Here is a 57,671-nt window from a genome sequence, read left to right as displayed (position 1 = left end):
GGTCTCGTCTCCTCATTAGAGCTTTTTGACAGAAAAGGGGATATGATCGCGCAGTTTTTTGGGCTAAGAAAACCAGGAATTCCTCAATTAGATGCTTGGAAGAAATTAATAGACAGTCTTTGAAATTGAATTAGCCGGGAGGCTACCTCCCGGCAAAAAAATTTAAGATTATGATTAGATTTAATCTAAATAAAATAAAAATTCTCCTCCTGTTTTTATTCTTTTGCACCGAACTCTTTGCTATTGAAGGGGATGGGGAAAAGAAAATTCTTGACAATTCAGGAAATCCAATCCTCCATGCTTTTATCAAACCGGAAGGCCAAAAAGCGCTTGCTGTTGATGCCAAGGGTATAATCGAACTTCAAAATCCTTCTGAAACGATAATAGTATTTGCTTTAGGCTTTGAAAGCCGTCAATTGACCTGGCAGGAATGGATCATGGAGGAGGATATTATACTTCAGGAAAAATCGGGCAATCTTCAGGAAATTGTAGTAGCAGCCACCCGTACAGAAAGAAGTGTGGAACAATTGCCCATGCCTGTAACGGTATTGAATACGGAAAAAATCACGGAAACCGGGGCCATTCGATTATCTGAAATTTTACGGGAGCAGACGGGCTTACAGATTACTTCTGATCATGGTTCCGGGCTGCAAATGCAGGGTCTGGACTCGGATTATATTCTGATTCTACTTGATGGAGAACCGATGATCGGTCGAACCGCAGGGACCTTTGACTTGGATCGCATTTCTGTTTCCAATATTGATCGGATCGAAATCCTAAGGGGGCCTTCAAGTGCCATTTATGGTAGCGAAGCCATGGGAGGTGTCATCAATATAATTACCAAATCAGGCAATATTAAATCCAATGTGGATCTGGGTCTTCGGCATCGTTCCTTCAATTCCTGGAACCCCTTTTTGGAATTGGGAGTAGGCAAAAAAAATTGGAATACTCAGGTTTTTCTTGATCATTTTCGGACAGATGGATTTGATCTTACCCCGGAAACAGTAGGTCAAACCCAAAACCCTTATAAGGCCTCTACGGGACAGCTTAAAATTTCAGGTGACCTTTCGGAAAAGTTAAATGTCAGTGTTTTTGGCAGAGGATACCTAGAGACGTCTGAGGGCATTCTCCAAACGAACGGTAACTCAGGTGATGAAATTCTTGACCTGGCCAATGAGAGAAGAGATTTCAACTTAAACCCTACGCTGCGTTTTAAGCCGGATGTGGATTGGACTTTAACACTTCGGGGGATGAGTTCTTGGTTTTCCACCAATTCAGATACCCGATTCAGAAATAGTGGGGAAATTTTTGACTTTCAGGATTTTGCCCAATTCTATCACCGTACTGAACTGCAAACAGACTTTCAGGCCAATTCCAAAAACCTGATCACTTTGGGTATGGGGCAATTGATAGAAACGGTGGAAGCTACCAGGTACGAAGAGAAGAACCGCTTTGATGCCGGATACTTTTTCCTTCAGCATTTATGGGATCCTATTCCCAAAATCAACGTGGTTACCGGTATGAGAGCTGATTTTCATAGCCAATTTGGAAATCGACTGAGCCCAAAAATATCAGCACAATACCAAATATCAGAAAGTTTCAGTTGGCAGGCTTCTATGGGTGCAGGATTCAAAACTCCTGATTTTCGGCAATTGTTGTTGAATTTCAATAACGCTGCTTCCGGATACTATGTATTTGGTGCCAATCTTGCCGAGAGGGAAATTTCCAGATTGCAGGAAGAAGGCCTGATAGCCCAGATTCTCATTAATCCTGAAACGCTAGGAAATCTGAATGCAGAAACATCCTGGTCACTCAATACCGGATTTCGATGGAAACCTACGACTCAAAGCCTGGTCCAGTTAAATGCTTTTCGAAATGAAATTGATAATCTTATTGAAGTTGCACCTATTGCCCAATTGGTCACCGGACAGAATGCATTTTCCTATTTCAATATCCGTAGTGTAGTTACACAGGGAATAGAATTGGATGGCCAGATCAACTTACTCGATAATCTAAGTTTGAGTGCAGGTTATGCTTTTTTGGACGCCAAAGACATGGAAGTGCTTGATCGGATTGAAAATGGGGAGATTTTCAAAAGAAATTCCCAAAACCAAACCCGACGCGTATCCCGTGCCGACTATGGTGGACTATTCAATAGAAGCCGTCATAGCGGCAATTTCAAAGTGAATTACCGTGATAAACTTACTGAAATCAATTGGTCTCTAAGAGCTATTTACAGAGGCAGGTTTGGTTTTGCAGATAGAAACGGTAACCTCATCCTCGATGACGACAGAGAATATGCCCCTGGATGGGTAAGTATTAATTTCACTGCCTCAAAAACACTCAAAAATGGCTTTTTTATGGAGTTAGGAGGTACCAATCTTCTAAATACAGCTACTCCGGCACAGCCTAATAATCCTGGCAGGGTGCTGTTCCTAGGCATCAAAATACCAATTCTAAACCTTAAAAACTGATAAATAAAATGAAAACTATGCAAAAATTAATCTTCACAGTAGGTATTGTTACCTTTTTATTTTCCTGCAACAATGGAGATGAACCCGCTCCGGTAGTTCCTCTTGAGGCTATTCTGGTGGAGGATCTGGCAGCGCCAAATGACCTTATTGATCGGAATAGCGGTCAAATACTTGAAGAGCGCCCATTTCAATTCTTTAGTCTTGAGCAAAATCAACTGGTGAACGAAAATGAAGACTGGGATATGGCTTTCAAAGGAACAACCATCCGGGTCAACAGTGCCAAAGATGTGAGTGCTTCAATTCTTACCGGGATATTTGAAGAAGTTACTGAAGTTCCGGCATCTGCCGTCTTTGCTAAAGATACAGCCACCTCCTTTGCAATTCCTACCGGTAGTGGAGCTGGATGGTACAATTACAATTCTTCCACTTTCACTGTAACGCCTATTCCTGGAAGGGTAATCTTGATCAAAACAACGGCTGGAAATTATGCTAAACTTGAAATTCTAAGTTATTACAAAGGAAATCCTCCTGTGGATCAAATCAATCCAATGACAACTCCGAGTGCCCATTATACTTTCCGTTATATTTTACAGACAAACGGTTCAACAAGATTTTGACTTGAGAAAGACTTGTTCTTCAATTATTGAATGAACTTAATTTTGTTCAAATACAAATTTGATGAATAAAAGACGGCAGTTTTGGGTAATTGAAACTGCCGCCTTTTTTGTGAAACTTAATCTTTTCAATCTTTTTGATGTGCAAAACACCGATTTTACTAATCCAATATTCTCTTCCCAAACAAAAAAGCCTTATTCCAATAAGTACTGCTTAAATTATCTTCTGTGACTCCAAGGGAAGTGGAGGAATGGATAAAATAAATGCCTTTTCCTGAAACTTCCGTTACAATTCCGGAATGGGTGACTTTTTTTCTGGATTTACTTGTAGCAAAAAATACTAAATCTCCTTTTTGCAAATTTTTTTCTGCCACATTTTTTCCAAGCTTACTTTGTCCTTCAGAAGTCCTTGGCATTTGAATTCCAATGCTGGCAAAAGATTGGTATATCAATGCCGAACAGTCCATTCCTGCTCTGGTGGTTCCTCCATATCGGTAAGGAGTGCCTCTGTAAGATCTTGCTGTTTGGATAACTTCTTCAACATTTTTGCTGGCTGATTTTTTACTGGCTGAACAACCACTAAATATTACCAAGGAGAGAAAAAAGAAAATAAAGGTGGGGTATATGCTGGAAAATTTTTCTTTCGACCAATTTTTCATAAATGCTTAAAATATTTTTAAATTCAATAGTATCTTCCAAAAGATAAGGTCATATGCTTTTAACGCCATAATATATTGACAAATTATGAGAATTTTACAATGCTTTTTTATTTTAATTATATTTTTGATATCTGCTTGTGAGTCACCCCAGTCTTTTAAGGTTAATAGCAAGAATGGCTATATTCTTGAAAATGAAAAGGTTTTTCAAGGGTTAGGATTTTTGGGGGATTCCTTGTTTACTGAAATTGACTCCTTGTCACAAAAAGATCCACTGGAAAAATTAGAAAGTGCCGAAAATGCCTTCGCAGAAGATCCATCCATTGACAATTTGATCTGGATTGGACGTCGTGAGGCTTATTTGGGAAGATATGACCTGGCCATACGGACTTTTACCAAAGCCATAAAGGAACATCCTGAATCTTTTGAAGCCCTTAGGCACCGTGGGCACAGGTTTATTTCTATCAGAAAATTGGACCAGGCGGTTGCAGACCTCAAAAAAGCTTCCCAACTGATGGAAGGGCATTCTCTTCAAATTGAAGCAGATGGTATACCTAACAAGCTGAACATTCCTTTATCCAATGTACAGTTCAATGTTTGGTATCATTTGGGATTGGCATATTATCTTAAGAGGGATTGGGAGAAAGCATTGGAAGCTTATAAAGAATGCCTGGCAGTCTCCAATAATGATGATTTAATGGTAGCCACCTTGGATTGGTATTACATGACCTTGATCAAATTGGGTAAAAATGAAGAAGCGCTTAGGATAATCCGTAAGGTCAACAGAAACATGGAAATCATTGAAAATGATGCATATTTTAAAAGGATTCTGATGTATAAAGGGGAACTTTCTCCCCAAACGCTACTTTCTACTGAAACTAATATTGATGATCAAAAATTGCAATATGTTACTCAGGGATATGGACTAGGAAATTATTATCTCTCCCGGGGAGATACAGCTATGGCAAAAACTGTATTTCAAAATGTAATTGGCTCTGGATATTGGTCCGCTTTTGGTTATATTGCTTCAGAAATGGAATTAGCTAATTTGAAAGATGAGTAGGGAAGATTTCAAGAAATTACCTTTACATAAAAAAATCCATTTGCTTTACACTGAGGGTACTTTCATCGTGGGTATTAGATATTATACCCATAAAGTGAATTTATATCTTCTCGGTGATGAGTATATTGAGGTATTCTATAATCACAAACTTGATAAAATTGATAACATAGATTTTTTGAATGTCCGGCATACCCGGATGAAATTTTACCTGGATCAAATTCAACTCCCCATCTGATTTCAAAGGCTATTAGCCGGAAATTAATTCCTGATGGATTTTTATTACCTGTGGAATTAAAAGCTTATTATCCGAATTCTTGATGACAAAATTGGCCAAATTGTTTTTCTCCTCGTCAGGAAGTTGTTTGTCAATAATGTCATGGATTTGTTTTTCATTTCGGTGGGGATCCCTCAACAAAATCCTAGTAATTCTGATTTTTAGTGGGGCGCTTACATTGATAGTTTTGTCCAGTTCTTTATACGATCCGGTTTCAAAAAGAAGTGCTGCTTCTTTGAGTATATATGGGCTTTTTTGTGCTGTTACCCAATTCTCAAAATCTCTTTTTACTGCAGGGTGAACCAAACTATTGATTTTTTTTACTTTTTCTTCATCAGAGAATACATGAGAAGCTAAAAAAGTGCGGTTAACACTGCCGTTTTCAAGGTAACTCTCCTGACCGAAAGTGTCACATATCTGTTGCTTAAGCGAAGGGTCATTTGCCATCAGCCATTTTGCCCGGTCATCTGCAAAATAAACAGGAATACCAAATATCGAGAAAATTTTGGCTACCGTACTTTTCCCTGAACCAATACCTCCGGTAATCCCAACCAATTTTGGCTTAGGGCTTGTCATATTTGAGTTTGATAATTGCGGGTTCAAAACTTATGTTTTCCAAAAAAGAAGGTTTTGGACTTACCTGAACTTTCACCGTACTGTCTTCCTTGTTTCTATTTGCATAATTGATGACAGCCTCGAATTCATAATTGTTCAATTCTGCAACTTTTCTTTCATCAATAAGATATGACATGATGATGGTGGAAACCTCATCCTGTACCGAGACATTTTTAGGAAAATTTAAAGGTTTTATTTTCAGCCGCTTATTTCCTTCAAGCATTTGGGTGATGTCAAATTTTACATGTACACTTTCATCTTCCAACGTAAGGTATTGCTCAAATTCCGTAGGTACTTTGAGTAAGAGAATTTTATTGTAATCCTTGTTGATTTTTTCTTCATCCAAGGGTACTTTAAGTACCCCATCCAATTTTTGGAGAATGGAGGTTGGTCCTTTTATATTGATGATGGAAGGATCAATGTTAATGTCGCTGGCCAACCTATGGTTTTTTGCAAGGGTATTTGTTGTTGTATCAGCGACAACTTTGATTTTTCGGGTAACAATTTTATCTACTTTAAATTTTAAAGTATCCGTAACAATGGATACTAATCCGGTAGGACTGATGGTTTCAGAAAAGCTTCTTTTTAATTCTGAGGTTAGGATATAGTCTTTTGTGGATGGATTGTTTACCTCAATTAAAAATGGCGTCTCATTAATTTTAAAGTATTTCCTCAAAAGGTCCCATCCATTACCATTAATTTCAACTTTGATGCGATTGGGGAGTTTTTCAACAGGCATGAACTCTTCCCTATCAAAGATTATTTCTATAGGATAGTCCACCACAGTGGTGTAATTATCTTTGTTAAGTGCATTTAAAACCCAAAAAGTGGCGGCTGCCATAAAGCAGAGTGCCGCCACTTTAAGGTTTGCAATCTTCTGTGGATTCAGATTTGCAAATCGTTTTTTTATTGTAGCCAAGGTTTGGTTATTTGATTCCTGTAGCTTTTTTAGTGTAATCGGCAGAAATGGCCGATTTTTCAACTTTTATTTTAACTCCTTTGTCCAATTCAAGGGTAACACTATCGCCCTCAATGGCATAAATTTTACCATGTATTCCACCGATTGTTACAACAGTATCTCCTTTTTTGATTGCTTCAAGGAAGTTTTTGGTTTCTTTTTGTTTTTTCTGTTGGGGCCTGATCATGAAAAAATACATGATCAGAATTATGGAACCGAAAAGGAATACCTGTCCCATGATGCCGGCTCCACCATCAGCCTGTAATAAAATCCAGTTATTCATATATTATTTCTTAACAGGACCTAATTGGCTGGTTGTTGCTCCAGCAGCTCCTTTAGGTGTAACATTTCCTTTCATCCTTAGACGGGTTACATTAGGGCTGGTATTGGCCTGGATGGTCACTGTCGGCGCCTGGGTACCTGGTTTAGCAGTAGAATTAAATACTACTTTCACAAAACCTTCTTCTCCCGGCTTGATTGGAGTTTTGGTCCAGTCAGGACTGGTACATCCACATGAGGCCGTAATATTGGAAATTACCAGCGGAGCCTGACCATCATTGGTAAAGTTGAAAATGTGCTCAACTACCTTTCCTTCATCGATAGTTCCAAAATCATACTCCATTTCTTTGAAACTGAATTTGCCCAAGGAAGAAGGATCAGCAGGGGTAACTGAACTTACATTGGAAGGTACAGGCTGTGATGCCTCTAATCTTGCCAGTTTTTGCTCCAATTCAGCAATTTTTTCTGATTGATCATCTTTTTTTGAATCACAGCTGGCTGCAATTAAAACAGCTCCAAGTGCTATGGCTGTTAATCTGAAATATTTCATGTGTATAATAAGTGTTAGTTTGCTTCTCTGTTGATTTGCTCGATCAATTTATTAACGTCACTCAGGAGGTTTTCTGCCTTATTTTTGGCATCAGTTATCACTTTATTACCTTCTGATTTGGCTTCATTAAATGGCATATTTTTGCCATCACGAAGGTCTTTGATCAATTTTTCCAGCTCTTCTTTATATTTTGAAAGTTGAAAAGAGAGTTTATCCCTTGTATTTTTTCCTGTATCCGGAGCAAAAAGGATTCCTAATGCCGCCCCTATGCCGGCTCCTGCAATGAATGCTATCCATCCGTTTGAACTCTTACTCATTATTTTATCATTTATCTGTTATCTAATAGACCTCTTCCGCTTTTTCTGATTTGACCATTTTGTGTTAATTCTTTGGAGAGTACATCCAAAAGGCCGTTAACAAATTGTTTACTTTTCGGCGTCGAATAAGTCTTTGAAATGTCAATGTACTCATTGATTGTGACTTTTACCGGAATACTTGGAAAATTCTTCATTTCCGTAATTGCCATAGAAAGTATGATTTTATCTGTTTGGGCAATTCTTTCTATATCCCAGTTTTGTGTCCTTTTCGCAATCAAATCCTTATTTACATCGTCATTTTCAACTGTCAATTTAAATATATTTTGGAAGAAATCCTTATCCTCTTCCCAGTTGAGGGCAATCTCAGGAAGAACTTCCCCTTCTGCATCGAAATTTTCTTTGATATTCTTAAGCACTTTTGATGCCAAGCTTCTGACTACTGACTTATTTTCAGTCCAATTAAGGTCTTTCTCTGAAAAATAATTTAAAATGGCTTCAATCTTAAAAATAACTTTCTTTAAAATATCATCAGCAATTTCAAAATCATCCTCCAAGCTAGGTTCTTCAATCTTAATATAAGCTTGATAGCTTTCCAGTGGTTTGACATAATCCCTAAACCATTCTCTTATTTCCAACTCCAAGTCATCAATATTTGCCATTTGCCTGATTGTGGCAGACTTGAATTCTTGAGAATTTTTTATTTTGGAAAGGATCTTGTTGTTTGAGAGATTTAACTCGCCCTTATGGAATGTCATTTTTTCTGGAGAAAACTTCTTCTTTTTTTCTCCTTCCATGGCAACGTGGTTTCCGAAAGCTAAAAGAATTTCAATGGCAAATAAGTAAAGTTGTGGAATTCTTTCAGCCGAAGCCACCATGTTTTTAGCAAGAAATTCAAAATCCTTATGGTTCGCAGATTGATAGAAATTCAATGCTTTTTTGACTTCTTTGATGATTTTGTCATTTGATTGTTTTCCCGATTTGAGGTTGTCATTATTCAGGCTATTTGTGAAAAGTTCAAGTGCCTCTGCTGCTTCTTTTTTTAGTAAGCCTTTATCCTGAACTTCCATGGTGTTGAGGTCGGGTTGAAAGGCTTCCCTGATTAGGTCTTTAGCTAAATTTAAATTGGAAGCTTTACACTGTTCGAATGCGTAAAGATTCTGAAATGCTTTGACCCGTAGTATTCTTCTGTTTAACATGCCTGAAATTAAAGAACGTAAATATAATTAAAATGAATCAAGGACTGAGATCGCATCAAACCTTTTACCAAAATCACACAAAAAAACCACTTGCCTTTAGGAAAAAGTTCCCGGACAAGTGGTCTTTTGTTTTTAAATATTTCAATAAGGGAGTTTTACCTTACCCATGGCCTCAATTCTGCTCCAAGCCATTTCGGTTGCAGCCTGTTGTGTGGGGATATTTTCCTTTTCTGATTTATTGAGAATAGCCGTACAAATATCATATATTTTATCTGCATGCTTATAAGTCAGCTCTCTATTGTAACCACCTACAAATTCTGCATACACATTGATCAAACCTCCGGCGTTGATCAGGAAGTCAGGCGCATAGGTGATTCCTTTTTCCATCAGAATTCTACCGTGTTTTTCTTCATCCTGCAACTGATTATTTGCGGCACCGGCGATGACCTTGCACTTTAACCTATCGATGGTTTGGTCATTTACAGTGGCACCCAATGCACATGGCGCATAAATATCCATATCCAGATCATAAATCACGCTTGGATCGACAACCATAGCACCGGTTTCCTTGGCAACCTGATTTAATTTGTCCTCAAAAATATCAGTGATATATACTTCTGCTCCCTCCTTTACCAGGTACTCAACCAAGTATTTACCTACTTGACCTATACCCTGAACCCCAATTTTTTTACCATTCAAACTATCAGAACCATAGGTTTTCTTAACGGCTGCTTTCATACCCAGGTAGGTACCATAAGCTGTAACAGGGGAAGGATCACCTCCACCACCCCTTACTTCGGGAAGCCCAGTGACATATTTGGTTTCCATAGCAATATATTCCATATCGCTGGTTTTCATATTCACATCTTCAGCAGTAATGTACCTCCCGCCCAAGCTGTTAATAAACCTCCCAAATCTTCTAAGGAAGGCTTCGTTTTTAAGTTTGGGGTCACCAATAATGACAGCCTTTCCACCACCCAAATTCAATCCCGATATGGCAGCTTTAAAGGTCATACCTCTGGACAACCTCAAGACATCCGTAATGGCCTCTGCCTCAGATTTATAATTCCACATACGGGTTCCACCAAGGGCAGGGCCCAAGACCGTATTGTGAATACCGATGATGGCTTTTAGTCCGGTGGGCTCATCGTAGCAAATCACCAATTGCTCGTGACCAAGAGAAGTTATTTGTCCATAAATAGAACCTTCTCTCACTTTTTCCTCAGTATTAATCTCTACCATTTGAACTTGGAATTTTTAATTGTGTTATATTTGGGATTGATGTTTTCAATAAAACCGGTTACAAAATTATATATTTTGTTTTGGGTTTACCAATGCAATTAATAGAGTATTATAAAACTAATCAAGTGATTTAAAAGTTTTTATTTTGTGAAACCTCTTTGGCGATTAAATTTATATCTTTACAAATACAAGGGTTACCTATTATTGGGAGTCTTATTTACTATCATTTCCAATTTTTTTGTAATTATTCCCGCACAATTGGTACGGATTGCCATAGATTATGTGGTGGAAAGTTTTTCTTTTTACGGGGCGATTTCCGATTCGGATTTAGCTGGTGAGGCAAGAAGTCTCTTCCTTAAATATATTCTAATTTTTGGTGTATTAATATTGATCATGGCATTATTAAGAGGTTTCTTTTTATTCCTGATCCGTCAAACCATTATTATTATGTCAAGACTGGTGGAGTACGACATGAAAAATGAGATTTTTGAACATTATCAGAACCTTCCCTTAAGTTTTTATAGAAGAAACAGTACTGGAGATCTGATGGCCCGGATTACTGAAGATGTAAGTAGGGTAAGGATGTATTTAGGACCGGCTATCATGTATGGCATTAATCTTTTGGTATTGTTTCCCATGGTGATTGGTTATATGATTTCAGTAAATGTGGAGTTGACAATTTATTCTTTACTACCTCTGCCTATTCTTTCTCTGAGCATTTATTACGTCAATAACATGATCAATGAACGATCTGAAAAAATCCAGAGAAGTTTGTCAGGACTAAGTACTTTCGTTCAGGAAGCATTTTCAGGAATACGTGTGTTGAAAGCATTTGTCAGGGAAGAAGACAGTGTCAATGATTTTACCAAGGCCAGTGAGGATTATAAGGACAAATCCATTAGCCTTACCTTGGTCCAATCCTTATTTTTCCCTTTGATCATGGCTTTGATTGGCATGAGTGTGATCTTAACTGTCTATATTGGCGGTATTCAGGTAATTGAAGGGACCATTGGATATGGTGTGATCGCTGAATTTATTCTTTATGTGAATATGTTGACCTGGCCGGTCACCTCCTTGGGTTGGGTTACCAGTATCATCCAAAGAGCCGCAGCCTCACAACAGCGGATTAATGAATTCCTTGATGAGAAAAATGATATCCAAAGTACAGAACATCTTGAAGTTCCCATCAAAGGAAATATTGAGGTCAAAAAAGTAAGTTTCATATATCCGGACTCCGGAATCAAAGCCTTGGACCAGATAAGTTTCAAAATCAATGCAGGTCAGTCTTTGGCTATTATTGGTACGACCGGTTCAGGAAAGTCCACTATTGCCAACCTATTGATGAGAATGTATGATGTTTCCGAAGGGGAGATTTTAATTGATCAGAGAGATATTAAATCCTATGATATAGCCTCTCTTAGGAAACAAATCGGATATGTACCACAGGACGTATTTCTTTTTAGTGACAGTATAGCCAACAATATCGGTTTTGGTTTGGATACCATACCGGAAGGGGTTGTTGAAAAGGCTGCCAAAGACGCTGATGTTTATCAAAACATTATTGATTTTCCCAAGGGCTTTGAGACTAAATTAGGAGAGCGGGGCATAACCCTTTCTGGGGGACAAAAACAAAGGGTGTCCATCGCAAGAGCAATAGCCAAGGAACCAAGTATTTTGTTGTTGGACGACTGTCTTTCCGCGGTAGATACTAAAACAGAAAACGCTATTTTAAATTCACTGAAAGATATTATGGCGAAAAGAACGTCCATTATTATTTCCCATAGGGTCTCCTCAGCAAAACTTGCAGATAAAATCCTGGTGTTGGATGATGGAATGATCGTAGAACAGGGAACACATGACCATCTCATGGGATTGAAGGGAGTTTATGCAGACCTGTACGAAAAACAAACCCAAGCTCCTGAGACAATTATCGAATGAAAGGAATAGGCAAATTTTAATAGCCGAAAAGAAATATCTACTCCCGGGGTTTGGCAAAAAGGTCAAACCCTATTTTTTTTGGGTTTCCCATGCTGGAAGTATGCTCTAGTTTTTGGCTGTAAGTAATCAGCATGATGTCCTGAAAAGTCGGTGCCAACAAATCATTGTCCAAAGCGGATATCACCAACTGTTCAATGAGGCTCCTCATTTTTTCAGGTGTAGCAGGATTGTCCCTCAATTCTGGAAAACTGAAAACAATTTTTCTATCTCCTTCCAAAAAGAATTTGTTTTCACGGTTTAATAAAATACGCCCAATCAGATAACCAGGATCATCAAGCCTTCCATAAGTAATGGTATCACTAATGAAGTTGTAGATGAGAATCTGTCCGAAATACCTCAACGAATAATCTTCTTTCAGGTATTTGGACTTACTTAGATAAGTGTCATCGGGCAATCTTACAATATTACTTTGAAGAATAAATATCAGCACTTCACCACCAATCCGAAATATAAACTCAAAATCATTGATCCTTTCCAATTTAATAGGTATGGGTTTCTCTTCTTTATTTGCTTTTTGTATTTCCTTTGACAGGTCAGAGCAGATGTTTTCAAGTTGCCTGAAAAGCGTGTCTGTCATTCCAAACAAATTGTATTTCAGTTTACTGGTAGTCTGTAGCTTTTTGAGTATATTGTTAACCATTGTTTTAATTCCTTTTAAATAAATATCTCACATTATGGAAAATAAAAAAACCGGATTTGAAGAAGTTGAAGCCTTGCTTCAGGACATCGGTACTAAAATAGAAGAATTAATTGAAAAAGGTAAGGAAGCAGGGGGAGAGGCAAAGGATGATATTGAAAAAAAGATCAAAGATCTCAAGGAGAAAAGGACGACTTTAGAAGAAGAATTCCAAAAAGGGAAAGAGAAAGTCCAGAAACTTTATGAAGAGAAAAAAGAAGAGATGGAGCCTAATTTATCTGCTTCCATTGAACATTTCAAGGAAGGCTTTAAAGAATTTATGGAAGGGGTGAGGAAGCTTTTGGGGAAGTAGGAGGTGGGTTTAGAATGAAGAGTTTAGATTTTATAATAAGTTTTTGGAATTGGAAAGGTTGTTTAATAAAAACAAAAACGGGCTGATTGCTCAGGCCCGTTTTATAATTGAATGTGTTAATTGATCTTTAATTACTTTTTAAATCAGCTCAATGGAGCGCTTTACAAAAGCGGTCAGATCTTTGCCAGTCAGCATTCCCTGGGCCAATAAAGCAAGGTCTATAGACTGTTTGGCTAATTTTGCCTGATCTTCTTCGTTTTCGGTTTTTAGGATTTTATCTATGGCTGGGTGGTTGCCGTTGATGGCTACCTTATATTGATCCGGCATGGCACCATAGAAACTCATACCACCACCCATCTGGGCCATGTCTTTCATTCTGCGCATAAACTCCTCCATGGTCACGGTAACCGGCATTTCCTCAGGACTTAATCCTTCAACTTCTACAGTGAAGTTTTTGTTGTCAATGGCTTTTTCGAAAATCTCTTTGACTTGTTTTGACTGTTCTTCAGTCAACAAGTTGCCATAGCTGTCTTCTTTTTGAATGATTTTGTCCACCACATCTGCATCAACACGTTTCAGGGAAGTCTTTTCCTCTTTCATCTCCAAATGCTGGATAAAATGACTGTCTATAGGAGAGTCCATCACCAGGACATCATAATCTTTCTTATTGGAAGATTGGATAAAGGAATCTTGCTTGTTTATGTCGGTTGCATAAAGGTATATGGTCTGTCCATTTTTGTCCGTTTGGACTGCCTTTACTTTTTCTTTGTATTCGGATAAAGTATAGAATTCGCCTTTGGTATTTTTCAGTAAAGTAAAATCCTTGCCCTTTTCAGCAAATTTTTCCTCACTGATCATCCCATATTTAACAAATAGGCCTATATCGTTCCACTTCTCTTCATAGACTTTTCGATCTTTTTTGAAGAGTTCAGAAAGTTTGTCCGCTACTTTCTTAGTAATGTAATTGTTGATTTTTTTAACACTGCTATCAGCCTGAAGGAAACTTCTTGAAACATTCAATGGAATATCAGGAGAGTCTATAACTCCGTGCAACAGCATAAGGAATTCCGGAACGATGTCTTTGACTTCATCCGTAATAAATACCTGACGACTGAAAAGCTTTATTTTGTTTTTTTGAAACTCGAAATCCATTTTCACCTTTGGGAAATATAATACTCCTGTCAGATTGAATGGATAATCTACATTGAGGTGAACCCAGAAAAGGGGATCTTCGCTCATGGGGTAAAGTTCCTTGTAGAAAGCCAGGTAGTCCTCGTCTTTGAGTTCATTGGGAGATTTTGTCCAAATAGGAGAGGTCGTATTGATGATATTGTCCACCTCCACTGATTTCCATTTTTTATCTCCTTTATCATCCACTCCATCTTCCACGCTTTCTGTCTTAGTGCCAAACTTGATCGGAACAGGAAGGAATTTGCAGTATTTGTCGAGGATGCCCTGAAGCTTCCATTTATCAAGGAATTCCTCAGAATCTTCATTGATGTATAAAATGACATCTGTGCCACGGTTTTTTCTGTCTCCGACACTGATTTCGAACTCTGTGCTGCCATCACAAGTCCATCGGGCCGGCAAAGCACCCTCTTGATAGGAAAGGGTATTGATTTCTACCTTGTTGGCTACCATGAAAGCAGAATAGAAGCCCAAACCAAACTTACCGATGATTTCATTGGCGTCTTTGGAGTCTTTGAACTTCTCCATGAATTCAGTTGCTCCTGAGAAGGCAATCTGGTTGATGTACTTTTTAACTTCCTCGGAAGTCATACCCAAACCTTTGTCAGAAATGGTGATGGTCTTTTTGTCTTTGTCGAAAGACACTTCCACTGTAACGTCACCTAATTCTCCATTATACTGACCTAATTGCGCAAGCCTTTTTATTTTTTGGGTTGCATCCACCGCATTGGACACCAATTCACGGAGAAAAATTTCATGGTCAGAATACAAAAATTTCTTAATGATGGGGAAGATATTCTCGGTATGTATCGAGATGGTACCTTTTTCCTGCATAGCTATATTTGGTTTTGGTTAATAACAATATTGATATCAAGCCAATAACAAGTGCTGTTCCAAAGCTTAAAAAATGTCATTTTGGCAGATTTGTTAAATAATATTTGTTCGATATTTTCTATGGAATCCATTCTTTAGATTCAATACTTTAGAAATTCTCAGATATTAATGGGTTTATGCTTTGCGATATTTTCGGATATTTAATTCAAAAACATATTATGTCAATTTAAATTTAACCCTTGAAGTATGAGTGAATTAAGGTCTTGATAAAATATCAGCCTTTATCAATAATTATCTATAAATATCCATTTCAGTTTATATTTGCCTTATGCTAAAACAAATCCAGACATTGGTTTTAAAAGAATTGACACTTGAATGGCGTCAGAAATATGCACTGAATGGAATATTACTTTATGTAGTGTCTGCAGTATTCATCACTTATCTGAGTGTAGGTGCCAGGCAGGGGAATATTTCTGCGCAGACCTGGAATGCTCTTTACTGGATAATTATTCTTTTTTCGGCAGTGAATGCAGTGGCCAAAAGCTTTATACAAGAACATCAAGGACGTCAATTGTATTATTATATGATTGCATCTCCTGAGGCAATCATCATTTCCAAAATTGTTTACAATGCTTTGCTCACATTGATTTTGGCTCTTATAGGATACCTTGTATTTTCTATTATCCTTGGTAATCCTGTTGAAGATCAAGGCCTATTCCTCCTGAATTTAACATTGGGAGCACTTGGCTTTTCAGCTTGTCTGACCATGGTATCAGGCATTGCTTCAAAGGCAAGTAATAACGCTACCTTGATGGCTATATTGAGCTTCCCAGTAATTATTCCTATACTTCTTATGGCAATTAGGGTTTCTAAAAATGCCATAGATGGACTGGATTGGACTGTAAGTGCTGATAAGTTAATTACACTCTTTTCTATCAATGCTATTGTGGCTGTAACTGCTTTTATTTTGTTTCCTTATTTGTGGAGAAGTTGATGTTTGCCAATTATCAATTACCAATTATCAATTACTAATTACCAATTATTGAAATCCAGCTTCAAAACCCAAATTTCAAAGCCCTCCATTGCTTCAAAACCGCGATTTGTAACTTTCGAATAAGCATTCATCAACTTATGTTATAAAAAGCACAGGAATCAGGAACTTATGACTTATTTTTGTGCTTGAATTAGCAAAAATCTTCAAATGAGAAAAAGTTGGTGGAAAATTTTGGCAGTTCTACTATTGGCCTACACCCTTACAGCGGGACTCTTATTTGATGTCCCAAGATTGCCTATTTTGAATGAAACCATCCGGGCTTTGTATTTCCATGTTACCATGTGGTTTGGAATGATTCTTATGCTTATGGTAGCGGTGGTCTACAGTATCAAGTTCTTGCGGTACAATGATCTGAAATATGATGATGTAGCCATAGAGTTCACCAATGCAGCTATTTTATTTGGAATCCTTGGAATCACCACAGGGATGCTGTGGGCAAAATTTACCTGGGGGGATTATTGGTCAGGAGATCCCAAGCAGAATGCCTCAGCAATTGGCCTACTTATGTATTTTGCCTACCTTATACTTAGAAATTCCCTTTCCGATGTGCATCAAAGGGCTAGAATTGGGGCCATTTATAATATATTTGCCTTTGCAGCCTTTATTCCCTTGATATTTGTCTTACCACGATTGACAGACAGCCTTCATCCCGGTAACGGAGGAAATCCCGGGTTCAATGCGTATGATTTGGATAGTAAACTGAGATTGGTATTTTATCCGGCCATCATTGGCTGGACCCTAATGGGAACCTGGATAAGTTCCGTCCGTGTAAGGCTTAGGAGGGTTGAAAGAAAAATTGAAGATAGATTGATCAATCAGGTATCCTAATTCGTAGTGTACCTGACATTACCTATGGGTGTAAATAAAATTAGATGAAAAAGTGGTTATTAATATTGTTCCTGGCTTTTAGCCTTCAAGCCATCGCTCAGGAAAAAATAGAAATTACAGAGGATGATTATAATAACTCCCGTGTAGAAATGGCAGATCTGATGCGGTCTGAAGGAAAAATCTACGTCTTGGTGGGAATAATTGGGATCATTTTTGCCGGAATATTGGTTTATGTAATCAGTACAGACCGGAAAGTTGCAAAGCTGGAGAAACTTCTTCAGGACAGGTAATATTTGAAATTACTGACATTATCACAGTATAATGCTTAAAAAAATAAAAATATGAAAAAGGGACATATAATAGGCCTTGGTATCATTGCAATTGCAATTTTGATCATTGTATCAATGATCGGCGATGCAAGTACTTACGAGAGTTTTGAAACTGCCAAAGCCATGAAGATGAAAGGCAATGATAAATCCATTCATGTGGTAGGAGGGCTAAAAAAAAGTGGTTTAGGGGTAGTGGAAGGAATCGAAGTAAATCCTGATAAAACTTCCTTTTATTTTATGATGGTGGATAATAACGGCACTGAACAAAAAGTATTCTATAATGAACCTGTTCCACCTGACTTTGCCAGGGCTGAACAAGTTGTAGTTATCGGATCTTATAAAAGTGAAGACCTTTTTGTCGCTGACAAAATCCTTATGAAATGCCCATCCAAATACCAGGAAAATCAAGTCAGTACAGCTGGTATGTAGTCTTAGTTTCCCTTTGATTAAATAAAAATCATGATCAATACCTTTATAGGTAATTTAGGCCATTTTGCAGTAATTCTTGCTTTTGTAAGTGCATTGGTAACTGCATACGCCTACTACCAATATATCGTTGCCTCAGAGTTGGAAAAATCCAGTTGGAGGCTCTTCAGCAGGATTTCTTTTTATGTCCATTCTGTGGCAAGCATTACTATTGCTGTGGCACTTTTTGAAATAATTTACAGTCATAGGTTTGAATATTTTTATGCTTATTCCCACTCTTCCAAAGCCTTGCCGGTACATTATATGATTTCCAGTTTTTGGGAAGGTCAGGAAGGAGCATTTATACTTTGGATTTTTTGGAATGTGGTATTGGGTTTGATTCTAATCCATACGAATAAATTCTGGGAGGGGCCTGTGATGTTGGTATTTGCACTGGTACAGGCATTTTTGGTTTCCATGATCTTAGGAGTGGTAATCGGGGATTTAAAAATCGGAAGTTCGCCTTTCGTTTTATTGAGAGATGCACTGAGTGCACCCATATTCCAGATCAACCCTGATTTTGTCCCTGAAGATGGTACAGGATTGAATCCTTTATTGCAAAATATATGGATGGTCATACATCCGCCAACATTATTTTTGGGATACGCTACCACTTTAGTACCCTTTGCTTTTTTAATAGGTGGATTGGCTGCAAAAAAATATTCAGAATGGGTTCGTCCGGCATTGCCATGGGCACAGTTCTCAGCGATGGTATTGGGAATGGGAATCATCATGGGCGCCTATTGGGCTTATGTCACCCTTAACTTTGGTGGGTATTGGAATTGGGACCCTGTAGAAAATGCTGTTTATGTGCCGTGGTTGATAATGGTGGCAGGTATCCACACCATGATTACCTTCAAAAAGAGCAGTACTGCATTGAAATCTTCCATGATTTTGATTGTTGCCTCCTTTATTTTGGTTCTTTACGCTACTTTCTTGGTAAGGAGTGGGGTCTTGGGTGATTCCTCAGTCCATTCTTTTACAGATTTGGGTCTTTCCGGACAATTGCTGATTTACATGCTTTTTTTCCTTATTGTGGCCATTTTCCTTCTGGCAAAGAATTGGAAAAATATTCCAAGCTCGGAAAAAGAAGCATCTGTTTATTCTCGGGAGTTTTGGATTTTCATCGGAGCGACCACGCTGGCATTGATGGCTTTCCAAGTGATTTTGCCTACCTCAATTCCTGTTTGGAATGCGATTGTTGAGATGTTCGGAGGAATATCCAATATGGCTCCTCCTGCTGATCAGGTAGGGTTTTATACAAAATTTCAATTGTGGTTTGCCGTGGCGGTGGCTTTACTAACTGCTGTGGGTCAGTTCTTTTGGTGGAACAAAATGGATGGAAAAGCTTTAAGAGAGGCTTTAGTTATTCCCTATATAGTCTCTGTCTTACTTTCCGCCTTCATCATTGTTTTAGGTAAGGTTTATGACATTACCTATATCGTGGTGGTCTTAGCGAGCACTTTTACCATCGTTGCCAATGCTACTATTTTGTTCAGGCTGATCAAAAAATCAACCTTTAAGCTGGCAGGAGGCTCCTTGGCCCATATCGGTTTAGGGATGATTTTGATTGGGGTGATGTTTTCCTCTGGTTATTCCGAAGTGATATCATACAATTTATCCGGCCTTACTTATAGCAATAGCTGGGAGGATGAATTGAATAAAGAGCATGTTTTATTGTGGATCAATAAGCCAACCCAGATTAAAGATTACACAGCGATTTACAGGGGAAGACAAAAAAAGGTTAAAGGTATTCCGGGTCTGGTCAATGTCAATCTTTTAAAATCAACGGATAATGTCAATGAGTCAATAGCATTGGACGATATAGTGGTAAATGGAAAATTGTATCACAAAAAAGGAGATCTTGTTACCTTGATTTTAGAGGAAAATGATTATTTCAAAATTGATTATTTTAAAGGAGATCAATACCAATTTACCCTAAATCCAATGTCGCAATTTAACAGTTCTATGGGATTGATTTCTTCACCTGATTCAAGAAGATTCCTGAATCGGGACTTATACACTTTCGTATCGGCTATCAATGATTATGATGATCCTGAATGGAGGGAAGATGAATTTTATGAAGTTGCTCCTGGGGAAACATTTTTTATTTCAGATTTCGTAACCGAATTTGAGGGAGGAGAAGTATTGACTCAAATCGACGGGATTGATTTAAAGGAAGGTGATGTAGCTGTAAAAGCAAAATTGAGGATCATGGACTTCGATGTGGAAAAGAGTTTAGAGCCTGTTTTTATAATCAGGGGAAGCCAAGTAGGCAGAATTCCAGCGATTGACAATGAACTTGGAGTAAAAGTGGAACTTGATAATATTATCCCGGAAAAAAATCAATTCTCATTTAAAGTCAACCGTTATCAAAAAGATTACGTGGTCCTTAAGGCTATTGTAAAACCTCAAATTAATATTCTTTGGGCAGGAACCATTATCATGTTGATCGGTTTTTGTGTTGCCATTTACAGAAGGTATGACGAGTTCTCTAAAATGAGAGATAAAGGTTTGGAATAGGGATATTAACTTTCCCATCCTTTAATTCAAAATTCTAAACGGCAAAGCCTTAGTTTTTAGATTCCACTTTAAAAGGATTATATTTCATTTATGAAATATAAAATCGCAATTCTGGGCACTGGAAATGTAGCTTGGCATTTAGCACCGGCTTTAGAGGATGCAGGTCATACCATTACAGAGGTTTTTGGCAGGAATAGTGAGAAAATAGCCTCCATTACCAAAAGACTCTACACCGCAGAATCGAAAGAAGATTTGGATTTTTCTGAATCTGAAGCTGAAATTTTTATCCTTGCGGTAAGTGATGATGCCATTTCAGATTTAGCAGATCAAGTTATTTTGCCGGAAGAAAGCATTTTGGTACATACTTCAGGGTCGGTTCCTTTAGAAATATTGGGGTATAGTTCTGCTTCCTATACCGGGATTTTATACCCATTGCAGACATTCAGTAAAGATAGGTCAATTGATTTTGCTGAAGTTCCATTTTTGTTGGAGTCCGAGGATGAGACGACCTTACAAAAGCTTAAAAAACTGGCAAAAAGCCTTTCTCCACTCCAATTTATGTTAAAATCAAAAGATAGGCTTGCCTTGCATGTAGCAGCTGTATTTGCCAGCAATTTTTCAAATCATATGCTAAGAATTTCTGAAGAAATCATGGCGAGGCAAGGACTGGATTTTGAAATGATGAAACCTTTGATCATTGAAACCCTCAGTAAAAGTTTGGAATTAGGTGCACGAAAAGCCCAAACAGGACCTGCAATCCGGACTGACCTGCATACCCTTGACCTGCATTATCAGTTTTTAAATTATAATGAACAAGTTGCTGAAATATACAGACTTATTTCCCAGGATATTATTGATTCTTATTAAAAAATACCCTGTATAGGGTATTTTTTAAATAAGATTGAGTTGGTATATTTATCGAAATTTAAAGCAGTTTTTTGAGAAGAGTATTTGATTTTTTAGTGTTTGGTTGATCTTTTTGCGGATAAAAAAAGTGGCGGTCAGTTTCTATGTTCGCCACTTTTTATTTGATGATGTCTTTCCCTAAACAAGAAATTTGCTTTCCAATATTGCCAATCCTTTTGTACATTTAGTAGTTATAATTTGATGTTTTGTAATGGCATTTACATATAGAAGAATTCTTACATATTTCTTTAGGGGCCTCCTTTTTGTAGTTCCAATAGCACTGACTATTTATGTGATAACCCTTATTATACAATTTCTTGATGGAATTCTACCTATACCAATTCCTGGATTGGGGATTTTGATCATGTTGGCCTTTATTACTTTCGTAGGATTTTTGGCCAGTATTTTTATCACCAGGCCCCTCTTTGAAATTTTTGAAAGATGGGTGTTTAAAATCCCACTGATCAACATCTTGTATACCAGTATTAAGGATTTGATGTCAGCCTTTGTGGGGGATAAGAAAAAATTCAATACCCCAGTAATTGTCAAGTTATCAGACAATATGTCAAGATTGGGCTTCATTACACAGGATGATCTGACTATATTGGAAGAAGAAAGCTTGGTAGCAATCTATTTTCCGCACAGTTATAACTTCTCGGGTAACCTTTTTTTGGTGCCAAGAGAAAATGTTCGAATAATTAAACATGTGAGAAGTACAGATGTGATGAAGTTTATTGTGTCAGGAGGGGTTTCTCATCTGCCAAAACATGAATGAAAAAATCTATGAAACTCCAAAAACCAAACTTCAAGTTTCAATTCCCAAATATTAAAACACACGAATTCTGATTTTCCTTAAACCTTCAATAACCAAAATACTATGAAAAATTTACTTGCATTTATAATTCTGATTAATGTTTCGTTTTCAGCCTTTTCCCAGGGAGATGGATGGACGCCTTTGTTTAATGGTAAGAACCTGGATGGTTGGAAAATCTCCGAAAACGCTTCCTCTTTTTCTGTGGAGGACGGGATAATAAAAATTGATGGGCCTAGAGCTCATGCATTTTACGTAGGTGAAGTCAATGGGGCAGATTTCAAAGATTTTGAACTTTTGGTGGAGCTGAAAACTATGCCAAAAGCCAATTCCGGTATTTTTTTCCACACAAAATATCAGGAGACAGGGTGGCCCGAAAAAGGATATGAAGTGCAGGTAAATCAAACCCATACCGATTGGAGAAAGTCAGGAAGTCTTTACTCTTTTAATGATGTAAGGGACGTTTATGTAAAGGATGGGGATTGGTATACAACTCACATAATTGTTAAGGGAGATCATGTTACGGTAAAGATAAACGGTAAAACCGTCATGGAATACGTGGAGTCTCAAGATGAAAAGCGGCCTGAAAATGCCGGAGAGAAAAAGATTGATAGAGGTACTTTTGCATTGCAGGCCCACGACCCTGAAAGTGTAATATATTATAAAAGTGTCAAGGTTAAGGTGCTTTAAGTAAGCTCCTTGACTCTTATATCCGAATTCTCTTTAAACTGTCCAATTAGCCAGGTTTCCAGTCTTTCCTGATCTAACAAATAAAAATAGCCACAAAGACGACTCTTTGTGGCTATTTAAATTTATTTGTTATTAAATATTATAGCACTGCGTTCAATTTTTGGGCTAAAATAGATTTTGGAACAGCACCTACTTGTTTGTCAACAATCTGACCTCCTTTGAAGAACATCAAAGTTGGTATACTTCTGATACCTAATGCTGATGCAACAGCTGGATTGGAATCAACATCCACTTTACCGATAACTGCCTTACCTTCATAATCACCTGCCAATTCTTCCACAATTGGACCTATCATTTTACAGGGTCCGCACCATTCTGCCCAAAAATCCACCAAAACAGGCTTATCGGATTTTAATATTTCTTCAAAGTTTGCGTCTGTAATTTCAATTGCTTTTGCCATCTTATAAGAATTTTTGTTAATGCTTGATTTTCAAATATAATAGTAAAGTAAATTTGTGTTTAATTAGTTCCACTTGGTTTTAATTTATTTCGGGGAAATTTGTTTTTAATAATGCCAATTTAATTACTTTCCGATAGGATTTTTTGGTTGTTCGATTTTCAAAACAGCATTATTCATCCCGTATTAAATATAGCTCATGGGAATTTTATTAAATAATCTGGTATACAATTTCTGGAATCAGGCCTAAATCTTTGATCATTTCGTTGGATGGATCCACTTTGTAATTTTTTGACATCAGGTCCAAAGTAATGTTTTCTTTACTGTCGATGATATTGATGTATAACTTGGCTTCACCTTTATATTTTTGAGTGATGGATTCCAGTTTTTCCATCAAATCATAATTCAGATCATCCAGATCAATATTGACTCTCAACCCTTTGATCATTTTCCCCCTGACTTCACTTAGAAGCATGATGCTGTTGATTTTAAATTCAAATTCATTTTCCTTCCATTTATTTGGATGTACAGACCCGGCAATATAGAGGAACCAACCTGTCATAAAGTATTCCTTATACTTAATGTAATCTTCTCCAAATATGAAAAATGTATGGCCACCATGATAATCCTCCATGGTTAAGGTTCCAAATGGCTTACCTGTTTTAGTAGTTCTATGGGCAAATGAAGTTACCATTCCCGCTGCTTTGATTTCACCTTTTTTTCTCAGAGAATCAATATCCGGGAATTCAGGCATTGTTGTATTGGTAAAAGATTCAATCTCTACCCTAAATTGGTCTAATGGATGCCCGGAAATATAAAGACCGACGACTTCTTTTTCTATATTAAGCTGCTGCAATTGACTGAAAGGTTCCATTGGGGGAACAGAGGGCAAGGGGACTTCTATCCCTGTTCCCCCACCAAAAAGGCTTACCTGTGAACTATCCGCCTCCTGTTGTACTTTTTGCGCATATTTTACAGCTTTTTCCAAAAGGGTTGCATCTCCATCAGGAACTTCCAAATACTGTCTTCTGTGGTGTTGGGGGAAGCAATCAAAACTTCCCGCCATGGCCAAAGATTCCAAGGATTTCTTATTCAGAGCACGGGAATTGACGCGTTTACAAAACTCAAAGATATTGTTGTATTTACCTCCTTTTTCTCTTTCTTCCACAATAGCGTCCACAGCAGCACCTCCAACTCCTTTGATGGCTGCCATACCAAATCGGATCTGTCCTTCCTTATTTACAGTAAATCCACTTTTTGATTCATTGACATCCGGCCCCAATACAGAAATCCCCATTCGCTTACACTCCTCCATAAAAAAGGTTACCTGGGAGATGTCATTCATGTTGTTACTCAATACGGATGCCATATATTCCGCCGGGTAATGGGCTTTCAGATAGGCTGTCTGATAGGCCACCCATGCATAACAGGTAGAATGGGATTTGTTAAAGGCGTATGAAGCAAAGGCTTCCCAGTCTTTCCAGATTTTTTCCAGCTTTTTGGCATCATGGCCTTTAGCTGAGGCTTGCTCTACAAATTTCGGTTTCATTTTGTCAAGCACATCCTTTTGCTTTTTCCCCATGGCTTTTCTGAGCACATCGGCTTCACCTTTTGTAAAGCCTGCCAATTTTTGTGAAAGAAGCATTACCTGTTCCTGGTATACGGTAATCCCATAGGTTTCTTCCAGGAATTCCTGCATATCATCCAGATCATAGGTAATGGGTTCCATGCCATGTTTTCTTTTGATAAAGGAAGGGATATATTCCAAAGGACCCGGTCTATAAAGCGCGTTCATCGCTATCAAATCTGCGAAGACGGTGGGCTTTAATTCCCGCATATATTTTTGCATACCGGGAGATTCATATTGAAATATGCCGACAGTCTCTCCCCTTTGAAACAATTCATAGGTTTTTACATCATCTATCGGGAAATTATCGGGATCAAGACTGATGCCGTGCCTTTCCTTGACGATTTTTACTGCATCTTTGATCAAAGTGAGGGTTTTCAGTCCTAAAAAGTCCATTTTCAAAAGACCCGCACTTTCCACTACCGAGTTGTCAAACTGGGTACATACCATATCGGAATCCTTGGCTAAGGCAACTGGGACAAAATTGGTGATATCATCAGGGGTGATAATGACCCCACAGGCATGAATTCCTGTGTTTCTTACCGAACCTTCAAGAATTTTTGCCTGGTTGATGGTTTTTGATAGCTCATCCTGACCTTTTGAAATTCTGATCAATTCTTCCGCTTTAGATAGATCCTCTCCGTTTCCTTTAAGCTTTTCGGAAAGTTTAGCCCGGTCTTTGGACAGGTCAAATAAAGCTTTCAATTTAATATCGGGAACTAATTTTGCCAGTTTATCAGCTTCCGCCAAAGGCAGATTCAATACTCTTGCTGTATCCCGGATTGCAGACTTTGCCGCCATGGTACCGTAGGTGATGATTTGGGCCACTTGGTTGGATCCATATTTTTTGATCACATAATCAATCACTTTTTGCCTTCCTTCATCATCAAAATCTATATCAATATCCGGAAGGGATACCCTGTCTGGGTTGAGGAACCTCTCAAAAAGCAGGTCATAAGCTATAGGATCTACATTGGTAATCCCTGTACAAAATGCAACTGCTGAACCTGCTGCTGAGCCCCTTCCCGGGCCAACGGATACCCCCATTTTCCTAGCTGCTGCTGTAAAATCCTGTACAATAAGAAAATAACCGGGATATCCCGTCTTTTCTATGGTCGCCAATTCAAAATCTAATCTTTCCCTGATTTCATCTGTCAGGAAGGGGTACCTTTTTTTAGCACCCTCATAGGTCAAATGTCTCAAATAGGCATTTTCTCCCCTTTTTCCTCCATCAATATCATCTTCTGGGTTTTTAAATTCTTCAGGGATGTCGAATTTCGGCAATAACACATCCCTTTGGAGTTTATAGGTTTCAATTTTTTCAACAATTTCATGGGTACATGCGATGGCTTCCGGAAGATCAGCAAAGAGTTTTTTCATCTCTTCCGGGCTTTTCAAATAAAATTCATCATTTGGAAATCCAAAACGGTATTCCCTTCCCCTTTTCCCCACGTATTTTTTTGGTTTTTCCACCAGCTCCCCATCTTTTACGCAAAGTAAAATATCATGTGCTTTGGCATCCACTTTTTGATTGTAATAAGTATTGTTGCCAGCGAAATACCTGACATTATATTTTTTAGCAAGGGATAAAAGCACTTCATTGACTTTTTCCTCCTCAGGGATTCCATGCCGGTTTAATTCCACATAAAAATCTTCCCCAAATTGCTCTTTCCACCAAAGGAATGCTTCTTCGGCCTGGGTGTCTCCCACATTCAGAATCAAATAGGGGATTTCTCCCCAGAGCCCTCCAGTAGTTGCAATCAGATCGTTTTTATACTTGGTCAGGATTTCTTTGTCAATTCTCGGAAGGTAATAATACCCTTGAATATTGGCATAGGAAGCAAGCTTGGCAAGATTATGGTATCCTGCCTTGTTTTTTGCAAGTAGGACGGTCTGATAACCATCATCTTTCTGATTTTTGTTAGTACGGTCTTTGGTTAAATTGAATTCACACCCAATAATTGGCTTGATTTCTTTTGAAAGCGCTTCCCTGACAAAATGAAAAGCTCCCATCATATTGCCATGGTCTGTCATGGCAATCGCCGGCATGTTCATTTCTTTTGCCAAACCAATGAGAGAAGGGATCTCTGAAGTTGCCTGCAATACGGAATATTGGGTATGTACGTGGAGATGCGAAAATGGCATATCCAACATTTCAGAGATATCTGCTGTGCCTGCCGCTTTTAATATCTCTTTGGCAGCTACTTTGGTGCTGTCTTTGGCAGCTGCAAAGTTTGCAGCCTCTAATTTAGGCGCTTCATAAACTACCTCCGAAAACTGAATACCTTCTTCTGTAGCTACTACCCTTTGGGTAATAAGGCCAAAGAAACATTTTGCGGTGGCATCCACATCATAGGCGGCATCATGGGCATCTTCGAATCCGTTACCAAAAAGTTTATGATGCAGCTCAGTGAGCGTTGGCCATTTATATTTTCCTCCTTTTCCCCCTGGGATGGCGCAATAATCTGTGGAAAGATCCTTGGTATCCAATTCCTTCATTTTCTGAAGTTTCATAGGGATTTGTTTCCGTAGAAATTCAGAACCCACCACATTGATATCAAATCCGATATTATGTCCAACCAAATATTTTGCCTTCTCTACATCTTCATGAAATATTTGAAGTACCTTTTCCAATACATGACCTTCTTGAAGGGCCCGATCTGTAGATATGCCATGTACTTTTTCCGCATTGTATGGAATGGTAAATCCATCTGGTTTGACGATGAAATTATTGTTCGAAAGTAGCTTTCCTTTGGCATCATGGAGCTGCCATGCAATTTGGACCAGGCGGGGCCAATTGTCCAAATCAGTCATTGGGGCATCATAATTCCTTGGAAGACCCGTAGTTTCAGTATCAAAAATTATATACATTTCAACTTGATAATTTTAGGTGGTCTAAAATAAGACATATACTTGGGAGCTGCTATGGATGCGGCAGAAATTGTCTCGATTTATTTTGTTTGAACCTTATACTTTAATGTGTAGTTTTATATTCAAATTCAATTTAATATCTTTAGTCCATGCAGGCCTACGAATTCATCAATAATCTTATCCCTCCTTTGAAACCAAATGATAAGGCAAAGATGGCTTTGTCCTGGATGGAAGAAATAAGAACTAATGTATTGCCTGTGGTAGACAAAGGTATTTTTAAAGGTTTTGTCACCGACGACCTGATATACACAAAAAACAGTCCTGAACTCAAAATCAGTAAATTTGACTTAATTTCCCCCGCATGCTTTGTTTATTTGGACAAGCATATATATGACGTGATTAAAGTTGCATCGGAATTTGACATCAATATGGTGGCAGTGGTAGATAGAGGAAATCAATATCTAGGGGTGATTACTATGGAAGATGCTATTGGAGCTTTTGCAGACTCTCTTTCAATACAGTCCCATGGGGCAGTTTTAGTGCTTTCCATGTTCATGACAGATTATAGCTTATTCGAAATCGCCCGAATCATAGAATCCGAAAACGCTAAGATTTTAAGTAGTTTTATTTCAAGTGACCCTTTGGATGACAGTAAAATTAAACTCACGCTTAAATTGGATAAATCAGAACTGAGGCATATAAAAGCTACCTTGGAAAGATTCGGATACAAAATCATAGATCATTACCAAGAAGAGACGGCAATCAGCGAAGATCAGGAGAGAATTGATAACCTCATGCGGTTTTTGAATATTTAAATAATCAAAAATGAACATCCTTATTCATGGAATTAATCTTCAAAAAGAATTTATTCCATATATAGAACTTTTGGTGGAGATATTGAAAAACCAGGGGGGGAGGATTTTTTTTACCGAACCATTGGCCAAATCTCTTAAAAAATTGGCGGTTCATTTAAAGCCTTTTGAAATATTTGACTCCAAAACTAATGTGAAGGATATTGATTTTGCCATTTCTGTAGGAGGGGACGGTACTCTTTTGGACACTGTTATCCAAATCGGGAGATATGAAACACCAATAGTTGGGATTAATACAGGGAGAATGGGTTTTTTGGCTACAGTAGCCAAAGAAAATATCAAATCAGCCATCAATGATCTGTTTATTGGTGACTATACCCTTGAGTCAAGGTCATTGGTAACCATAGAATCTACCCGGCCATTATTCAATGGGATGAACTTTGGGTTGAATGAATTTACCATTCACAAAAGGGATACCTCTTCCATGATCATAGTTCATACCTACATTAATGGCCAATACCTTAACAGCTATTGGGCAGATGGTCTGATTGTGGCGACGCCAACAGGATCCACAGGATATTCATTAAGTTGTGGAGGGCCATTAATTACCCCTGGTGCGAGAAATTTTGTGATCACCCCCGTAAGCCCCCACAATTTAAACGTTCGACCCATCATTGTTCCTGATGAATCAGTTATAAGTTTTAAAATTGAGGGCAGGTCTGAAAAATTCCTGATTTCTTTGGATTCCAGATCTATGCCGATCGATGCCACAGTTGAACTGAAATTGAGGAAGGCAGATTTTTCAGCACGCTTGGTAAAATTCTTTGGCTACAATTATTTTGATACCCTAAGACAAAAATTAAATTGGGGATTTGATATGAGAAATTGATAATTCCTGATAATCGTAGTGAATAGAATTGTATATTTATAAATCACTTTAAACTTTGTTAATCTTAACAAAAATTAACCCTGTGGATACCAAACAAGGTTTTTATATCGTTTAGTACTTCATAAATTGCGTCGTCTTGAAAAAAGTCAACTTTCGGATTTACATCCTTTTTACTTTATGTATCATAGGTGCTTTTCTTCCGGTCACTTCCATTGCTCAGGTTACTGATTTTGGTGGTGGCATTGGGGCGGCAGCTTATTCAGGTGAAATTGTAAGGAGGTTGGATCAGGGTAGGGTGGGTTTTCAAGGTACGTTATTTGGCAGACGAAATTTTGACAATGTGTGGTCCCTACGGGCAGGTCTTTCATTTGGAAGAATTTCTGCAGCTGATAGTCTTACCCAATTAGATCCTGCAGCTATTTTCAGAGATGCCTATTTCAAAGGGGATATCTATGAATTTTCTGCGGTCATGGAGTATCATTTTCTTGATTATACCCATCCACAGTCCCGATTTAGATACTCTCCTTATGGTTTCTTTGGGCTTGGATATGCGTTTTACAGTGGTTCAGGGAGGAGTTTTGCAAATGATCCTGAAGAAGGGGAGTATTCCACAAACACACCTGTTATCCCTTTCGGGATCGGGGTGAAATATAGGTTGACAAATAAATGGACCCTTGCTGCTGAACTCGGTTTTAGAGCAACTTTCTCAGATCTATTTGATAAAATAGACGGTACTTCTGCAACAATTCCCAGATTTCCAGACCCCAATAACCCTAACCAGGTTACCGGAATCAATAAAGGTAATTACAGCGATAAGGATTGGTATTATTTTTTTGGCCTGACCATCAGTTATTCTTTCAATACAATCAAATGCTATAACTATAATTAATTGATCATTAGGTTAGAATATTGAAAAAGAAATAGCATTTTTGTACCTCCAAAAAAAGAACTGGATTCTTTAACTCCGGAATGAAAGAATTATTAGACAGGAATAACATCCCAAAACACATAGCAATAATCATGGACGGGAATGGCCGTTGGGCCCAGCAAAAGGGGGCTATGAGGATTTTTGGCCATAGAAATGCCCTGACTGCAGTGAGGGAATCCATTGAAATCTGTGCAGAAATTGGGGTGAAATATCTCACACTTTATGCTTTCTCCACGGAAAACTGGGCCAGACCTCAGGAGGAGATCAATGCCTTGATGGAAATTCTCATCAATTCCATTACCGATGAAGTTCCCACTATGATGAAAAATAACATACAATTATCATCAATTGGGGATATACAAAGTTTGCCTCAGAGTGCCCAGGCAAAATTGCGGGAAGCCAGAGAAATTACAGGAAAAAATGATGGACTGACTGTTTTTCTCGCTTTGAGTTACAGTGGAAGATGGGAGATAGAAAATGCGGTGAAAGAAATTGTCAAAAAAGTAGTAGATGGCCAGTTAAATTTGGATGAAATCAATCAGCAAATAATTGCTGACCATTTAAATACAAAGGGAGTACCTGATCCTGAATTGTTGATCAGGACAAGTGGGGAGTTGAGGATTAGTAATTTTCTGTTATGGCAACTGGCTTATACGGAATTATATTTTACGGAATTGTTGTGGCCGGATTTTAGAAGGGAGCATTTGTTGGAGGCAATTCTTGATTACCAAGGTAGAGAGCGAAGGTTTGGGAAAACCACAGCTCAGATTAAATCAAAACGTTGAATGAAGCGAATTACGATTATACTTTTAATGATCTTTTGGGTAGGTATATCCCAGGCTCAGATCCGTTTGGGTCAGAGCAGGTATACTCCTTCCAAGCCGGTTGATATTTTGGAGTTGAGTTATTCTAAACCTCAAAAATTCAGAATCGCTGAGATAAAGGCAGTTGGTTTAGCAACTTTGGATGAAGTGGCTGTAATTTCACTATCTGGACTTAGGGTAGATGACGTTATTTCCGTTCCAGGAGATGCCATTTCCAATGCTTTGAAAAGGCTTTGGGGACAAGGGATTATTGGAGATGTCAAAATCCTGGTGACAAAAATTGAAGGGGAAGATATCTACCTTCTTTTGGAGCTTACAGAAAGGCCGAGGTTCAGTAGGGTTGAATTTACCGGAGTCAATAAGACTCAGGAAGGTGAACTGAAAGACAAAGTAAAAATCAGGGGCAGAGTAGTAAGAGATGATGTGTTGAGTACCTCCCAAAGGGCCATCAAACAATATTTTGTAGATAAGGGATTTTTAAATACTGAAGTTAAGGTTATCCAGGAAAGGGACACTACTTTGCCCAACAGTGTAAAAATCAGGTTTGATGTTGATGCCAAATCCAAGGTAAAGATCAATCAGATTAACATTTACGGGAATGAAGAAATAGCAGACAAAAAAATAAAAGGCAAACTTAAGGGTACAAAAGAGCACCCCAGGATGCATTTTGTTAGAGAACTTGTTTCAAGAATCACCAACACTACTCCAAAATCTGCTAAGGAGGCGATTGTTTATAGAAATGTTGTCTCTGATGAGGAGGTGAAGATGTATATGAACAAGAACTTCAAGTTGAATTTCTTCTCGGCCTCAAAATTTGTTGCAAAGGATTTCAAAGATGATAAAGAAAAAGTAATAGGATATTATAATTCTAAGGGATACAGAGATGCAGTAATTCTTGCAGATTCCACTTACAGACATACAGATAACACTATCAATCTTGATATTTCATTGGAGGAAGGGGTGAAATATTATTACAGAAACATCACCTTTGTAGGTAATTATCTTCATGATGATGATGTGCTGGTGGCCAGGTTAGGAATAGAAAAGGGGGAAGTATACAATAGGGAAAAATTGGAAAAAAGGCTGAATTATGATCCTCAAAAAGGAGATGATGTCAGCTCTTTATATCAGGATAATGGATATTTGTTTTTCCAGATTGATCCTGTTGAAATTAAGGTGTTAGGGGATTCAATTGATATTGAAATGAGGATTCTGGAAGGCCCTCAGGTAACCGTCAATTCTGTCAATATTGAGGGGAATGAGAGGACTTCTGATCATGTGGTGATGAGAGAAATCAGGATTCTGCCCGGGCAAAAATTCAATAGGAGTTTATTGGTAAGGACAATTAGGGAACTTTCCCAATTGGGGTATTTTGATCCGGAAAAAATTGAACCTGATATGAAGCCTAATTTTGAAGCGGCGACAGTGGACATTACTTTCAAGCTTGAAGAAAGACCGAATGACCAGATTGAATTGTCAGGTGGCTGGGGTGGATTTTTCGGGTTTGTAGGAACAGTGGGATTGGTTTTTAATAATTTCTCCATAAGGAATATAGGGAATTTTGAGAAATGGAGACCTTTGCCGGTCGGAGATGGACAAAGACTCTCCCTTAGGGTTCAGGCCAATGGTAGAACTTTCCAAAATTACAGTATCTCATTAACAGAACCATGGTTTGGCGGCAAAAAGCCAAATGCTTTGAGCTTTAGTGTAAACCATTCTGTACAAAGGCAGGTAGATTTCTTCAGTCAGACCAATCCAGGAAGAGAAATAGGTTCCTTCAAGATCACTGGAGCCACCTTAGGCCTTTCAAAAAGGGTAACCTGGCCTGATGATTACTTTATGGTAAGTAATAACCTTACTTTTCAGATTTACGATTTCAATCAATTTGGAACCAATTTCGGGTTGAGTTATCCCACCGGAACATCTAGAAGTTTGGCCTTTAATACCACAATTGCCAGGAACAATATTGACAACCCTATATATCCAAGGTTGGGATCCAATATTTCCCTTGCAACTTCCTTTACCCCTCCATATGCAAGTTTGAACCCAAATATTGACAGGGAATCTCCGGATGAAGAGAAATTTGCATGGTTGGAATACCACAAATGGATGTTTGATGCCACCTTTTATACCCCTGTATTTGGATCTTCCAAATGGGTGATAAGTGCAAGAACCCATATGGGATTCCTAGGGTCATATGGTAATAAAATCGGAATAATTCCTTTGGAAAGATTTGTCATGGGTGGTGATGGAATGAATTTTAATAACTTTGCATTAGGACAGGAAATCATTGGTCTGAGAGGTTATGAAAACCAGGTTATCACTCCTGGTAGGCTTACCCGGGGTACAGGAGCTCCTTATGGAGGTATTGTATATAACAAGCATGTCATGGAATTGAGATTCCTGGTGTCTCCAAACCCTTCAGCAACTATCTTCTTGCTTGGATTTGCAGAAGCAGGTAATAACTGGGGATCATATGCAGAATTTAATCCCTATAACCTGAAAAAATCTGCAGGATTTGGTGCAAGGATTTTCATGCCTGCATTTGGACTTCTTGGTTTGGATTGGGGATATGGTTTCGACGCACCTCCAGGCTCAATTCAGAGAAGTGGTGCCCAATTCCACTTTACTATTGGTCAGCAATTCAGATAATGATGGAAAGATCACTTAAATTATTATTTTTGTCGGGTTTCTTTTGGATCCTAGTGGCTATTCCGCAGCTCAGTGCACAAAAATTCGGATATATTGATTCAGAGTTTCTTCTCAATAAACACCCGGATTATAAGCTCATTCAAGATGAGTTAGCTGCCTTGAGCGAGGAATGGAAAAAAGAGGCACAAAAATTGGAGCAGGAAATTAAAGAAATGTATTCCAGTTTAAAAGCTGAAGAAGTACTTCTAACGGAAGAAATGTATCAAGAGAAATTGGCAGCCATTAAAGATAGAGAAAAACAAGCTGTGGCCTTTAACAATAGGGTCTTTGGTCTAAACGGTCAATATTATCAAAAGCAACAGGAACTGATGCAGCCTTTGCAATCAAAAATCTTTGATGCTATTGACAAAGTATGTAAACGATTTAACTTAGCGGTGCTATTTGATAAAGCATCGGGACCATTAATGATTTACACAGACCCTAGACATGATTACTCTGAGTTTGTATTGGAACAATTAGGAATAGACAACTAAAATTTAAAATAAAAACAGAAATGATGAAAGTAAAAGTTATCCTTTCGGCAATCGCTTTGATTTGCGTAGGATTTGTGGCTCAAGCACAGCAGGATATAAAAATCGGCTATACCAATGTAGAGCTAATAATGGACTTAATGCCGGAAATGGAGCAAATCGGTGCTGATATACAGGATTATCAGGCACAGCTTCAAACAAATATCCAGACGAAAGCCCAGACTTTCGAAAGACAGGTGCAGGCTTATCAGCAAGCTGCCCAGACAATGACTGAGGATGCAAGGGCTGCAAAAGAAGCAGAACTTAGAAAACTGCAGCAAGAGCTTCAAAAATTTGAGCAGGATGCACAAGTTTCTTATCAGAGAAAATTGCAGGAATTATTGGAGCCTGTTCAACAAAAAGTCTTCAATGCGATCAATTCAGTAGCTGCGGAAAACAATTATACCCATGTTTTCTCTGAAACTGCCGGTAATGCGCCAATTTTGCTTTATACCAGAGATGATGATAAATTCACAGAATTGGTACTTGCCAAATTAGGGATACAAATACCTGCACAGCAAAATCCATAATTTCTTGGTTGAAAGTTACTTTAAACCTGTTTTGAAAGAGACAGGTTTTTTTGTGACATTTAGTCCAGAACTTTTTGTAAGGAATTCTTGTCAGTATTTTTATAAAATTCATTTATGGCTAAGAAAAAATTCAAAGAGGTAATCCAACAATCAGAAGAAGCCGTGTTGGTAGATTTTTATGCAGATTGGTGCGCACCCTGTCAGACTATGAATCCAGTTCTCGATGCTGTCATTCAGGATTTAGATGGAAAGGTAAAGTTGTATAAATTAAGTGTAGATAAAAATCCTCAGGTCAGTTTACAGTTTGGTGTAAGATCTATTCCTCATTACATCCTGTTCAAAAGAGGTAAAATTCTCTGGAGAAAGGGAGGGTATATGACCAAAAGGGAATTATTGCAGGCTTTGAAAGGCTTTGTTTGATAAAAAAAAAGCTCCAAGAGTTCAAAACCCTTGGAGCTTTAAATGCTTAAGAAGTCTTAGGACTTACTTTTTCCAGCTGGCTTTTCCGCCTTTGACTGAATCCACATTGATACTGTAGTTACCGTTTCCGGAAACTACCCAGCGAACTTTCACTGCGCTCATCCCTGGGATATTTTCCACTTCGATTTTTTCCGGGTTAACTTTCTGTTCTTTTACCTTGTTGAAATCTTCGTTTTCAACCACAAAACCTGCAATCACTTTTGCTCCTGAGATAGTTACATAATCAGGTCTTTCAATTTTATACTTAATGTCCTGAGAGGAGTGTGTTGGAATCAATCTTTCATTGTAGATGGTTGCGGTGATTTCTTTCAGCCCGCCTCCCAAATCTTTTTCCTTCACATCCATCACACTTAATTTAGGTGTGTGATAGGCATGTAATATCGTAAAAGATGAATTTCTGTGCGCGTCCTGCTCCATAAGGAAGCCAGGGTGTAATCTTCCGAAGTTTTTCTTGAAACCTCCGACTTCAATCTTGCCATATTGAGGATGGTCGTATTCTTCCCAATTCACGAAAGCATCACCAAAAGTCAGATAGGTGTCCACTTTCATCTGCTCATCCTGGTTTCCTCTTCCTGCATTTTGATGAAAGTAAAGATAGGAAGTCATCAATTCATTGGAATAAGTAAAGATTCCCCTTCCTCCATAAAACCAATCCAGTTGGCCACCGAAAACAGAATAAAGGTCTTTGTATACTACCAAATATCTATATCCTGGCATAAATTCCTCTCCTTTTTTGGCGATGGCATCATATACCCTAACATCTGTGGCATTGTAAGTATTAAGATCCTCTTCAGCGCCTGGTCCCCTTAAAATCATTCCTCCATAGTTATGGTAACTTTGAGCTGCAGCAATGTTTGGATGCTTCAATACAAATTCCATTACAGCCCTGTTTTCAGGTACAGAGAAAGGGTATTTCCATGCTCCCCTTTGGATGTAATCAGGTTGCCAATTCCATGCCCAGTCTCTGTTTGGGTCGTAATAACCAACACCATCTTCGTTGACCTGTCCATCCCCGTCCTTATCATATCCTTCAAAACCAAGCATTTCATACTCGCCTTTTTGGTCTGCAGCTACAGGGATCAACTTTCTTGAATCCATTTGGTCTTTGACAAACCTCCCTGTGGGAGATTTTCGGATCATCATTGTAATATGACCATCACCATTGATATCATTGAAGGGATCTTCTCCTGCAACACCATCTCCATCATTGTCCAATACAATCATTCCGGAACGAGGTGAATTCAGTGTGTTGGGTTCTTTGATAAAATTATCGTGGGCATCCGGGTTAATGGTCGGAGCGATGTAAAAAGTTTTGTCTTTCAATAGCTGAGTGATGAATTCCAATTCACCATACATCTCGGATAGGTACCAGGCCGTATACAGGGTGAATTCCGTCCCCTGAATTTCATTGGAATGTATATTTCCATCAATCCACATGGCAGGCTTTTCCTCAGCTTTTCCGGATTTAAAGTCAGTAATAGTCAAAACCCAAATATCATTTCCCTGAAATGACTTCCCAATGCTTTCCAGTTTGACTATGTCAGGGTGTTTTTTGGCCATATCCTTCATTATCTCTTCTAAGGCCAGGTTAGTATGATACCTGTTCCAAGACACCTGTACTTTAGGATTATGGGGCGTACCAATAGCACGGAAATACCTATCCTGTGCAACTTGAGCTGATGATTGTTGTATGCCTGTGAAGCTTATTGCCGCACCAAGGGCAGCTGTATATATCCAGTATTTGATTTTCATCTTATTGTTGGTTTAAAGTTTCACATTAAGGGTTGCTATACCTGTATGCGCTGCACCTGCTTTAATATCTACAGAACCGGAACCTTTTACTATCCAGCTCAAAGTGATTTTTTCAAATGCGCCTAATTTATTGACTAAATTGATCTTGTTACCGGATATCAAATCTTTCGCATCTGGGCTTATATCTACCCTTACCTTTCTTAACCATCTTGATTTTTCACCCATTTCTGAATGGGTAGGTAATGGTGAATTATTGTAAAGATCAACGGTAATTCTCGTTAATCCATTCCCTAATTTTTCTGTTTGAAGGTTGTGGAATTCAATTTTTGGACTCATTTCTGCCAATTTGATAACAAAGGCAGTATGCTCTTTGGCTATGTCATTGACCATTTCAAATGGAGGGTTGTTCATGGCAAATGGTCTGATTCCACCGACTTCCACTTTTTGGTTTGGAAAATCGGGATGATTTATAGCTGTCCAAGGAATAAAAGCATTGGTAATTCCTTTTTCTGCTGCCCAAGCCAAAAAGTTGGCCTCTGCATTGGCATTGGATTTTCCATCTTCTCCTTTTACCTCTGGTGCCCACCATCCAGGAGTACTGAAACTTAATCTTCCAAAATGGAAGTAGGCCCATTGGAAGAAGTCACCATCAGTTCCCATATTGGTTTGATTAAATGCTTTTTGGGACACTGTTTCATTGTATATCCCCGAGACCATAGTATTGATGGCCACATCTTTTTCCAGCATAGAAGTAATGATCCTTTTTTTGGAATCAGCTGCATTGTATTTCAAAGGGCTGGAAAGATTATTGGCCGGACTGAAGGTCACAAAAGCAAAGATGTTCCACTGATCAAAAAGGAAATCCAACATAGCCCGGTTTTCCCTTTCTGAAACGGCATAATCACCTGCCATAGGGGTGAAAATTGGGAATTTATACGTCATGTTTTTGTTGAATGCAATTCCTTCAGTTAAATCTTCCCCAAATTTCCCATCTTTATCATTGTCCCTGCTTTCAGGATATACCAAATAAGTTCCTTTTTTTCCTTTTGAGGCATCAGCTTTAACCATGATTCTGTCTTCTGATTCCAATGGCATGTAATCTCCAGTAGGTGATTCAATACGCATAAGGGTTATAAGCCCATCTTTATTCAGATCTTCATACCCATCCTCAGACAGTCTACCGTCACGGTCATGGTCAACGTTCGATGCATTCCCTCTTCTTTCATATTTCAATGAAGCGTGGTATTGTTCATAAGCATCAGGAGACATATTTGGGAAAATATAGAAAGTTGTTCTTTCCAAAGCGGAACTGTGCTCCTTGACCAATCTTTCAGCAAATTGAACTGCCAGTTCTACGCTAAGGACATGAAAACCTTCAACTCCACCCACTACGGCAATGGCTGGTTTATTGTCCATGTCACCTTTTCCAATTTTTAAGACCCAAATGTCTTTACCCCCCTCCGTTTTGGCAAGAGAGCTTAATTTGGCTGTGCTACCGCTTCCGGAAATAGCCTGTAATCTTTGGGTAACCTGACCAAGGGTGGGATAATCCCCTTGCGCCAGAGAAGTTGTTTGGACTGAAAAAAGCATTCCAGCCCCGACAACCAATGATAGATACAATTTCTTCATAAAGTATATCAGGTTTAGTTCATATTTGAACAAATGATGGTTATTGCCATCCTTTGAAGTGGCTATGTTACAAAAAATACAGGTTTAAAAGAAAACCCATGGCTTGTGAGGATAGGCATATTTTTAAAAGGCATCCTTTGTGGATAAGCGGATGGAAAAAATATGTTCCGTTTATAAATCAGCTAGGAATATTCGTGTTGGTAAAGAAATTTTTGGTATTTTGAAGGCTCTCAATAACTGATTATGTATAAAAAGATAGCACTCGCCATTGCCTTTTCTCCTAGAACGGAAGCTTTAATTTGCGAAGCAAAGCGATTGAAGGATATTTTTGATTCTGAATTGGTATTCATACATGTGGGGGACAGGACGCCTGAAGCGGAGTCTAATTTGAATAATATTATTAAAAAACACGGGATCAGCCCTCACAAAGTCAAGATAATTTGGGAAAAAGGGAATCCTGCAAAAAGGATTATCCATGCCTGTAGGGAAGAAAATGTTGACCTTTTGGTGGCTGGAGCCCTGAAAACAGAAGGCTTTTTTAAATACTATATTGGGTCAGTTGCCAGAAAAATAATCCGAAAATCTTCTTGTTCTGTACTGATGCTTATTGAACCTTTGGAAAAACCAACTCCATTCGAGAGGGTAGTGATCAATGGTACTCAGCATGATCAGACACCTTTTGTAATCCAAAAAGGGTTGGATTGGAGCAAAATAGACGAAGCAAAGCATGTGTATGTGGTCAATGAGATCAAAATGTATGGGATGCAAATGGCCACTGCAGGAGAAGGTGGGGAGGAAGAAATTTCAAACACCAGGAGGAAATTGGTGGCAGAGGAAGTGACATACGTAGAAAATATTCTTAACACATTAGATAAGGGGAATCTGAAAGTTCATATCAAAGTTACCTGTGGTAAATGGGCCATTGAGTTGGCAAGGTTTGCAGAAGATATAAAAGCTGATCTATTGGTGGTAGGGGATGAAGGGAAGTTAGGGTTTTTAGATAGGTTATTTCCCCATGATCTGGAAGATATCCTTAGTGACTTGCCATGTAATTTATTGATTGTTAAAAAATAGGGCTACATGGAAAATTTATCACATCAGGATGTAGTCAATTTGTTTCTGCAGCTGGCAGCCATGTTGCTTTTAGCCAGAATTTTTGCTGAAATAGCCCAGAAGTTTAAGCAGCCTGCTGTTGTAGGCGAGTTGTTAGCGGGGATTCTATTGGGACCTACCATATTAGGGACATTTATTCCCGGGTTTCATGAATACCTTTTCATGAGTAACCAAAGTGCAAATCTGGCCTTGGATGGTTTCGTACAAATCGCAGTCGTATTATTGTTGTTCATTGCAGGTTTGGAAGTTGAACTGCATTTGGTATGGTCTCAGGGTAAATCTGCATTGAGTATCAGTTTACTTGGATTGGTAGTTCCTTTTTTATTGGGATTTGTATTTCCCTATTATTTTTCATCCTTTTTTGGTCTGGCCGATGGAGATAGATTACTGTTTTCTTTATTCATGGGAACAGCCATGTCTATTACTGCATTACCGGTGGTGGTCCGGATTCTGATGGACCTGAACTTATTTAAAACCAAGATGGGAATGTTGATCGTGGCTTCTGCCATGGTAAATGATATCATTGGATGGTTGATATTTTCCGTGATTCTTTCCTTTATGGGAAAAGGAAGTAACCTCTCTCTCGTTCAGACCATTGGGGTGACCTTGCTTTTTACTTTTTTCATGCTCACATTGGGAAAATTGATCATCAACAGGATACTTCCATGGATCAATAAAAAACTTGCTTGGCCAGGAGGAGTTTTATCTCTTTCCATGGCATTCTGCTTTTTGGCAGCTGCATTTACGGAATGGTTGGGTATTCATGCAATTTTCGGCGCTTTTTTGTTGGGTGTGGCACTCGGGGACTCAGAACATATGTCAGAAAGGGCCAAGGAAATAGTACATCAGTTTATCAATAATATATTTGCTCCGCTCTTTTTTGTTTCCATTGGTTTGAAAATCAACTTCTTTACCAATTTTGATTTGCTCCTTACTTTAGCGGTTTTAGTGATCTCTTTTGCAGGAAAAATTTTTGGAAGTGGATTTGGGGCTTATAAAGGTGGTTTTAATATCAAAGAATCCCTTGCAGTAGGTTTTGGGATGAATGCTAGAGGTGCTATGGAAATCATACTGGGATTGATTGCCCTTGAGAACGGGCTTATTGATGAAAAATTATTTGTTGCCTTGGTCATTATGGCCATAATCACCAGTATGAGTAGTGGGCCTTTGATGAAATGGTCACTTAGAACAAATAAAAGTGAAATTTCCCCACAACTTCTGAAAAAAATACCTGAAAATAATTAGGAATTGAATTTACTTATGATCTTCTTCCTCGAATAAAATTTTAAGGTAGCTGTCATACCGGTAAGGGTGGATATATCCCTGCTCCACCATTTCTATTACTTTACAACCTGGCTCATTGACATGCCTGCAATTGTTATACCTGCATTGACCTAAATATTTCCTCATTTCTACAAAATAATGAGAGAGCTCATATTGGTCAATGTCCAGAATACCAAATTCCTTGATCCCCGGTGTGTCAATAAGATAGCCACTGCCTTCAATGGGGAACATTTCTGCGAAAGTGGTGGTATGTACGCCTTTGGCACTGAACTTCGAAATTTCCCTAGTAACCTGTTGGGCATCAGGAATCAGTTTGTTGAGGAAAGTAGATTTACCTACACCGGAGTGGCCGGCTAGGAGGGTGGTTTTTCCCTGTAATAAAGATGTAAACCGCTCTTTGAGGTTTTCAGCTTTTAATGCTGAAATCTCCATCACAGGATATCCCAAAGGTTCATAAATTTCCTTGATGTCCTGAAGGTATTCGAGGTCTTTATCTTTATACTTTTCATCCATTTTATTGACCAATATGGTGGCAGGAATCCTGAAACTTTCCGTACTTACCAAGAACCTGTCAATAAATCCTAAAGATGTTCTAGGATTTTTTAAAGTAATAATTAGGTAAGCCTGATCAATATTGGAGGCAATAATATGCGAAAAGTGGGTTTTTCTTGTTGATTTTCGAATAACATAATTTTCTCTTGGAAGGATTTCTGTGATTAGAAAAGTGGATTGATCTGTTTCTTTTTCCACCTCAACAAAATCTCCAACAGCTATTGGATTGGTGAGTTTCAAATCTTCCTGTTTGAATTTTCCTCTTAGCCTACATTGAATAAGATCTTTTTCAGTTTTAACTGTATACCAGCTCCCTGTTGATTTAATTACCCTTCCTATCATTTTTTGAAACCCTATAACTTAAGATTTTTTTCCATCCAACCAATGATTTTATCCTGTTCCTCTTTATTGCACAATTCCAAACTTTGAATATTCATGAAAATTATTTTTGGATCTTCCTCACATTTCCTGATTTTGCGCTCAATATAGCCTGCTTTTCTTCCATAGGGATGAAGGAAAGAAAACGAAGGTTCAGCAAAATTCCGGTTTCCTTTTTTGATCTCCAGGTGGTAATAAAATGAAGCACAGTTGAACTGCTCATTGTGACGGAACTTATAAGAGATCTGTTTTTCAAGAATACCGGCGAATCTTGAAAAAAAATCTTCAACGGTTTTTTTATTTACCGCATGAGGAGTATGGCTTGAGAAAAAATAACTCCATTTAAATCCAAGTAGTTGTGCAGCATTCCATTGACCGACATGAAATGAAGGTTTGGGCTGAAAATCAGGATTTTTGAGAAAATGCCGGTGTACTCCTTTTCGTAAAGTATTCCATGCATTTCGTAGAATTGGTTTAGGAAGCCATGTGCCTCTCATTACCGGTTGATTTTGGATAAATAAGTTTTCTGGTTTGATCTCCCTTACCAAAAACATGTCATCGCTGAGATAAATAAAATTATCTGATAAACCATCAATCCTCCACAAAACTGCCTCAATTGACCGGCTATTGAACGTTGGGAGGAATTTTTCAAATCCCTTGAATATTTCCTTATGGTCTACAATCCTAATGTCTCCAATTCTTTCCGGGAAATATTTTTCAATATAAGGACCCACCTCAGGATCCTGATCGTCTGTCACAATAAAAATCTTTCTTATAAAAGGTGCAAAGGTAAAAATGGACAGAATACTATACTTCAACTCATTTACATTTCCAAAACGGGTATTATCGGCTCCTGGAATTTTTTTTCTGGTTTTTCCTCCGAGTGCCTTTTCTAATTTGAGTTTATGTTTTGGGTCATTTCCATCTACCCAAGTGATGATTGCATCTATTGCACTTTTTTCACCCGAATCCATATACCTGATTTTAAACTATACCTTTGAAACGATCGGGGATTTTGACAACCAATTTCCATTTGGCCATGGTCGGTTTATTCCATGCATAGAATGGCCTTACAACAGTCTGAAAATTGCGGGCAATATTCAGCCATTTTTCATCAGTTTTTGGCTTTGATTTGGAAACAATGTCAATGGTTTTTGCCCGTTTTTTAATATGCCCTTCCCTACCAGTAGCCATTCTGTCTTTGTCCAGAAAACGGTCCTGTATCATTTTGTAATCCACAGATCCAAAATGGAACAAGTATAGGTTAGGGTCAATTTTAAAGTTATGACCTTTTATGCGGTGAAATCCTGAACCCCAATTGACAGGTTTTGAGATTACTGAGGGTTTAGTATATCGCGAAGAGAGCAGTGCAAATTCCCTTTGTTCCAAAAATGGTCTCTCTTTGTCCAAGTCAGGTTCTTTCTCCAAAACTTGCCCTACATCTACCCCAAGTCCTGAAACTGAGGGATTGATATCAATTTCACTCAAGTAGGTTATCAAATTTTTCCCAATTTTAGGGTCTACTATCAAAAATTCATCTGCATCCACTCCGATGATAATATCATAATTATCCAAAAGTGATTTGGCCACTTTGGAAAGAAAGCCCAAACGGCGTTTTTCTGCCTTCACCACATGCTCTGCCACTCTTTTTTCATGGGATACGTTTACGCTACCTGCATTTTTTGGTACAGGTTGATCCTCACCATCCAAAAAGATAAAGCAGTTTTCTTCCCCCAGTTCCTTTCCGTAATAATCAATCCAGCGGGTTAAGAAAAAATCATCATTTCTTGCCATAGTGATCACAGCAATTTTCTTGTTTTTTCCCCCTGATGAAGTATTTGGCATAAATGATAATTAAACATTCAATCCCTGTAAAGTTACTTGGATTGTGGCTAAAATGAAATCAATGATTTGTTTTTAAGTGAAGGGTTGTGATTACTGGTGTTTTAATTTCACTTTCTTATTGATTTTTTTATTTAATATTATTCAATAATTGGCTTAAATTATAGAAAGTAGAAAAGCTATTATTACTATTAATGATTAAATAAAATTTATATTGAGAAATTTGATTGGTAATGCAAAGCTATTATGAATTTAAAATACTCCTTTAAAAAAAAATATAATCGCCTGAGGTTTAACCTTTGTGCCTCCGAAAACCCATTTTATCTTGCTTTTTATAAATACCTTTATAAGCCGCCAAAAGGATCTCTTTCAGAATTTTTGGACAATTATTCCAGGGAAAATTCTCCCATTACTTTTCTGCAAATTGGGGCAAATGATGGTTTTATTTATGACCCCCTTCAGAAATTCATCAAACGAGATAATTGGAACGGAGTAATGCTGGAACCTCAACCAGATGTTTTCAGAGAGTTTTTGGTGAAAATTCATGCGAAAAGGCCAGAAATCATGCCTGTTAATGCAGCTTTATCTTTAGAGGATGGGAAAACCGTTCTCTATACAATTGCTTTCAGCAAGGAGCGTTGGGCTACTGGTCTTTCAAGTTTTAATAAAAAGGTTTTATTGGATAAATTCAGGGATGGGACCATTGCCAAAAAAGCAGCAAAAGAAGGAATAGCTATTCCTGAAAATCAAGAAGATTGGATAAAAGGGGTAGAAATTGAGGCGATTAGTCCTAAAACTCTTCTGAAAAAATTTAATGGGAAGAAGATTGACCTTTTGGCCATAGATACGGAAGGTTTTGATTTCGAAATTTTAAAAATGTTAGACTTGAAATCAATAAACCCTTCAATTATTATTTATGAAGAAGAACACTTTGATGAGGAAACCAAAAAAGCTTGTAGGAAATACCTCGAAAGTCATGGCTATTCCTACCATGCCGTAGGAAGAGATGTGTATGCTAAAAAGGATTAAGGCAAATTTTCCGGATTATTCTTAAGCGGAAGTAACCTTAAAGTAACTTTCCTTTTTAAATCCTAGATTGAGCATAAAATTGAAGCAAAAGATTTACTAATTCCATGCGTTTAAAATTTGTTTAATAGGTCTTATTATTGTACATAAAAAATTCCTAAATTGTCCTTGATGTAATTATTAAGTTTGTTTTTGCCCTAGTTAGCCCTTATGATTAAAGTCCTATTTATATGTTTGGGGAATATCTGTCGCTCTCCAATGGCTGAAGCTATTTTCAATCAGAAAATCAGGGAATATGGGCTTGAAGATAAATTTGGTAGTGATAGCTGTGGGACATCCGATTATCATATAGGGGAATTGCCGGATGAACGGACCTTGAAGTGTGCTGAAAAATATCAACTTAAGATCAATCATAGAGCAAGACAGATCAATAGGGTGGATTTAAGGGAATTCCATTACTTGGTTGCTATGGATCATTCTAATCAAAAAAATGTAAAATCCCTTTTAGATAAATATAAGATCCATCACAATAAGCTTTATTTGATGAGGGAATTTCAGCCTGATGCAGAAGACCTTGAGGTTCCGGATCCTTATTACGGAGGAGAAGAAGGCTTTGACCGGGTATATGAAATCTTGGATAATTCCATTGATCATTTTTTAAATACATTGAAAGAGGGCCATTCTGATCATGTTTGAAACCAATCAATTTTATGAAAGTATATTTTTTTTAAGTTTTGGTAAAACTCCCGATTTTAAACAGGTAAGGTTGATTTCAGCAGGAAATGTAAATCAAGGAGTCTTGTTGGAAGTAAAGGAAAGTAAGTTTTTTCTTAAAGTAAACTTTGAACCTGATGCAGTTATTTTTGAAAAAGAGGCGGATGGTTTGAATATTCTTCGGAAAAATTGTCCTTTGAAAATTCCTGAAGTGTATCATTTTGGAAGATTCGAAGAGAGAAATTTTTTGTTGATGGAATGGATTCAAGAAGAAAAAATAAATAAATCCTATTGGGAGAAACTGGGGGAAGGATTGGCCCAATTACATATGGCCAGCTTTCAGTTTTTCGGTTATCCAACTGATAACTTTATCGCTTCACTTTCTCAAATTAACAGTTTCAACGAATCATGGCTGGATTTTTTCATAGAAAGCAGATTAGAACCTTTGATTGGAAAGGCCTATTTTGAAGGCTTGGTCAATTTGGAATTTTTGAAAAAATTCAGAAAAATCTATGCCCAACTTGGTAATATTTTCCCAAGAGAAAAGCCCTCCTTGATTCATGGAGACTTATGGTCTGGAAATATAATGATAGGACAAAATGGCAATCCCGCATTGATTGATCCTGCTGTTTATTTTGGTCATAGGGAAATGGATTTGGCCTTTTCTAAGCTTTTTGGGGGCTTTGATAGGGCTTTTTATCAATCCTATCAGGATAATTTTCCCTTGGATCCCGGTTTTGAGGAAAGAGAAGCTATTTATAACCTTTATCCTCTTTTGGTGCATGTATTACTTTTTGGTAAAAGTTACCTTTCAGGAATCGAAAGAACTGTCGGAAACTTTCAATAATCAGGGCTTAAATACCATTTGAAAAGTCGTTCTTGTTAACTGTTCCATCAGAATTTCCCGGTCTTGCATCAAATCTTTCATTAGAATTGGGTTATGGTTTTTAACCGTGATTAATTGTAAGGAATCATTATACCGTATTTCGAACTCCTTCCCTAATTTTTCTATGAGATTTTCCAGTTTGTATATTTGTTTATCAATGACAATCGAAACGCTTATCGCAGAAGTCTGTAGTAAATTTACCCTTAGTTTAAGTTTCTCCAGCTCTGAATAGATACTGTGGATATGTCCTTCGTTGATAAAAGTAAAATCTGTTACCTTAAAGCTCACTAAAATCTGCTCATCCTTCACAACGATGCAAGGAACTGTATTTGGAGTAGATACCTTATGGATAATCGTTCCTGATTTTTCAGGTTGATTAAATGATCGGACAAAGAGGGGAATTGACAAGTTGGCTAAAGGTTTGATAGTTTTGGGATGGATCACAGAAGCCCCATAATAAGTGAGTTCAGCTGCTTCTTTATAGTCAAGTTCCTCAAACTTGACTGTATTGGAAAAGCGTTTTGGATCGGCATTCAATACCCCTTCTACGTCTTTCCAAATGGTAACAGAGGCAGATTTTAAGCATGATCCTAAAATAGCTGCGGTGAAATCAGAACCTTCTCTGCCCAAAGTTGTGGTATTCCCTTTTTTATCCCTTCCGATAAAGCCTTGCGTTACCACTGGAAATTTATCCAATATGGGCCTAAGGTTTTTTTTTGTTTTTAAGGCAGTTGTTTCCCAATCTACTTTGGCAAACCTGAAATCCGAATTGGTCCGTATGATTTCCCTGACATCCTGCCAAATACAATAAATGCCCATTTGGCACAAATATTCCTGTAATATTCTGGAAGAAATTAATTCTCCATAGGCAATTACCTGATCATAATATGGGTCATAGTTTTCTTTGGTCAGCGGCTTTTCCAAGTCCCTTAATAATTGTAAAAAGTAATTTTCAATTTGAGAAAAAATGGAATGATTGGGGTCAAATAAATCATGGCAAATATCCAGATGATATTTTTTTAAAATTGTACTATTCGGAGAAAAATCTTCTCCTTTTATTTTTTTGTCAATTAGGTCTTCCAGAGCATTAGTAGTTTTTCCCATTGCGGAGACTACGATCACTGTTTGATTTCGCAATCGATTGAGCAAAATTTTGGATACGTTTTTTATAGAGGCTGCATCTTTTACTGAAGCACCTCCAAATTTGAAAACAAAAGTTTTTGACATCTAAAATTATGTTGTAATTTTCGTAACAGAATTTCCCAAATATAACTTTTCCTATATTTTATGAAGATTAAGCAATATGTTCCCAGCACCTCAAATCTTGCCTATTCTGTCGGTGTAACATTAGACAGATTTATCAAAATGAAACAGGATGATTTTCCCTTTGCTTCAGGGGAATTGTCCCAATTACTAAGAGATATTGCTCTGGCCTCAAAGATAGTAAATAGGGAGACTAATCGTGCTGGTCTTTCAAATATTGGTGGCGCATTTGGAAATACCAATATTCAGGGAGAAGAACAGCAGAAATTGGATGTCATTGCCAACATCAGGTTTACTAGGGCACTTACTAAAGGAGGTGAAGTATGTGCAGTGGTTTCAGAAGAAGATGATGAGGTGATTGACCTCCAGAATAAATCAGGAAAATATGTGGTAGCCATTGACCCCTTAGATGGTTCTTCAAATATTGATGTCAATATTTCCATAGGGACGATTTTTTCGATTTATAGAAGGGTCACGCCGATCGGAAGCCCAATTCAAGCTGAAGATATCATGCAACCTGGGAGCCAACAAGTAGCTGCAGGATATGTGCTTTACGGTTCATCTACCATGATGGTCTATACCACTGGGAATGGTGTTAATGGTTTTACCTATGAACCCTCTCTCGGTGAATTTTTCTTATCCCATCCCAATATGAGTGCTCCTGATAACGGCAAGATTTATAGTATCAATGAGGGGACATCTAATTTGTTTGAACCTGGTTTGAATAAATATATTGAGACCTGTAAACAAAGGGAATACAGTGCGAGGTATATTGGAAGTTTGGTGGCAGACTTTCATAGAAATTTACTGAAGGGTGGAATTTATATTTATCCAGCTACCTCAAAAGCTCCCAATGGGAAATTGAGGCTCTTGTATGAAGCCAATGCCCTTTCTTTTATTGCAGAACAGTCTGGTGGAAAAGCATCTGATGGTGCCCAAAGGATTTTGGATATCCTGCCACAGAGCCTTCATCAAAGAACCCCTTTGTATATCGGCTCCAAAAAAATGGTGGAAGAAGTGGAGGAAGTCCTGAGAAACTACAGAGAATTTGTTTAACCCAAAAGTCAAATAGAATTGCTATTTCAATTCAGTCCGTTAAGTTTTCGGAAATGAGATTGCTTATTTGCTATACTTTTGCCGTATTTCAATCTTTTGAACCTGACGCTTGACCAGGGCAGTAGCCAATTCCATCGCCATATTTTCAGGTGGCGATTCGTGAAGAATGGCTTTTAATCTGTTTTCTCCTAAATCTACCCGATAACAAATATTTAAAAGTTTTTCAAATTCCCTGTCCAACATTTTGGAAACAATAGGGGTAAGAAGTTGGATTAGCTTTTCCTCTGTTAGTTTTTCTTTTACTAAAGGTAATTCGAAGTCCTGCTTCAAAAATTCCATGGTACTTTGAATGTTGTCCCTCATGGCTTATGTTAAAATTAAAAAGTGGGCAATTAGGTCCCACTTTTTATTTATTCTGTTTTTTCTTCTTTGGATTCCTCTTTTTCATTGTCCAACAGTACTTCTGGGACGTGTTTTTTGATGATTCCATACCAGGCTACCAGTTTTTTGATATCCGAAGGATAAACTTTGTCTTCATCATAATCCGGCAATATATGCTTTAGAAATGCCTTTAATTCATCTGCATCTGCATCTGCTTCCAAGCCCAAATCACCATTAAATTCTTTTTCAATTTTTTTCATGATATCTTCCAAAGGAGAAGCCCCTTCTTCAGTCATGGTATACATGGAAATTTCACCTAAAATGGAAACACGGTGATTGGTACCCACTACTAGTTTTCCTTTTTTTTCATCAAGGGATTCAAGAATAACACCACCCCTGGTGGGTTTTAATACCTTGTACAATCCAGGTTTGCCTGCAACTGTTGCTATTTCGTTAAATTTCATTTTCTGATTTGAATTTGAGCCTGCAAATATACTTAATCCGTTAAATTGCCCAAGTATTACTTATGCGTATCGTAATAATCCTGAACCTCGTTTTCAATAAAGGCAATCAATTCTTCCTTCCCTTCTCCGGTTTGCGCTGAGGTAATAAAGTACTGAGGCTCTTCCCCGAATATTTCTATCGACTCCTGTAAGAATTTTTGTACATTGGATTGGGTTTTGGATTTACCCTGCTTGTCTGATTTGGTAAATATCAGGAAAAAAGGAATTTCATTGTTCCCGCACCAGGTAATAAATTCAATGTCTATTTTTTGGGGGTCTAACCTGCTATCAACCAAAACGGCAACGGCGACCAAGTTGTCCCTGTTCTTCAAATAATCGCTGATCATTTTCTCCCAGGTCGATTTGATGCTTTTGCTTACTTTGGCAAAACCATACCCGGGTAAATCAACCATATACCAATTGTCATCTATGAGAAAATGGTTGATCAATTGGGTTTTACCTGGCTTACCTGAGGTTTTTGCCAGGTTTTTGTTGTTCGTTAGCATATTGACCAAGGAACTTTTTCCAACATTTGACCTGCCGATAAATGCGAATTCAGGTTTGGTAGGGGAGGGGCATTTCCTGTAATCCGTGTTGCTTATTAAAAAACTGGCTTTCTTGATCATAGCATTTATTTTTTTGCAAAGGTAAGCCTTTTCAAGAAATTCTATTTTTTCAGGGTAAAATTACTGAAATCTCAAGCTTTCAATTTGGGATTAATAGGCAACAATTTTTATATGCTCGGGTTTACTTAGTAATATTGTACAAATTTATTTTATCCATGACAGTAGTACCGTATAAAGACAAACAGGAGGGAAAGAAAGAGCAGGTTGCGGAAATGTTTAACAACATCAGTAAAAAGTATGATTTTTTGAACCATTTTCTTAGTTTAGGTATAGATATTATTTGGAGAAAGAAAGCGGTAAAAATGCTTCAAAAAGACCAGCCTAAAGTTATTTTGGATATTGCTACAGGTACTGGGGACTTTGCCATTGAGGCATTGGCCTTAAATCCTGAAAAGATTATTGGGGTGGACATTTCAGAAGGAATGTTGGAGGAAGGTCGTAAAAAAATGAAAAAGCGAAAGCTTGACCATATCATAGATCTACAATTGGGCGATTCAGAGAAGTTACTTTTTGAAGATAATAAGTTTGATGCTGTTATCGTTTCCTTTGGTGTAAGAAACTTTGAGAATCTTGAAAAAGGTCTTGCGGATATGTACAGGGTTTTGAAGCCAGGAGGGAAGACAGTGATTGTAGAGTTCTCAAAACCTAAAAAATTTCCAATGAAACAAGGATATAATTTTTATTTCAAATATATTTTACCTCAAATCGGTAAACTAGTTTCAAAAGACAATTCCGCTTATACCTATTTGCCTGAATCCGTTCAGGTTTTTCCTGACGGAGAGAATTTTCTTACTATATTAAAAAAGATTGGTTTTAAAAATACACAATGCAAACCATTAACATTCGGTATCAGCTCTATCTACATTGGCGAAAAATAGGATTTTTCGTACTAGGTCTGATCCTTATTCAAATGGATGCCTATGCCCAGGCCAGATTTAATGAAATCAGTAAAGCTGGACAGGATGAAAAGTTAATATCCTATGGGTTCTTTCTTGCAGCCCACACCAATTATTATCAGTTAAAATATTCAGAAGCCTTTTTAGACCCAAATTCTGGGGTTGGGACTGATATAGAAAGTATCGTCCCTGTTTATAATCCAGGGTTTTCTTTGGGCTTCTTGGCTATCCTGAGGATGCATGACCAGTTAAATTTGATGTTCACGCCCAAAATCGGATTTTATGAATTTAAAACAGACATCAATTTTTATGGTAATCCCGCTTCATCCAATAGTGAAATTGCTTTTACCCGGAGAACAGAGACTGTACTATCTGAAGTCACCATGGTGGAATTTCCATTATTATTTAAATATAAAGCACAACGGTTCAACAATAGCCGAATGTTTTTTACGGCAGGTGGTAGTGCCATGTTCAGGACCAAAGCTCAGGATGAAGCAGATATTGACTTTATTGTAACTACAGGAAAAGATTTTACAGTAGACCTGGGCATAGGTTTTGACATGTATTTCAGGTATTTCAAATTCAGTCCTGAAATAAGGTTTTCACATGGGTTGAACAATCTTTATAGACCTGAGACAACAGATGCAAGAGTAAGGGATGTGATTTCAGAGTTGAGGAGAAAGTCCATCACCCTCTATCTTCATTTTCAATAGATGGCTTCAATGTTCTGAGGGCTTGTTTGGGCCGGTCGACATTCATTTTTGATCCAAATAAGTTTTTTGTAAATTTTTATTAAAAAGACTTCAATCCTTTACAATTCCAAGCCTACTATTTAATTTGATGGATTACCAAATTACATTTTCACTTGGATTATATCAGTTTTTGGATTTTTATCAATTTATTGGTTCATTATTTTGTTGAAACTATCCAAATCTGTAGCCCCTTCTGTATTATAGAATAAAATATTAGTTGTTGGGTTGATTTCTAATTTTTCTTTTAATAACTGTAAATCACCAGAAGTCATAATCGCAAAAAATCCCGCCAAACCTGCGGCACCCGATTCACCTGCAATGATTCTTTTATCATTCCCATTGGGATAATACAACTCCCTCATGGCATGTTCTGCAAACTTATCCTTTATTTTTATTGAAATGTCTGTGCCGCTTTGGATAATGTCCCAAGCACTTAAAGATGGAATGCCACAGTTTAAACCAGCCATAATAGTATTAAAAGTACAATTTGGAATGACCCTTTTACCTGCCTTGAATGATGCCAAAATTCCGTCAGACTCCCAAGGTTCTATCACTATAATTTTGGGATGATTGCTTCCATAACGGTTCAGATAATACCAAATCCCGGAACCAGCCCAACTTCCCACACCTGCCTGTAGGAAAACTATATCGATTTTTGGTTTTGGAAGGCAATGTAGATTATCTTCCAATTCTTGAAAATGTGTTAAATATCCTGCCATGATTTGGGCAGGAATTTCTTCATAATTTTCCCAAGCGGTATCCTGGACAAGTTTCCAGCCTTCTTTTTTGCTCATTTCTTTAGCCATAGCACAGGTTTCATCATAGTTTCCATCAACTTTAATCACTTGCGCACCTTCATATTTAATGGCGTTAATTCTGTTGTCAGTTGTATCCCTTGGAACAAAAATAATGGCTTTTTTATGGGCAATTTTTGATGCCCATGCCACTGCCCTGCCATGATTACCGTCAGTTGCTGTACAAAAAACTTCTATATGGGGTTGAACTTCCAGGATTTTGTGAATGGCATAAGAAGCCCCCAAACCTTTAAAAGCATTCAATCCGAAACGATGGGATTCATCTTTTACATAAATATTCCCTACATAATATTTTTGGGCTAAGTTTGGAAGACTGACAAGGGGTGTGGGTTGGTATAACGGTAATGTTTTATGGTATTCTATTGCCCTACTTGCTGTCAATATTTCCGTTGTCAGATTTGAGCTGATAGTATTTTTGGGGTAGTTTATGAAATAGTTTTCCATGGTATTTTTCCAATTCAAAATTAATTCTTTTGGTTGGCGATTAATGCCATAAATCTTTCCATATCATAGAATAAATTATGGGCTGCCGGTGCAATAGAGGGAAAAAAACGACTAAATGCATGATCAGTTTGAGGTAAGATGTGCAATAAAGCAGGTACTTTTTGTTGAATAAGTTTTTTGTATAAAAGACAGGTGGATTTTACCGGAGCCATAATATCATGATTACCATGTATTAGCAAAGTCGGAGGACATGTTGAATTCACATAAGTGAAGGGAGAATATATGGTGTATTTTTCAGGGCATTGGTCCGGTGTCCCTCCCATTAAAGGTGCAATCGTACCTACTTTATCAATTCCCTTATCAATTCCCAGCCTATTATAATTATTGCCTATTATTCCTTTTAGCCAGGAAGGAATCTTTATGGGTGATTTTTTAACTAAGCCCTTGTTTTTTAACCATGCAGTTTTACTCTCATCAGTATGATAATACAATGCTTCCAGATCGGAAACAGGGTATTCGGTAATCACAGCAGCACAGTTGATGTTTTTTCCTATCAGTTCTAATGGTGTAAACCTGGGATCGTTACCGGTAAAGGCTGCCATCAATCCCAGATATCCACCTGATGAACCGCCCCCTATAGTGATTAACTCCGGGTTTACTGAATAGCGTACTGCATTTTCCTTCATCCAGAAAATGGCTCTTTTCACATCATGTATCATACCCATCAGGTCAGTTTCAAATGCAAGTCGGAAAGCTACATCCATAATCACGTGCCCCTGCGCAGCAAGATGCCTGAATAGTTCCTCAGTACGAAAGTTTTTATCCATGGTATAAAACGCACCACCATGCAAAAAAATGAAAGCAAGCCCTGATGGTTTAATCATGGGCGGTGGCTTTACTATGTCACACAATAGATTATGATCAGTACCAGGAATAGTTGCATAGGGAATGTTTTGCTCTAGCTGTGGTTCAGGCCAACTTGGCAATTTCAGGATCATACGGTGGGGTATGAAGTATTTTTGTTGTTCTGGAAGTATTTGATTTTCCCAATTCTTTCCAAAGGCTTGTTCAAAACCGCTTGAGGAAGGAGGAGGAAGGGTAACACAGATAAAATGTTGTAAATAAATCAGAGTGACAAATGCACCCAAATACACAATAAAGGAATTGCCTGATGTTAAACCAATCATAAGTGTCATCAAACCGATGAAGATGAATACTGTGGAAAATGCCGATACAGATACTTTTAATCCCCAAAGGGTTGTTGCGGGCCAGCGCGATTTAACAAATAAAACAATACTCAAAAATGCCACTGGGATAGCAACTGTGTAAACAATAATCTGTAGGGCTGATGCCAGTATATTCATGGATTGAAATGGCCTAAGGCTTGTCCACTTTTTTCTTTGACCGGCGGGTACTCATATTAAAAATATCATACAATGGAGCATATGAAGTAAGGCCTGTAAATAGGTACAGACCAGCTAACAATAATACGACCACCCCCCATGTACCAGTTATTATTCCATCGAAATATAGGTAAGCACATAATCCTGCCAAAAAAAGGCGAAGAATTGTATGTGCTTTTCCTAAATTCTTTTTCATAACCTATTCCATAAATGCTAACAAAATTTATAAAATTTTATCCTAAAAAAAAAAGCCATGCTGTTTCCAACATAGCTTTTTAAATTGTCCAATTTTCTTTTCTCAGTTACCTTGAGGAATCAATTTTACCAATAGTCCTGTTGCCTCTGTAATGGCATAAATGTAGCCGTCCGGGCTTTGAGAAACCTGTCTGACGCGTCCGATATCTTTCAAGAGGGTTTCTTCACCCACGGCTTTGGTTCCTTCCAGTTCAACCCTTGCAATTTGCTGACCCGCAAGTCCTGCCACCAACACATTTCCTTTCCATGCAGGATATTTATCTGAGCTAACCAAAGTCATTCCACAGGTTGCAATGGATGGCACCCAATATTTTACAGGTTGTTCCATTCCTTCTTTTTCGGTCAGTTCCGTTAAAATAGTGCCATCATAATTAATACCATAAGAAATGACAGGCCAACCATAGTTTTTGCCTTTTTCTATCAGGTTTAATTCATCACCACCTTTCGGTCCGTGCTCAACCGCCCAGATTCTGTCATTTGCCTTGTCGTAAATCATTCCTTGTGGATTTCGGTTACCATAGGTCCAAATAGACGGTCTTGCACCTGGAGTATTTACAAAAGGGTTGTCTTCAGGGATTCTTCCATCATCATAGATCCTGTGGATTTTGCCGTGGTCATTATCCAATTCCTGGGCATTGGCAGGCCTTGATCCTTTATCTCCATTCGAGAAATACAAGTATCCTGCATTGTCAAAAACAATTCTGGAGCCGAAGTGTCTCCCTCCTTCCCATGCAGGTCCACAAACAAAGATTTCCTCTACACTATGCAGGTTGTTTCCATCAAGCTTTGCCCTTGAAATCACCATTACATCTTTCTCACCTTCAGGTCTGGCATAAGATAGGTAAATCCAGCCATTGTTGGCATAATCAGGATGTACAGCAATGTCCAATAACCCAGCTTGATTAACTTCATGGACTGTTGGAACGCCAGTCAGCTTTTCCCCTGTGAATTTATCGTCTTTGAAAACCAGGATTTCGCCTTTTCTTTCGGTTACCAACATCCTGCCGTCAGGAAGCCAGGTCATTCCCCAAGGGCTTTCAAATTCTGTGAACAGGGTGTCAATTTTTATGGTCATTTTTTCAGTGACCGTAGCAAAGGGACTGGGTTCTGTATTTGTTTCTTCTACTTTCTTTTCCGTGCAGGCAACCATGCTGATAGCCAAACCTACAACTAAAATAAAAGAGCGTTTTTTCAGATTTTTCATATGGTTTAATTTGGTCTTTGCTTCAAATTTAATCATTTAACAGGAGAATTGTTTGGAAGCATTTGACAAACGGTGGATTTTATAAAGAAAATGCCTTTTAAATGCCCCAATGGCTCTTTATATTTAGAAAAATCAAAAAATACCTTATGAATCAGATTTGGATTATGACATCTGCCTTTGATCAATTGGATTTAGATCAAACCATTGAAAAGGCACAAGAAGCCGGAGTCCAGGGCTTGGATGTCTGTGTGTTCAGAAAAGATGGCACACGGGATGATTTTGTTGCTACCCATATAGATTATGATGCTTTTGGCCCTAACCAAGCAAAAGAGATCTTAGAAAAATTCAACCAAGCTCAGTTGCGCTTGTCTATTGGGGCTTTTGAAAATCTGATCGGGGGAGATCCTAACCATAAGCTGAAAAATCAAAACCATCTCCTCAAACTGATCCGAATGGCCTATCTTATGGGAGGGGATGAAAATGATGTGAAGGTAGGTACTTTCGTGGGCTATAACCATGAAATTGGAAATCAGGAAAATGGTTTTGAAAAAAATCTGGAAGAATATCAAAGAATATTTACTCCCATTATAAAATATGCAGAAGATTTGGGAGTTACCGTTCTTTATGAAAATTGTCCTATGGAAGGTTGGCGTTCATCAGGATACAGTACCACTTTTAACAACCTTTCAGGGGTATTGGCCGCCAGGAAAATCATGTACGAACTGATTCCAAGTCACAATCATGGGGAAATATATGACCCTTCCCATGATATCTGGCAAAATACAGATCCGGTTTCCGTGATCCAACATACCGATATGTCCCGATTGCAACGTATCCACGTGAAATCAACCCGTAATCTTCCAGATCCGTTTTGGGGCAATATGTATCCCATGCAGAGGGTAAAACCGGAATGGGCCAAAAAAGCCGGTATACCATACAGCACCAATGAATGGGACCGGCATCACTATGAAGCCACTCTGCCTGGCTTCGGTGTAGGGGATAGCATGGATTGGAGATCCTTTGTCAATGTTCTCCAAGAAAGAGGTTTTACCGGACCCTTTGAAATCGAAAATGAAGCAAAATTATCCAAACAGACCGGAAAGATGGGGGCTATCATGCAGGGCTGTAAAGCGGCGGTCCAAAACCTGGCACCCTTGCTGTATCCTTTGACAGATGACGGGTTTGTTTACCCAAAAAATAAAATCCAGCCTTTGAAAGATCTTAATAGGAAGGATGTGAAAGTGGTGACGATGGAGGAGCTTTGAAAATTACCAATTAACAATTACCAATTAATGCCGTTTAGTTAGCGGTTAATTGACTGAATTTCACTATATTAGAGATATAAAATAAGGCTTCCGAAAGCAGGGAGTGCAGGAAGCCTTAAAACTTTAATTGTAAATGAATT

57 protein-coding genes (1 of these 57 running past the window's edge) are annotated in these 57,671 nt (G+C 38.0%); 32 read left to right on the top strand and 25 right to left on the bottom strand.

The features are described 5' to 3' along the window. The 3 genes in view from ACFSKV_RS08040 to ACFSKV_RS08030 are tightly spaced (at most 47 nt apart) and all read left to right on the top strand, a layout consistent with a single transcriptional unit that may run on beyond the window. Window positions 1-123: the final stretch of a hemin-degrading factor gene (locus tag ACFSKV_RS08040; protein WP_380801443.1), read on the top strand. 927 nt of this gene lie to the left of the window's left edge; the window shows 123 of its 1,050 coding nt (coding positions 928-1,050); its start codon lies beyond the left edge, outside the window; the stop codon is at window positions 121-123. A gap of 47 nt (window positions 124-170) precedes the next feature. Then, window positions 171-2,474 (top strand): TonB-dependent receptor plug domain-containing protein, encoded by a 2,304-nt coding sequence (locus ACFSKV_RS08035; RefSeq protein WP_380801442.1) that lies wholly within the window; start codon window positions 171-173, stop codon window positions 2,472-2,474. A gap of 17 nt (window positions 2,475-2,491) precedes the next feature. Continuing rightward, window positions 2,492-3,091: an HmuY family protein gene (locus ACFSKV_RS08030; protein ID WP_380801441.1), complete on the top strand. Its 600-nt coding sequence runs from the start codon at window positions 2,492-2,494 to the stop codon at window positions 3,089-3,091. A 158-nt stretch (window positions 3,092-3,249) separates the two neighbouring features. Here the strand turns inward: ACFSKV_RS08030 and ACFSKV_RS08025 are convergent, their stop codons facing one another. After that, window positions 3,250-3,747 (bottom strand): C40 family peptidase, encoded by a 498-nt coding sequence (locus ACFSKV_RS08025; protein WP_380801440.1) that lies wholly within the window; start codon window positions 3,745-3,747, stop codon window positions 3,250-3,252. Window positions 3,748-4,000: 253 nt separating this feature from the next. Here ACFSKV_RS08025 and ACFSKV_RS08020 point away from each other — a divergent pair, with 253 nt between their 5' ends. Continuing rightward, window positions 4,001-4,807, top strand: a complete 807-nt coding sequence (locus ACFSKV_RS08020) for a tetratricopeptide repeat protein (protein ID WP_380801439.1) — start codon at window positions 4,001-4,003, stop codon at window positions 4,805-4,807. Further along, the gene (locus ACFSKV_RS08015; protein ID WP_380801438.1) at window positions 4,800-5,042 is read left to right on the top strand and encodes a hypothetical protein; all 243 of its coding nucleotides are present in this window, start codon (window positions 4,800-4,802) and stop codon (window positions 5,040-5,042) included. Before ACFSKV_RS08020 ends, ACFSKV_RS08015 begins: the two co-directional genes overlap by 8 nt. A gap of 12 nt (window positions 5,043-5,054) precedes the next feature. Here ACFSKV_RS08015 and coaE read toward each other — a convergent pair whose 3' ends face one another. From coaE to ACFSKV_RS07980, 7 genes are all read right to left on the bottom strand, one after another. Next, on the bottom strand, window positions 5,055-5,657 hold the full coding sequence (gene coaE, locus ACFSKV_RS08010; protein ID WP_380801437.1) for a dephospho-CoA kinase: 603 nt from the start codon (window positions 5,655-5,657) through the stop codon (window positions 5,055-5,057). After that, window positions 5,644-6,615, bottom strand: a complete 972-nt coding sequence (locus ACFSKV_RS08005) for a YbbR-like domain-containing protein (RefSeq protein WP_380801436.1) — start codon at window positions 6,613-6,615, stop codon at window positions 5,644-5,646. Before ACFSKV_RS08005 ends, coaE begins: the two co-directional genes overlap by 14 nt. 7 nt (window positions 6,616-6,622) lie before the next feature. Next, the gene (yajC, locus tag ACFSKV_RS08000; RefSeq protein WP_380801435.1) at window positions 6,623-6,937 is read right to left on the bottom strand and encodes a preprotein translocase subunit YajC; all 315 of its coding nucleotides are present in this window, start codon (window positions 6,935-6,937) and stop codon (window positions 6,623-6,625) included. A 3-nt stretch (window positions 6,938-6,940) separates the two neighbouring features. Next, on the bottom strand, window positions 6,941-7,483 hold the full coding sequence (locus tag ACFSKV_RS07995; protein ID WP_380801434.1) for a DUF1573 domain-containing protein: 543 nt from the start codon (window positions 7,481-7,483) through the stop codon (window positions 6,941-6,943). A 14-nt stretch (window positions 7,484-7,497) separates the two neighbouring features. Then, window positions 7,498-7,800 (bottom strand): YtxH domain-containing protein, encoded by a 303-nt coding sequence (locus ACFSKV_RS07990; RefSeq protein WP_380801433.1) that lies wholly within the window; start codon window positions 7,798-7,800, stop codon window positions 7,498-7,500. Window positions 7,801-7,811: 11 nt separating this feature from the next. Further along, complete coding sequence (nusB, locus tag ACFSKV_RS07985; protein WP_380801432.1) at window positions 7,812-8,996, bottom strand: transcription antitermination factor NusB; 1,185 nt, start codon at window positions 8,994-8,996, stop codon at window positions 7,812-7,814. Between the two features lie 141 nt (window positions 8,997-9,137). Further along, window positions 9,138-10,238 carry a Glu/Leu/Phe/Val family dehydrogenase gene (locus ACFSKV_RS07980; protein ID WP_380801431.1) on the bottom strand — a complete coding sequence of 367 codons (1,101 nt, stop codon included), beginning with the start codon at window positions 10,236-10,238 and terminating at the stop codon, window positions 9,138-9,140. A 147-nt stretch (window positions 10,239-10,385) separates the two neighbouring features. Between ACFSKV_RS07980 and ACFSKV_RS07975 the strand changes: the two genes are divergently transcribed. Continuing rightward, on the top strand, window positions 10,386-12,176 hold the full coding sequence (locus ACFSKV_RS07975; RefSeq protein ID WP_380801430.1) for an ABC transporter ATP-binding protein: 1,791 nt from the start codon (window positions 10,386-10,388) through the stop codon (window positions 12,174-12,176). Between the two features lie 37 nt (window positions 12,177-12,213). Here the strand turns inward: ACFSKV_RS07975 and ACFSKV_RS07970 are convergent, their stop codons facing one another. After that, window positions 12,214-12,876 (bottom strand): hypothetical protein, encoded by a 663-nt coding sequence (locus ACFSKV_RS07970; RefSeq protein WP_380801429.1) that lies wholly within the window; start codon window positions 12,874-12,876, stop codon window positions 12,214-12,216. A 34-nt stretch (window positions 12,877-12,910) separates the two neighbouring features. Here ACFSKV_RS07970 and ACFSKV_RS07965 point away from each other — a divergent pair, with 34 nt between their 5' ends. Continuing rightward, window positions 12,911-13,225, top strand: coding sequence for a hypothetical protein (locus ACFSKV_RS07965; RefSeq protein WP_380801428.1), 315 nt, complete (start codon window positions 12,911-12,913; stop codon window positions 13,223-13,225). Between the two features lie 138 nt (window positions 13,226-13,363). Here ACFSKV_RS07965 and htpG read toward each other — a convergent pair whose 3' ends face one another. Continuing rightward, a complete protein-coding gene (gene htpG, locus ACFSKV_RS07960; RefSeq protein WP_380801427.1) occupies window positions 13,364-15,247 on the bottom strand; it encodes a molecular chaperone HtpG in 1,884 nt (627 codons plus the stop codon). Between the two features lie 328 nt (window positions 15,248-15,575). Here htpG and ACFSKV_RS07955 point away from each other — a divergent pair, with 328 nt between their 5' ends. The 8 genes from ACFSKV_RS07955 to ACFSKV_RS07920 all read left to right on the top strand — a co-directional run bounded on the left by ACFSKV_RS07955 (window position 15,576) and on the right by ACFSKV_RS07920 (window position 22,853). After that, window positions 15,576-16,241, top strand: a complete 666-nt coding sequence (locus ACFSKV_RS07955) for a heme exporter protein CcmB (protein WP_380801426.1) — start codon at window positions 15,576-15,578, stop codon at window positions 16,239-16,241. A gap of 207 nt (window positions 16,242-16,448) precedes the next feature. After that, window positions 16,449-17,129: a cytochrome c biogenesis protein CcsA gene (gene ccsA / locus ACFSKV_RS07950; protein WP_380801425.1), complete on the top strand. Its 681-nt coding sequence runs from the start codon at window positions 16,449-16,451 to the stop codon at window positions 17,127-17,129. A 44-nt stretch (window positions 17,130-17,173) separates the two neighbouring features. After that, the gene (locus tag ACFSKV_RS07945; protein WP_380801424.1) at window positions 17,174-17,419 is read left to right on the top strand and encodes a CcmD family protein; all 246 of its coding nucleotides are present in this window, start codon (window positions 17,174-17,176) and stop codon (window positions 17,417-17,419) included. 51 nt (window positions 17,420-17,470) lie between these two features. Next, window positions 17,471-17,887 carry a cytochrome c maturation protein CcmE domain-containing protein gene (locus ACFSKV_RS07940; RefSeq protein WP_380801423.1) on the top strand — a complete coding sequence of 139 codons (417 nt, stop codon included), beginning with the start codon at window positions 17,471-17,473 and terminating at the stop codon, window positions 17,885-17,887. 30 nt (window positions 17,888-17,917) lie between these two features. Next, window positions 17,918-20,446, top strand: coding sequence for a cytochrome c biogenesis protein CcsA (gene ccsA / locus ACFSKV_RS07935; protein ID WP_380801422.1), 2,529 nt, complete (start codon window positions 17,918-17,920; stop codon window positions 20,444-20,446). Window positions 20,447-20,536: 90 nt separating this feature from the next. Next, window positions 20,537-21,313 (top strand): Rossmann-like and DUF2520 domain-containing protein, encoded by a 777-nt coding sequence (locus tag ACFSKV_RS07930; RefSeq protein ID WP_380801421.1) that lies wholly within the window; start codon window positions 20,537-20,539, stop codon window positions 21,311-21,313. Between the two features lie 250 nt (window positions 21,314-21,563). Then, complete coding sequence (locus ACFSKV_RS07925; RefSeq protein ID WP_380801420.1) at window positions 21,564-22,127, top strand: DUF502 domain-containing protein; 564 nt, start codon at window positions 21,564-21,566, stop codon at window positions 22,125-22,127. A 102-nt stretch (window positions 22,128-22,229) separates the two neighbouring features. Next, on the top strand, window positions 22,230-22,853 hold the full coding sequence (locus ACFSKV_RS07920; RefSeq protein WP_380801419.1) for a 3-keto-disaccharide hydrolase: 624 nt from the start codon (window positions 22,230-22,232) through the stop codon (window positions 22,851-22,853). A 139-nt stretch (window positions 22,854-22,992) separates the two neighbouring features. Here ACFSKV_RS07920 and trxA (ACFSKV_RS07915) read toward each other — a convergent pair whose 3' ends face one another. Together trxA (ACFSKV_RS07915) and dnaE are read right to left on the bottom strand one after the other, a co-directional pair. Beyond that, a complete protein-coding gene (gene trxA, locus ACFSKV_RS07915; RefSeq protein WP_380801418.1) occupies window positions 22,993-23,313 on the bottom strand; it encodes a thioredoxin in 321 nt (106 codons plus the stop codon). Between the two features lie 208 nt (window positions 23,314-23,521). Continuing rightward, a complete protein-coding gene (gene dnaE, locus ACFSKV_RS07910) occupies window positions 23,522-27,808 on the bottom strand; it encodes a DNA polymerase III subunit alpha (RefSeq protein WP_380801417.1) in 4,287 nt (1,428 codons plus the stop codon). 149 nt (window positions 27,809-27,957) lie between these two features. Here dnaE and ACFSKV_RS07905 point away from each other — a divergent pair, with 149 nt between their 5' ends. The 8 genes from ACFSKV_RS07905 (at window position 27,958) to trxA (ACFSKV_RS07870) (ending at window position 35,432) form a co-directional block, all read left to right on the top strand. After that, complete coding sequence (locus ACFSKV_RS07905; protein ID WP_380801416.1) at window positions 27,958-28,623, top strand: CBS domain-containing protein; 666 nt, start codon at window positions 27,958-27,960, stop codon at window positions 28,621-28,623. A gap of 10 nt (window positions 28,624-28,633) precedes the next feature. Then, on the top strand, window positions 28,634-29,509 hold the full coding sequence (locus ACFSKV_RS07900; protein WP_380801415.1) for an NAD kinase: 876 nt from the start codon (window positions 28,634-28,636) through the stop codon (window positions 29,507-29,509). 136 nt (window positions 29,510-29,645) lie between these two features. Next, window positions 29,646-30,398 (top strand): type IX secretion system protein PorG, encoded by a 753-nt coding sequence (porG, locus tag ACFSKV_RS07895; protein WP_380801414.1) that lies wholly within the window; start codon window positions 29,646-29,648, stop codon window positions 30,396-30,398. Window positions 30,399-30,478: 80 nt separating this feature from the next. Next, a complete protein-coding gene (locus ACFSKV_RS07890) occupies window positions 30,479-31,222 on the top strand; it encodes an isoprenyl transferase (protein WP_380801413.1) in 744 nt (247 codons plus the stop codon). Then, a complete protein-coding gene (locus ACFSKV_RS07885) occupies window positions 31,223-33,913 on the top strand; it encodes a BamA/OMP85 family outer membrane protein (RefSeq protein WP_380801412.1) in 2,691 nt (896 codons plus the stop codon). It abuts the gene before it with no gap. Next, window positions 33,913-34,446 carry an OmpH/Skp family outer membrane protein gene (locus tag ACFSKV_RS07880; protein ID WP_380801411.1) on the top strand — a complete coding sequence of 178 codons (534 nt, stop codon included), beginning with the start codon at window positions 33,913-33,915 and terminating at the stop codon, window positions 34,444-34,446. The genes ACFSKV_RS07885 and ACFSKV_RS07880 overlap by 1 nt, the downstream gene beginning before the upstream one ends. A 20-nt stretch (window positions 34,447-34,466) precedes the next feature. Next, window positions 34,467-35,012 (top strand): OmpH/Skp family outer membrane protein, encoded by a 546-nt coding sequence (locus ACFSKV_RS07875; RefSeq protein ID WP_380801410.1) that lies wholly within the window; start codon window positions 34,467-34,469, stop codon window positions 35,010-35,012. A 114-nt stretch (window positions 35,013-35,126) separates the two neighbouring features. Next, on the top strand, window positions 35,127-35,432 hold the full coding sequence (gene trxA / locus ACFSKV_RS07870; RefSeq protein ID WP_380801409.1) for a thioredoxin: 306 nt from the start codon (window positions 35,127-35,129) through the stop codon (window positions 35,430-35,432). Window positions 35,433-35,495: 63 nt separating this feature from the next. Here the strand turns inward: trxA (ACFSKV_RS07870) and ACFSKV_RS07865 are convergent, their stop codons facing one another. Both ACFSKV_RS07865 and ACFSKV_RS07860 read right to left on the bottom strand, forming a co-directional pair. Next, complete coding sequence (locus tag ACFSKV_RS07865; RefSeq protein WP_380801408.1) at window positions 35,496-37,244, bottom strand: M14 family metallopeptidase; 1,749 nt, start codon at window positions 37,242-37,244, stop codon at window positions 35,496-35,498. A 12-nt stretch (window positions 37,245-37,256) separates the two neighbouring features. Further along, window positions 37,257-38,873: a M14 family metallopeptidase gene (locus tag ACFSKV_RS07860; protein WP_380801407.1), complete on the bottom strand. Its 1,617-nt coding sequence runs from the start codon at window positions 38,871-38,873 to the stop codon at window positions 37,257-37,259. Window positions 38,874-39,116: 243 nt separating this feature from the next. On the opposite strand from ACFSKV_RS07860, the gene ACFSKV_RS07855 reads away from it, so the two are divergent. Next, complete coding sequence (locus ACFSKV_RS07855; protein WP_380801406.1) at window positions 39,117-39,947, top strand: universal stress protein; 831 nt, start codon at window positions 39,117-39,119, stop codon at window positions 39,945-39,947. 6 nt (window positions 39,948-39,953) lie between these two features. Beyond that, the gene (locus ACFSKV_RS07850) at window positions 39,954-41,231 is read left to right on the top strand and encodes a cation:proton antiporter (protein WP_380801405.1); all 1,278 of its coding nucleotides are present in this window, start codon (window positions 39,954-39,956) and stop codon (window positions 41,229-41,231) included. 9 nt (window positions 41,232-41,240) lie between these two features. Here the strand turns inward: ACFSKV_RS07850 and rsgA are convergent, their stop codons facing one another. Genes rsgA through ACFSKV_RS07835 form a run of 3 tightly spaced genes read right to left on the bottom strand, consistent with a single transcriptional unit; the run spans window position 41,241 to window position 44,045 of the window. Further along, window positions 41,241-42,164, bottom strand: coding sequence for a ribosome small subunit-dependent GTPase A (gene rsgA, locus ACFSKV_RS07845; RefSeq protein ID WP_380801404.1), 924 nt, complete (start codon window positions 42,162-42,164; stop codon window positions 41,241-41,243). 11 nt (window positions 42,165-42,175) lie between these two features. Beyond that, window positions 42,176-43,174 carry a Stealth CR1 domain-containing protein gene (locus tag ACFSKV_RS07840; protein ID WP_380801403.1) on the bottom strand — a complete coding sequence of 333 codons (999 nt, stop codon included), beginning with the start codon at window positions 43,172-43,174 and terminating at the stop codon, window positions 42,176-42,178. A gap of 10 nt (window positions 43,175-43,184) precedes the next feature. Further along, window positions 43,185-44,045 carry a glycosyltransferase family 2 protein gene (locus ACFSKV_RS07835; protein WP_380801402.1) on the bottom strand — a complete coding sequence of 287 codons (861 nt, stop codon included), beginning with the start codon at window positions 44,043-44,045 and terminating at the stop codon, window positions 43,185-43,187. Between the two features lie 243 nt (window positions 44,046-44,288). Here ACFSKV_RS07835 and ACFSKV_RS07830 point away from each other — a divergent pair, with 243 nt between their 5' ends. The 3 genes from ACFSKV_RS07830 (at window position 44,289) to ACFSKV_RS07820 (ending at window position 46,629) form a co-directional block, all read left to right on the top strand. Then, on the top strand, window positions 44,289-45,071 hold the full coding sequence (locus tag ACFSKV_RS07830; protein WP_380801401.1) for an FkbM family methyltransferase: 783 nt from the start codon (window positions 44,289-44,291) through the stop codon (window positions 45,069-45,071). Window positions 45,072-45,278: 207 nt separating this feature from the next. Then, window positions 45,279-45,764, top strand: coding sequence for a low molecular weight protein-tyrosine-phosphatase (locus ACFSKV_RS07825; RefSeq protein ID WP_380801400.1), 486 nt, complete (start codon window positions 45,279-45,281; stop codon window positions 45,762-45,764). Further along, window positions 45,757-46,629 (top strand): fructosamine kinase family protein, encoded by an 873-nt coding sequence (locus ACFSKV_RS07820; protein ID WP_380801399.1) that lies wholly within the window; start codon window positions 45,757-45,759, stop codon window positions 46,627-46,629. The genes ACFSKV_RS07825 and ACFSKV_RS07820 overlap by 8 nt, the downstream gene beginning before the upstream one ends. Here ACFSKV_RS07820 and ACFSKV_RS07815 read toward each other — a convergent pair whose 3' ends face one another. Continuing rightward, window positions 46,630-47,895, bottom strand: a complete 1,266-nt coding sequence (locus ACFSKV_RS07815) for an aspartate kinase (protein WP_380801398.1) — start codon at window positions 47,893-47,895, stop codon at window positions 46,630-46,632. It lies immediately after the preceding gene. A gap of 60 nt (window positions 47,896-47,955) precedes the next feature. Between ACFSKV_RS07815 and fbp the strand changes: the two genes are divergently transcribed. After that, window positions 47,956-48,987, top strand: a complete 1,032-nt coding sequence (gene fbp, locus ACFSKV_RS07810; RefSeq protein ID WP_380801397.1) for a class 1 fructose-bisphosphatase — start codon at window positions 47,956-47,958, stop codon at window positions 48,985-48,987. A 63-nt stretch (window positions 48,988-49,050) separates the two neighbouring features. On the opposite strand, the gene ACFSKV_RS07805 is transcribed toward fbp, so the two are convergent. The 3 genes from ACFSKV_RS07805 to yihA are packed head-to-tail and all read right to left on the bottom strand — an operon-like array spanning window position 49,051 to window position 50,497. Then, a complete protein-coding gene (locus ACFSKV_RS07805; RefSeq protein WP_380801396.1) occupies window positions 49,051-49,350 on the bottom strand; it encodes a hypothetical protein in 300 nt (99 codons plus the stop codon). A gap of 47 nt (window positions 49,351-49,397) precedes the next feature. Next, window positions 49,398-49,832, bottom strand: coding sequence for a DUF5606 family protein (locus tag ACFSKV_RS07800; protein WP_380801395.1), 435 nt, complete (start codon window positions 49,830-49,832; stop codon window positions 49,398-49,400). Between the two features lie 56 nt (window positions 49,833-49,888). Then, window positions 49,889-50,497 carry a ribosome biogenesis GTP-binding protein YihA/YsxC gene (yihA, locus tag ACFSKV_RS07795; RefSeq protein WP_380801394.1) on the bottom strand — a complete coding sequence of 203 codons (609 nt, stop codon included), beginning with the start codon at window positions 50,495-50,497 and terminating at the stop codon, window positions 49,889-49,891. 155 nt (window positions 50,498-50,652) lie between these two features. Here yihA and ubiE point away from each other — a divergent pair, with 155 nt between their 5' ends. Both ubiE and porT read left to right on the top strand, forming a co-directional pair. Further along, entirely contained in the window at window positions 50,653-51,375 is a 723-nt protein-coding gene (gene ubiE, locus ACFSKV_RS07790) for a bifunctional demethylmenaquinone methyltransferase/2-methoxy-6-polyprenyl-1,4-benzoquinol methylase UbiE (RefSeq protein ID WP_380801393.1), read from the top strand. Then, window positions 51,324-52,106: a type IX secretion/gliding motility protein PorT/SprT gene (gene porT, locus ACFSKV_RS07785; RefSeq protein WP_380801392.1), complete on the top strand. Its 783-nt coding sequence runs from the start codon at window positions 51,324-51,326 to the stop codon at window positions 52,104-52,106. Before ubiE ends, porT begins: the two co-directional genes overlap by 52 nt. A gap of 185 nt (window positions 52,107-52,291) precedes the next feature. Here the strand turns inward: porT and ACFSKV_RS07780 are convergent, their stop codons facing one another. From ACFSKV_RS07780 to ACFSKV_RS07765, 4 genes are all read right to left on the bottom strand, one after another. Beyond that, entirely contained in the window at window positions 52,292-53,404 is a 1,113-nt protein-coding gene (locus ACFSKV_RS07780) for a diaminopropionate ammonia-lyase (RefSeq protein WP_380801391.1), read from the bottom strand. Window positions 53,405-53,424: 20 nt separating this feature from the next. Next, complete coding sequence (locus ACFSKV_RS07775; protein ID WP_380801390.1) at window positions 53,425-54,768, bottom strand: alpha/beta hydrolase fold domain-containing protein; 1,344 nt, start codon at window positions 54,766-54,768, stop codon at window positions 53,425-53,427. A 13-nt stretch (window positions 54,769-54,781) separates the two neighbouring features. Continuing rightward, window positions 54,782-55,003: a YgaP family membrane protein gene (locus ACFSKV_RS07770; protein ID WP_380801389.1), complete on the bottom strand. Its 222-nt coding sequence runs from the start codon at window positions 55,001-55,003 to the stop codon at window positions 54,782-54,784. Between the two features lie 102 nt (window positions 55,004-55,105). Then, window positions 55,106-56,266 carry a PQQ-dependent sugar dehydrogenase gene (locus tag ACFSKV_RS07765; protein ID WP_380801388.1) on the bottom strand — a complete coding sequence of 387 codons (1,161 nt, stop codon included), beginning with the start codon at window positions 56,264-56,266 and terminating at the stop codon, window positions 55,106-55,108. A gap of 146 nt (window positions 56,267-56,412) precedes the next feature. Between ACFSKV_RS07765 and ACFSKV_RS07760 the strand changes: the two genes are divergently transcribed. Beyond that, the gene (locus ACFSKV_RS07760) at window positions 56,413-57,531 is read left to right on the top strand and encodes a sugar phosphate isomerase/epimerase family protein (protein WP_380801387.1); all 1,119 of its coding nucleotides are present in this window, start codon (window positions 56,413-56,415) and stop codon (window positions 57,529-57,531) included. Window positions 57,532-57,671: the final 140 nt, after the last annotated feature.

The organism is Shivajiella indica (assembly GCF_042683085.1).
Classification (GTDB): Bacteria; Bacteroidota; Bacteroidia; order Cytophagales; family Cyclobacteriaceae; genus Shivajiella; species Shivajiella indica.
This window is presented reverse-complemented; position numbering and strand designations above follow the sequence as displayed.

Coding starts and splice junctions, on each gene's coding strand:
- htpG (WP_380801427.1), bottom strand. CDS start 15,247: ATGCAGGAAAAAGGTACCATCTCGATACATACCGAGAATATCTTCCCC.
- ACFSKV_RS07840 (WP_380801403.1), bottom strand. CDS start 43,174: ATGGATTCGGGTGAAAAAAGTGCAATAGATGCAATCATCACTTGGGTA.
- ACFSKV_RS07925 (WP_380801420.1), top strand. CDS start 21,564: ATGGCATTTACATATAGAAGAATTCTTACATATTTCTTTAGGGGCCTC.
- ACFSKV_RS07775 (WP_380801390.1), bottom strand. CDS start 54,768: ATGAATATACTGGCATCAGCCCTACAGATTATTGTTTACACAGTTGCT.
- ACFSKV_RS07880 (WP_380801411.1), top strand. CDS start 33,913: ATGATGGAAAGATCACTTAAATTATTATTTTTGTCGGGTTTCTTTTGG.
- yajC (WP_380801435.1), bottom strand. CDS start 6,937: ATGAATAACTGGATTTTATTACAGGCTGATGGTGGAGCCGGCATCATG.
- ACFSKV_RS07760 (WP_380801387.1), top strand. CDS start 56,413: ATGAATCAGATTTGGATTATGACATCTGCCTTTGATCAATTGGATTTA.
- ACFSKV_RS07945 (WP_380801424.1), top strand. CDS start 17,174: ATGAAAAAGTGGTTATTAATATTGTTCCTGGCTTTTAGCCTTCAAGCC.
- ccsA (WP_380801422.1), top strand. CDS start 17,918: ATGATCAATACCTTTATAGGTAATTTAGGCCATTTTGCAGTAATTCTT.
- ACFSKV_RS07995 (WP_380801434.1), bottom strand. CDS start 7,483: ATGAAATATTTCAGATTAACAGCCATAGCACTTGGAGCTGTTTTAATT.
- ACFSKV_RS07930 (WP_380801421.1), top strand. CDS start 20,537: ATGAAATATAAAATCGCAATTCTGGGCACTGGAAATGTAGCTTGGCAT.
- trxA (WP_380801418.1), bottom strand. CDS start 23,313: ATGGCAAAAGCAATTGAAATTACAGACGCAAACTTTGAAGAAATATTA.
- ACFSKV_RS07865 (WP_380801408.1), bottom strand. CDS start 37,244: ATGAAAATCAAATACTGGATATATACAGCTGCCCTTGGTGCGGCAATA.
- ACFSKV_RS07835 (WP_380801402.1), bottom strand. CDS start 44,045: ATGCCAAATACTTCATCAGGGGGAAAAAACAAGAAAATTGCTGTGATC.
- ubiE (WP_380801393.1), top strand. CDS start 50,653: ATGACAGTAGTACCGTATAAAGACAAACAGGAGGGAAAGAAAGAGCAG.
- ACFSKV_RS07970 (WP_380801429.1), bottom strand. CDS start 12,876: ATGGTTAACAATATACTCAAAAAGCTACAGACTACCAGTAAACTGAAA.
- ACFSKV_RS07885 (WP_380801412.1), top strand. CDS start 31,223: ATGAAGCGAATTACGATTATACTTTTAATGATCTTTTGGGTAGGTATA.
- ACFSKV_RS07990 (WP_380801433.1), bottom strand. CDS start 7,800: ATGAGTAAGAGTTCAAACGGATGGATAGCATTCATTGCAGGAGCCGGC.
- ACFSKV_RS08035 (WP_380801442.1), top strand. CDS start 171: ATGATTAGATTTAATCTAAATAAAATAAAAATTCTCCTCCTGTTTTTA.
- ACFSKV_RS07820 (WP_380801399.1), top strand. CDS start 45,757: ATGTTTGAAACCAATCAATTTTATGAAAGTATATTTTTTTTAAGTTTT.
- ACFSKV_RS07955 (WP_380801426.1), top strand. CDS start 15,576: ATGCTAAAACAAATCCAGACATTGGTTTTAAAAGAATTGACACTTGAA.
- ccsA (WP_380801425.1), top strand. CDS start 16,449: ATGAGAAAAAGTTGGTGGAAAATTTTGGCAGTTCTACTATTGGCCTAC.
- ACFSKV_RS07805 (WP_380801396.1), bottom strand. CDS start 49,350: ATGAGGGACAACATTCAAAGTACCATGGAATTTTTGAAGCAGGACTTC.
- ACFSKV_RS07900 (WP_380801415.1), top strand. CDS start 28,634: ATGAACATCCTTATTCATGGAATTAATCTTCAAAAAGAATTTATTCCA.
- porT (WP_380801392.1), top strand. CDS start 51,324: ATGCAAACCATTAACATTCGGTATCAGCTCTATCTACATTGGCGAAAA.
- rsgA (WP_380801404.1), bottom strand. CDS start 42,164: ATGATAGGAAGGGTAATTAAATCAACAGGGAGCTGGTATACAGTTAAA.
- ACFSKV_RS07770 (WP_380801389.1), bottom strand. CDS start 55,003: ATGAAAAAGAATTTAGGAAAAGCACATACAATTCTTCGCCTTTTTTTG.
- coaE (WP_380801437.1), bottom strand. CDS start 5,657: ATGACAAGCCCTAAGCCAAAATTGGTTGGGATTACCGGAGGTATTGGT.
- yihA (WP_380801394.1), bottom strand. CDS start 50,497: ATGATCAAGAAAGCCAGTTTTTTAATAAGCAACACGGATTACAGGAAA.
- ACFSKV_RS07965 (WP_380801428.1), top strand. CDS start 12,911: ATGGAAAATAAAAAAACCGGATTTGAAGAAGTTGAAGCCTTGCTTCAG.
- ACFSKV_RS07855 (WP_380801406.1), top strand. CDS start 39,117: ATGTATAAAAAGATAGCACTCGCCATTGCCTTTTCTCCTAGAACGGAA.
- ACFSKV_RS07875 (WP_380801410.1), top strand. CDS start 34,467: ATGATGAAAGTAAAAGTTATCCTTTCGGCAATCGCTTTGATTTGCGTA.
- ACFSKV_RS07800 (WP_380801395.1), bottom strand. CDS start 49,832: ATGAAATTTAACGAAATAGCAACAGTTGCAGGCAAACCTGGATTGTAC.
- ACFSKV_RS07940 (WP_380801423.1), top strand. CDS start 17,471: ATGAAAAAGGGACATATAATAGGCCTTGGTATCATTGCAATTGCAATT.
- ACFSKV_RS07860 (WP_380801407.1), bottom strand. CDS start 38,873: ATGAAGAAATTGTATCTATCATTGGTTGTCGGGGCTGGAATGCTTTTT.
- dnaE (WP_380801417.1), bottom strand. CDS start 27,808: ATGTATATAATTTTTGATACTGAAACTACGGGTCTTCCAAGGAATTAT.
- ACFSKV_RS07815 (WP_380801398.1), bottom strand. CDS start 47,895: ATGTCAAAAACTTTTGTTTTCAAATTTGGAGGTGCTTCAGTAAAAGAT.
- nusB (WP_380801432.1), bottom strand. CDS start 8,996: ATGTTAAACAGAAGAATACTACGGGTCAAAGCATTTCAGAATCTTTAC.
- ACFSKV_RS08025 (WP_380801440.1), bottom strand. CDS start 3,747: ATGAAAAATTGGTCGAAAGAAAAATTTTCCAGCATATACCCCACCTTT.
- ACFSKV_RS07850 (WP_380801405.1), top strand. CDS start 39,954: ATGGAAAATTTATCACATCAGGATGTAGTCAATTTGTTTCTGCAGCTG.
- ACFSKV_RS07830 (WP_380801401.1), top strand. CDS start 44,289: ATGAATTTAAAATACTCCTTTAAAAAAAAATATAATCGCCTGAGGTTT.
- ACFSKV_RS07765 (WP_380801388.1), bottom strand. CDS start 56,266: ATGAAAAATCTGAAAAAACGCTCTTTTATTTTAGTTGTAGGTTTGGCT.
- ACFSKV_RS07890 (WP_380801413.1), top strand. CDS start 30,479: ATGAAAGAATTATTAGACAGGAATAACATCCCAAAACACATAGCAATA.
- ACFSKV_RS07905 (WP_380801416.1), top strand. CDS start 27,958: ATGCAGGCCTACGAATTCATCAATAATCTTATCCCTCCTTTGAAACCA.
- ACFSKV_RS07920 (WP_380801419.1), top strand. CDS start 22,230: ATGAAAAATTTACTTGCATTTATAATTCTGATTAATGTTTCGTTTTCA.
- ACFSKV_RS08030 (WP_380801441.1), top strand. CDS start 2,492: ATGCAAAAATTAATCTTCACAGTAGGTATTGTTACCTTTTTATTTTCC.
- fbp (WP_380801397.1), top strand. CDS start 47,956: ATGAAGATTAAGCAATATGTTCCCAGCACCTCAAATCTTGCCTATTCT.
- ACFSKV_RS07780 (WP_380801391.1), bottom strand. CDS start 53,404: ATGGAAAACTATTTCATAAACTACCCCAAAAATACTATCAGCTCAAAT.
- ACFSKV_RS08015 (WP_380801438.1), top strand. CDS start 4,800: ATGAGTAGGGAAGATTTCAAGAAATTACCTTTACATAAAAAAATCCAT.
- trxA (WP_380801409.1), top strand. CDS start 35,127: ATGGCTAAGAAAAAATTCAAAGAGGTAATCCAACAATCAGAAGAAGCC.
- ACFSKV_RS07980 (WP_380801431.1), bottom strand. CDS start 10,238: ATGGTAGAGATTAATACTGAGGAAAAAGTGAGAGAAGGTTCTATTTAT.
- ACFSKV_RS07825 (WP_380801400.1), top strand. CDS start 45,279: ATGATTAAAGTCCTATTTATATGTTTGGGGAATATCTGTCGCTCTCCA.